The sequence below is a fragment of the Pantoea sp. AN62 genome (assembly GCF_050432985.1).
In the GTDB taxonomy this organism is placed as follows: Bacteria; Pseudomonadota; Gammaproteobacteria; order Enterobacterales; family Enterobacteriaceae; genus Pantoea; species Pantoea brenneri.
Window position 1 is genome coordinate 1 of the sequence record NZ_JBNPYB010000020.1, and the last position, 56,057, is coordinate 56,057.

Consider the following 56,057-nt stretch of genomic DNA (forward strand, 5'->3'; position numbering starts at 1 on the left):
TAGCTGAACAGGAGGGACAGCTGATAGAAACAGAAGCCACTGGAGCACCTCAAAAACACCATCATACACTAAATCAGTAAGTTGGCAGCATCACCGAAAGGTGCTGTTGCTCATAAACAACGTACTGGCCCAGCGCTCAGCAGGGTCATGGATAGACGGGGCGGATAAAAACGCCTGACAGAGCGTCAGCAGAGCCGGATGCTGCGGCAGCGGAATATCAAATTCGCGAACCGGCATTGCTGCCAGTTCCAGTATTATCAAATCTACCAGCGCCCGATCGCGTGCGCTGTCGTATCGCGGTGGCAAATCTACGGCTTCAAGCAATAACTGACGTAGCAATGGCGATACGCTGATAACTTCACAGCGATGGTGTTTAATCAAACCCGTCACAAATGCTGGTTCAATATACAAGCTGCGCGTGGTTACGCCCACAAACCTGACGGCGTGCGGGGTTTCGGAGGGGATCCATACTGCATGTTGTGGGGGAACAACCCACTCTCCGTCACAGGTTGAGACATACATCAGGCCCGTGGCGCCATACAGCAGCTGCGCACGACGATGCTGATGTTGTGGCAGTATAAATCCCTGCACATAGTCATTGCCTAAGGCCACTACTTCACGGTCAAGCTGATCAATATCGTCAATTTTTACGTTACGCACATTTGCCTCCGTATGAACGATTCGCAAGCGTAATTGAGCGCAGCGCAAATGGGAAGCAGGGCGCCTGCGGTATAAGCTACTGACTCATTTTCAGGTCAGGACCTTCTCTTGAACGATATCGTAATAATTGCACTGGCAGGCTTAACTACCGGTATCACCACGGTACTTTTTGGCTTTGGCGGCGGTTTTGTCGTAGTGCCCTTTGTTTATCAGTTGCTGCGGCGGCAGCCTGAACTGACAGGGAACGCTATGCATATTGCTGTTGCCACCTCAACGGCGGTGATGGTATTTAACGCGGGCTGGGTCAGCTATCAGAACTGGCGGGCCGGCAAGCTGTCGTCGCGGATTTTGTTGCCGTTGTTATGGTTTATCGCCATTGGTGCTTTTGTCGGTTCCTGGCTGGCAGGCATGTTGAGTGAGGGCTTTGTTCGCACGCTTTTTATCCTTTATATGCTCGTAACAATGGGTGATTGTCTGCTGCGTAAAGGATTCTTCAGCAATAGTGCACCCCGTCAACTGTCATCTTTTAGGGTAACAGGCGGCGGAATCACGATCGGTATGATAGCCGCATTACTGGGCGTGGGCGGCAGTGTTATGACAGTGCCGCTGTTGCGGCGACACGGGTATGCAATGCCTGAGTGCATCAGCGCAGCTAACCTGCTCTCGCTACCGGTGGCGATATGCGGTGCGGTGACCTATACGATAAGCGGCTGGCACAAAATTCCGGCAGCCGGCTTTCTGGGTTTTATCAGCCTGAAAATACTGGGGGTGCTGATACTGACGGGCTGGGCCGGCATTGTTTTTAGTCGCAGGATTATTCCTGCGGTACCGGATATCTGGCATGCGCGAATCTATGTATTGCTGCTGTGCCTGGTGCTTGTGGCTATGCTGCTTTAGGGAAACCAATACATTTCGTCTTCTGGTGTGATTAAGGGCAGCTCCATACGAATGTCCGCTTCTGGCACCAGGCGGACCTCCGCCATGGTTTTTTGGCCTGTGACAGATACCCTGCCGCGTCAATATGAGCGTCATTAATCTTGTGTGTCAGAAATAAAATAGGTCAGCAAGTAAGAGCGGCTTTATCTTAAGCCTTTGGTTACAAGTCCCTTTTTAATGGCTTGTTCTGCATTGTAGATTTTACGCCCAGACTCTGATGAAGTTATTTCACTCGGTTCCTTAGGCGTAAGGGTGGTACATGATGCATAAATTTTCCTCAGGAGTCCGTTATAGCCTTCATCCTCCTGCAGAATTCTTCTTGCCTGATCGGGTTTAATAAAATCTGCTTTCATTCATAGCAGCGGCTGGATTACTTAACGTTCCGGATAAGCGATCTACCTGGACTGGTTCTTTAACCGTAAAGCGACCAGTCCGCACCGGATAGATGCGGCGGCGCGCGCTGAATATCTGCGCCTTTATCAGCAGCCCGGCGCGCTGCGGGCCGGGCTGGCTTACTACCGGGCGGTTGAGCAGTCGGCCGGCCAGTCAGAATCACCAGCGCGCGCAGGCCGGAAAGCTGCCGCTGCTGGCGGTCAGTGCCGAACAGGGTTCAATACCGGATATGGCGACCTCGCTGCGTACAGTGGCTGAGCAGGTCAGCGGTGCGGTTATCCTGAACTGCGGTCATTTTATTCCCGATGAGCAGCCGGAAAAATTAGTGGAAATATTAACGGGTTTCTTAACTCATTGATCCGATAAGCGGCTAACCATGGCAGTGTGCCTGCCGTATCGCCCCAGGCCGCCAGCGGCAGGCTGGCGGCGTTAAGCGGGACTGCTGATATTCTGAGGCTGATTAAACAGGCTCAGGGTCGGTCCGGTTTTGAGCTGTTTTCTTCAGCCAGAAAATCTTTCTCATCAGCCCGGCAGAGGACGAAAATTCTGTTCTCCTTCAATAAATCGCTGCTGACGTAAATGTGCTTGTCAATTAACGCTAACCTGCCATGCTGGGCCCTCTTTTACCGGGGATGATCCTAATGTGTATTCATGAGGTTCGCTAAATTTCGCTGCCCGTTCTGCGGTGACAGGAAGTTTACCTATTCTCTCCTGTCTGACATGAAGAAAGGTGCTCACGGAGCAGTCTGTTTTGGATGCGGCAGGCCGGTAACCGTGGCAAATTTTCAGAGGCTTACGCTGGTCAAAAAATAGCGTAATCCGACAGAGGTTTTGTTAATTATTTTCAGCCAGTGAACCAGTGAAAATGGTTAATCAGCGTTTCCTCAACCTGATTAACTGCCAAATATAGGTTTTATAGAGTATTTCCCATGAAAAACGTTGTGTTAAGCATGCTTGCCAAAATCTCTAAAATTGATGCGGCAACCAAACAGTTAACTGCCCGCGTCGAGGCTCAATCGCTTCTGATCAGCGCGCTGGTGCTTGCAGTGAGTAAGCAGGGCGGTGTGACTGAAATGATGGAAAGCGCCGGAAAGGCCATCAATACGATTATTGAGTCCGTGGATACCGATGAGGTGCTGAAATCGGATGCGGCCATTCTGCTGCACGAACTGCAGGACTTACTCATGATGGCCCGGACTGTTGATGGTGCCGCGGCTGAAATCGATCAGGATGGGCTTTCTGACATCACCGGCGTTTCTGCCGCAGAGGATGTGCAGCGTAAAAACGAGCAGTAGCCGGATACCTGCCGGGCTAACCGCCGCTTATTACTCCCGCAATCTCTGTACCAACGACTATCAACGTTTCCCGGGGAGATGCCCCGGGAAACGAACCCGCGTAGTGTGCACGCCATTAAGCATTACGACGGTTACGTACTTTACCGTGCCACATCCGGTAGCAGGCAACCTGGGTAAGCAGACAGAACCTGCTGCGCGGTAGCGTATCAACAGGTTGCTGCACCAACCATAATCTGCCTGTGCTACTCCGCTTCCGTCCCGACCGCTTTACTCACCCGATTGGCCGTTGCCCGCTTATAACACCTCTCCGGCCGGTTTAACTCAGCAGATCGCATTGGCAACTGATGCCGGAACGTTCAGCATCTTAGTAAATATCAGCGCTAAGGCGATGACCGATAACCGGTTCCACAGACCAGCAAGAGCCTCGTGGCGATCCGTGACGGGCATCATGGCAGGAAGAATCTTAAAGCCGCCTGTCAGAGTATTTTTTGGCAGGCCAGTAAGCGTCTGGCATAGTTAAGGCTGAATCGCTTTACCCTGCTCATCAAGCAGATCGGTCAGGAGTGCCGTGCCATCGCTCCCGACGCGGAACGCCCCGTAACGTGCCTGCGCGAAACGCTCGCCATGGCCTTCCTGAAAGAACCAGGCGTTGGTGCCGACGGTCAGCGAGCCAGAATGTTGATGGTATTTCACCCGTAGCTGATTCGCCTGCAGAGGCTCACCGTGATCAAACCGGGCCTGAGTCGCATGACGCTGCGCATCGAGGTCAACAATCAGCGTCCCGCTGGTGGGCAGGCAGGGCGCTGACAGGGTCGCGCCGCAGGTCTCAGCCTGCTGATACAACCTCAGTTCCAGAGGTCGGGTCAGGGCATAATTCAGCGCCATGTAATCACCCTGCATCAGGGATCGCGGGTCAACCGGCGCAAGGGGTAAAATCATGACCGCGCCCTGTTTCAGCACCTGCTCTTTTTGCCAGATGCTGACATTGACGGCCACCAGCGCCAGCGCTATCACTGCGCCTGCCAGCCATCGGCTCTGTTTACGCATTCTCACTGGCACCTCCGATTGGTGCGGGTAACACTTTTTTGACTCCCCATACCAGCCCCAGTAAAACCAGACCACCGACCATCAGCAGCAGGGATTTCTGCAGCAGAGTAACCGCCAGGAAGTAATACCAGCCAATGACATACAGCACCATGAAACCGCCACTGACCACCAGTAATCCCTGACTTCCCTGATAACGCGCCATCAGAATAAACCACAGGCCCAGTCCAATACCCGGTGCATAGAGGGCGACAGCCCCGCAGATCAGGGCGGCGGGCAGTGTGATAATCGAAAACAGCGACTGGCCATTCCTTTTCTGACTGAGTGCACTCAGCACTAAGCCTGCCGCGATCCCTGTGCCTGTCGCAGACTGAAGCGTAGTCAACTGCGCAGTTGACCAGATGAAATCCGTGAGATACGCCGCGTTTATCCCGAGGAAACTCAGCAACATCAGACCAGCCGGGATGCCATACAGCAGGGGATGTACCGCGTCAGCATACGGCCCTGCCTGTAACCTCAGCTGATGACTGACGATCCACAGCCACCAACACGTTATCGCCGCCACCACTCCGCAAACAGCAAGGCGGCCAGCCGTCGGCGACAGGGACAGCCGGGCCAGAGAATGGCCCGCCAGCACCAGAAAAAAGGTCAGGGCAGTGATGGCCATAAATCGATAAGTGCGGTCGGGCATAACCACCGCCATCGCGGCCAGGATCGGCACTGCACACAGTGAACTGAGCATAAGGAAGCTGACGTCATTGCTGTGGATTTGCAGCAGAACGCCGGATATCAGCCCGCAGGTCGCCGCAATTGCCCATGCCAGCCCGAGGTGATGTTTACCGTCACGCTGACTGCGCAGCAGGCCGCGCGCAATGACGGCGAGCAGCAGTGAAGGAAGAATAAGGGTGGCGGCATTCGGTTGGTCGAGTAAGTCAGCGGTATAGAGCAGCAGTATCAGCAGTAACAGAATGAGGATCGCTGCGATCCAGCCACCGACGCTTAGCGCCAGCCTCAGATACCAGGGCAGGTCGGAGGCGAGATCGCGTTGCTGAATTTCTTCAATCTGCGAGGCGCTTAGCAAACCCTGCTGACGCAACGTGTCTGTCAGTAAGGTCAGCCTGGCCGGAACCCGATCGATCGGCTCCTTTTCAACCATTTTGCGTTGCCACTTCAGCAGGATAGAGCCATTTACCGCCAGCCAGAATGCCATCAGGGCACCGGTCAAAAACAGATCGCCCGTATCGTAGGCGTAAAGAAATAACCGCATGATTAGCGCACAACCAACAACAGTCAGACTGGCGATGCCCAGCGTCAGCATGCAGAGATCCTGATAGCGGTAACGGTACAGGTAATAACCTGCCAGCAGGGTGATCGCCCAGCCGACCGTGATGTAAGTAAAGTGGTTGTTACCGTCCCAGTCAGAAATGTTCCCGGCCACGATGGTGGTCAGCAGCAGCAGTAAAAATCCAGCCATCATCCGTGAGAACCAGCGGCTTGCCAGCCAGCTCTCAGGATGATGCGTTATCGCCCGCCAGGCCAGCGCTTCCCTGATAATCAGGCAGGCGGCCAGCAGCGCCAGATATCCGTGAAGCACCGCCGACGGGAGTCGGGTGAAGCTGTCAGACACGGCGAGATCCAGTAGTGAGGTCGGCATCGTGGTGTAATAGAGCTGGAACGCCAGGTTAGCGACCAGCCAGCTGCAAAACCACAGGCTGTTTTGCCGGGCAATCAGCGCCAGCGGCAGAAGAACGTATAGCCAGGCCCGGAATAGCTCCCAGCTGTCAGCCCCGGTCTGATAAATCTGCCCATAAAGCGCAAACAGGGCGCCGAAACTTAACCCTGCTGCCAGCAATGCGCTGCGTGCCAGCGTGCTGTACCAGCGCCACCAGACCACCACCGCCAGCGCGACGATCAGCAGTTCGGCCAGGGCAAATTTCGCCATCTTCGGCAGCCACGCCCAGTTCCAGGCAATAAAGAACACCGATCCGGCAACCAGTGACAGTAATCCCAGACAGCAAAGAACCGGGATAAGAAACTGACGCCATTGAGTATCTGACGGTCTGATACCACAAAAAGCATAGATACGCTGGCAGGTCTCCGGGGTCAGGCTTCCTCTTTTCACCAGGCGTGCAGTCTGACGGCAAAGATACTCTGCCGTGCGTGACGGCATACCGGTTATGCCCTCGGGTGCAATCTCCCTCATACTTTCCCTGCCTCTGTTTGCGGAGTTACTTTTAATGTTAACGACGGGTCTTCCCTGCGATCAATCCGCGTGTCGGTGAGTAACACTCTGCTGAGCGGCAGAGCCGCGGATAAGTTTGCTGAATAAATGTAATCATCTTTTCGCGGACATAACAGCGTCAGTCAAAGGCGACTGGTGAACCCGGATCGCAGGATGATTCAGCAAACCTCTTCTGCATGCCGGGAATCATACCGCAACTGAGCCTGCTCCATTTCCGCACCATGTTTTAGCGCCCATCCATACAGCGCACTAAAAGGCTCCTGAAGCGTCTGTGCCAGTGATGTAAGACTGTACTCCACACTCACCGGCGAAGTCGGCAGTACCTTTCGATGCACCAATCCATTGCGCTCAAGCCGCTTAAGCGCATCAGACAAGGCTTTGTGCGTAATCCCATCCAGTCGGCGGCGAAGTTCATTGAAGCGCACGGGTTCACTACAAAGTACGGTGAGAATTAAAATTGACCATTTATTGGTGATGTTCTCCAGCACCGGTCGGGTTTTTCCTATTTCTGTCAGATCATTACTCTCAATTTGAGCCATAGCGATATATTCCTCGATACCTGATATAAACAAAGTGCGTAATTGTTATTAAGTATAAAAATTATATCATCTGTTTTCCATCCCGACAGGAGTGAGCAGATGCGTAGATTAGAGAATAAAGTTGCCCTGATACTCGGCGGAGCAAAAGGCATTGGTCTGGCTATCAGCCAGCGATTTGCCAGTGAAGGTGCAACGACCTGGCTGACCTCGCGCCGAAATGAGGAGTTAGCAGCAGCCAGCCACACCATAAAGGGCACCGCCAGGCCCGTTCGTGCTGATGTCAGCCAGATAAGCGAACTGACGCGGATAGTTGATGTAATCAGGGCAGAGTCTGGCCAGATAGATGTGCTGGTCATCAATGCCGGAATGGCAGAATACTCGACGATTGATGACGTCACCCCGGCACATTTTGATGCTATTTTCGGCCTGAATGTGCGCTCACCACTTTTTGCTATGCAGGCAGCACTTCCCCTGATGAAGAAGGGCGCGAGCGTCGTTTTGATCGGGTCGATTGCCGATGTGATTGGCACGCCGGGATATGGCGTATATGGCGCCAGTAAAGCAGCACTTCGTTCTTTTGCCCGCACATGGACAAAAGAACTCTCCGCCCGTGGCATTCGAATAAATGTTGTCGCCCCTGGCCCCATCGATACGGAAATGATGCTTGCGGCCTCTGAAGAGCTACGTAATGGGATAATCAGCACCATTCCGTTATCAAGAATGGGCAGGCCTGAAGAAGTTGCCAGTGCTGCACTATTCCTCGCAAGCGATGAAAGCAGTTATATAGCCGGAGCAGAAATCTGTGTGGATGGTGGGATGACGCAAGTCTGATCAATGATGTTCAGTTTTACTAACACCAGAGAAAGGCTGAATGAGAAACGAACCGGGCTATTACCCGGTTTTATCTTTCGCCAAAGCGGGTCGCTGTCAGTGGCTATGCAGGCAGAGGTCCTGATGCGCGGTATGAATCGACCAGGGCATCGAAAAGCGAGATATCCGAGCGACTTCTGGCAAAAAGCTGGGCACCCACAATAGCGGCGAAAATTGCACGTGCTCTGGATTCACTCTCACTTGATTCGCACACCTTCGCAGCCACCAGAAGCTTACTGAGCCACGCAATGTTTACTTCAGCAAATTTCTGGATTTCATTGGTCATTTCAACCGGCAAAGTATCTGTTTCAGCGCCCATGAAACTGCCCAGGCAGAGACGATTGTCGGCCTCAAGCGATCTGCGGAAGATTTCAGGAAAGCGACGCAGCGCGTCAATCGGAGATGGGCTTTCTGATTCGATCATCTCGAGTGCGAGCGCACCGTCCTCCCAATAGCGTCTGGCAACGGCAATACCCAGATCGGCTTTGCTGGGAAAATGGTAGTAAATACTCGCCGCTTTGATACCAACAGCTTCCGCGAGGTCGCGGAAATTCAAACCATTGTAGCCCTGCGATTGGGCAATTTTTTTAGCCGCCAACAAAATGGCTTCCTTAGAATTGACGCTCATCTTTGTGCCTTTCGTCCAGGGACGATCTGTTCAATAAAGAAGGCTATTTTACAGCAAATACCTACCGTGTGACAGGTAGATTATCAGGCAGAGCACGGCGTTCAATACGACCAGGGTGCTCAGGCAGAAGCCGTTCCATCATGGTTCAGAAAGCGGCATCGCCAGCCGATACTAGCGGGACCACTACGGTCACCGGGAAAGTTAAAGGATGGCGATCCCGGCGTACCGGCGTTTTCATTGAGAAGCTATTACCGGGCTGGCGAATCCAGCTCAGGAATGCCGCTGCTGCGATCGGCGTAGGCTGCCTGGAAAGCAGGACGTTTTGTCCAGCGCTGCCAGTACGCATCCAGGAACTCAAAACGCTCGTCCAGTGGTGTGGCATTGACCGGGAATTTCGAGAAGGCGATGGCGGTTGCCAGCGTAATGTCCGAGAAGGTCGGGGCATCGCCGCCGAGCAGCCATTCGCGGCCGTCTGACAGATGACGATTGACCAGGGCGGCGTGCGCCAGCGCTTCCTTACGGCAGTGTTCGCCCCAGGCCTCATTTTTGGTCAGTTCCAGCTTGAAGCCGAGTCCGGTGTGCAGCACATGGAACGCGGTTACGATACGGTACAGGATGTGCACCCAAATCCGGTTATCCCACATGTTATCCAGACCCTGTTCCAGTGCGGTCTCTCCCATGATCTTGCGACCGGGATACGCCTGATCAAGATAACGAACGATGGCAGCCGTTTCGGAGATGTAGCTACCGTCAGCCAGTTGCAGAGTAGGCGTTTCGCCCCACGTATTCATATTCAAATGACGCCAGCCACGCTGTTCTCCGACAGGAGACATGTCATAGATGGTCTCGGCAAAATGGTCAGCGATGCCTTTTTCGTGCATGAACAGACGCAGACGCTGTGGATTCGGAAAGGCTGAAGGCGAAGTGAAAAGCTGAAGTTTAGTTGTCATGGTCATGATCCTTAAAGTTGGGGGCTGAGTTATCTAACTAACGTTAGGTAGATAAACCTTAGCGGGTGATTCGATAGGCGTCAACACCTATCTAACACTTGTTAGGTAAATATTTTTTGTGCCGTCCCGGTTGATACGCTATTTCAGCGTCTGCCTGGCTGAAGGCAGGGGCAGAATGACGCCAGACGGTCGAACGAAGATGAATGACGGGTAAGGTCGAATGCAAACGGGTAGTCAGATAGGTGGCATGACGTGAAGTTAACGCGATAGCTGATACTGACTATGCGATGCCGCAGAGGTATCGGAGTGGGTGAGGTAGCGTCGGTTTAAAGCGGACGATGGGTCTGAACCGCTCGGTGTACGCTTAGCGTTAATCCGTAACCCGTTTTAACGGGTACGCTGGCCGAATCAGCTGAGTTAATTTCAGGCACGCATCGCTGCTTTTAGCGTGTCAACGAACAGTCGCAATGCGACAGGCATGTGGCGATTTTGCGGAAAGTAGAGTGCAATACCCTGAGACGCAATCGTCCACTCTTCCAGTAACGTAACCAGCCGCTTAGTGTCGAGACCCTGCCGGGCGTAGGGCTCTGGCACATAGGCCACACCTAACCCTGCGACAGCGGCTTCCACCATTAAAGCGCTGCTGTCGAGGGTCAGGCTGCCCGGCACATCCAGCGCAAACTGTTGCTCGTGCTGCTGATATTCCCAGTGATAACGTTTGCCGCCAGGCAGACGCTGGCGCAGACAGGTATGTTGCATAATGTCCTGCGGGTGGCGAATGTCAGGTCGTCCTGCCAGGTAACCGGGCGATGCTACGGTAACGAAACGCAGCGGCCCGCTCAGAGGAATGGCAACCATGTCTTTAGGCACATCTTCAATCAGCCGGATGCCCGCATCAAATCCTTGCGCCACGATATCCACCAGTTGACCTTGTGCAACTAAATCAATTTCGATTCCCGGCTTTTGCTGGATAAATGCTGGCAATACCGATTCCAGCAGAAGGCTGATTGCCGCATCGCTGGCGCTGATGCGCAACGTGCCGTAAGGCTGCTGACCGCTGGCGGTGACGTCATTCAGCAGTTCATCCATTTCCGCCAGTAACGGTGCCAGACGCGCAATCAGCATTTCACCCGCTTCGGTCAGCGCAACGCTACGTGTTGTGCGATGGAACAACTGCACGCCAAGTGTTGCCTCCAGCCCTTTAATGGTATGGCTGAGCGTTGAACGTTTAAGTCCGAGCACGTCAGCAGCGCGACTAAAGCTGCGCTGTGCGGCAATGACTTTCACCGCCTGCAGTTCGTTCCAGGAAGGACGCTTCATTGTTGGATATTTCCCACCACCCCATTCTGATTTGCGGAGATTATGCCACCAATAAACCGGTTTATGCTGTTATCCGGCTTACTAAACGGAGATGACCATAATGAAAACCTGGCTAATAACCGGCGCATCCAGCGGCCTGGGTCGCCTGATGTGTCAAAGCCTGCTGGACCGTGGCGATCGGGTGGTGGCAAGCGTCCGGCGTGAAGCAGCATTAGAAGATATGCGGGTGCAATACGGCGATAATTTGCAGGTGATGGTGCTGGATATCAGCAATACAGCAGCGATTAAGCCCGCGGTTGACGCTGCGTTCGCCTGGGCGGGGCAGATTGATATTGTGGTAAGCAACGCGGCGTACGGCCTGTTTGGCGCAGCCGAAGAGCTGAGCGATAAGCAAATTGAGCGCCAGATTGCCACCAATCTCATGGGTTCGATTCAGCTTATCCGCGCGGCGATTCCATTTTTGCGGCAGCAGGGCGGCGGGCGCATCGTGCAGTTGTCTTCGGAAGGCGGCCAGATCGCCTACCCTGATTTCAGTTTGTATCACGCCACTAAATGGGGAATCGAAGGTTTTGTTGAAGCGGTCCGGCAGGAAGTGGCGGCGTTCGGCATCGACTTTTTGCTGGTAGAGCCGGGGCCGACGGCAACGCAGTTCGGTGCGGGACTGGATATTGCTGATGCCCTGCCGGCTTATCGCAATACGCCGGCGGGCGAACTGCGATCGGCACTGCTATCGGGAGAGTTTGCGGTTAAAGGTGATGCTGAAAGATGCGTGACAGCAATAATAGCCGCAGCAGATGCGGCCAGCCCCCCATTACGTCTGCCGCTGGGCAGCACAGCCTATGACCATATTGAAGCCGCATTAAAAACGCGTCTGAACGCGCTGCAGGCAATGAAAGCTGTGGCATATGGCGCAGATCGCAGGGAAATGTAGGTAACTGAACGGGCGCAACGTCTGGCTAATGGGCGAACCTGTCACCGGGATAAAACCTCTCGGCGTAAGGTAAACCTCTTTATCCCATTCGATGGGGTAAAGGCCGTGATCGCTTATTCAGGGATCACGGCGACTTTCACAACCGTCAGGTCAGGGCTTTTTCATCAGCAGACCGCGGTTTTTCAGGGCGGATCCTGAACCAGATCGCGTACATCGCGGGCAGGAACACCAGCGTAATAACGGTGCCGCCCAACGTACCGCCAATCAGGGTATATGCCAGCGTTCCCCAGAACACCGAATGCGTCAGCGGAATAAATGCCAGAATGGCGGCCATTGCCGTCAGCAACACCGGACGGGCACGTTGTACCGTTGCCTCTACCACCGCATCAAAAGGCGCGAGTCCTTGCTGCTCATTGTGGTGAATCTGGCCTATCAGAATCAGGGTGTTACGCATCAGGATGCCCGACAGCGCAATCAGCCCGACCAGTGCATTGATGCCAAACGGCTGGTTAAACAGCAGTAACGTGGGCACGACGCCAATCAGTCCCAGTGGCGCGGTAAGAAAGACCATCACCATCGCTGACATCGACCGCACCTGCAGAATAATAATCAGCAGCGTCATGGCGATCATAATCGGGAACAGCGGTGCCATCGCTTTTGTCGCTTTACCGGATTCTTCTATCGCTCCCGCCTGCTCAATGCGGTATCCAGCCGGAAGATTGTCGATAACCGGCTGCAATTGTTTGAGCATGGCGGTGGAGACATCCGGCGGTTGCAGATGCTCAGCAATATCACCACGTACCGTAATGGTCGGGGTACGATCGCGACGACGCAGAATCGGATCTTCCATGCGGACGCTGACTTCCCCTATCTGTGACAGCGGAATACGCTGACCGGATGAGCCGACCAGGGTAAAGCCCGCTATTTTGGCCGGATCAAGCCGGATGTCGCCTGCCGCGCGTCCCATAACCTGCACTGAACGGATGTCTTCACGCACCGATGTGATCGGTACGCCTGAAAGCAGGAACTGAAGCTGCTGTGCCACCGCATTGGATGTCAGCCCCACGGCCTGCAGCCGATCCTGATTGAGCGTGAAATGCAGCGTTGGCACCCGCGGGCCCCAGTCGGTATTGACGGTTCTCATCATCGGGCTGGCCTGCATCACGGCCTCCACCTTGTCAGCAATCGCGCGCAGCGTGGTCGGGTCCGGACCCATGACGCGATAGGCCACCGGATAAGGCGAGTAAGGGCCAAACACCAGTTGTGTCACCCGGACGCGTGCCTCTGGTGCCAGCCCGTGAGCCGCCGCTTCTCGCAGCCGGAACTTCAGTGCCTCACGTGCCGCCTGACTGTCCGTCAGCACAACAATTTTGGCAAACGACGGGTCGGGGAGTTCCGGTGCCATGGCCAGATAAAAACGCGGTGACCCCTGGCCGATATAGGCGGTGACGATTTTTGCCTCTTTCTGCTGCTGAAGCCACGCTTCGACTTTTGCCGTCGTGGCGCTGGTCTCCTCAATCGAGGTGCCATAAGGCATCTGGACTTCTACCAGCACTTCCGGGCGGTCAGAGGTAGGAAAAAATTGTTTTTTAACCAGTCCCATCCCGAGAACAGCGACCGTAAAAATGGCAATAACCGATCCGGCTACCCACCATTTTCTCGCGATGACGCGGGACAGAACGCGCCGGAAGCGATTGTAATGACGGGTGTTGTAAATGGCAGCATGTCCTCCCGCCACGGTTTTGATTTCCGGCAGCATTTTCACGCCCAGGTAAGGCGTAAAGACCACCGCGACCACCCATGAGGCGATCAGGGCGATGCCCACTATCCAGAACATGTTGCTGGTATATTCGCCGGCGGTGGACTGTGCAAACCCGTTGGGCATGAAGCCAACGGCCGTAACCAGCGTACCCGCCAGCATCGGCGCAGCCGTGTGGCTCCAGGCATAGGCGGACGCTTTGATACGGTCGTAGCCTTCCTCCATTTTCACCACCATCATTTCTATGGCGATAATGGCGTCATCCACCAGCAAACCCAGCGCCAGGATCAGAGAACCCAGCGTGATACGGTCAAAGTTCTTACCGGAAGCCTCCATCACCACAAAAACGACAGCCAGCGTCAGTGGCACGGCGGCGGCAACGACGACGCCCACCCGCCAGCCCATACTGATGAAGCAGACCACCATCACCACCAGCAGCGCGACAAAGAATTTGACCATGAACTCATCAACGGCGGAACTGATGTTCACGGACTGATCGGTGACTTTGGTCAGCGTCATGCCCAGTGGCATACCCTGATTGATTCTGGCCGTTTCCGCATCCAGCGCCTTACCCAGATCCAGCCCGTTCCAGCCCTCACGCATGATGACGCCTAGCAAAAGGGCCGGTTCTCCCTGATTACGTACCATAAAGGTCGCTGGATCTTCATAGCCTCGTTCAACCGTTGCCACGTCCGAAAGCCGCAACGTTCTGCCCTGGACCACAACAGGCGTTTGGCGGATTTTCTCCAGTTTGTCGAAGGCGCCATCCAGACGAACGAACACCTGAGGTCCGTGAGTATCAATCGAACCGGCAGGGGTCAGAACGTTCTGGCTGTTTAGTGCGGAGAAGATATCCTGCGGAGAGATACCGAGCGTGGCCAGCCGGTCATGTGAGAAGGAGACAAAAATCCGCTCACTCTGCTCACCGATAATGTTGACCTTTTTCACGCCGGGCACATGCAAAAGCTGCTGGCGCAACGACTCTGCATCGCGCGCCAGCACGCGCTGTGGTTCTCCCTTCGCCTTAAGCGCAAACAGGGCAAAAGTCACATCAGAGAACTCGTCATTTATCATCGGCCCGATCACGCCCGCCGGCAGATTTTTGGCTTCATCACCCAGCTTTTTACGCGCCTGGTAGAATTCCTCCTGTACTTCTGCAGGCGGCGTGCTGTCCTGCAGTGACAGCATGGTAAAAGCCAGGCCGGGACGGGTATAAGTCTCACTGCGGTCATACCACTTAAGCTCCTGCAGCCGCTTCTCAAGCGGCTCGGCAACCTGATCCTGCATCTCGCGGGCGGTTGCACCCGGCCAGGCAGAGATAATGGTCATCTGCTTGACGGTAAAAGGCGGGTCTTCAGCCCGGCCAAGTTCGAAGAAAGAGAGAATACCGGCGACGGTAATCAGAATGATCAGGAACAGGGTGATTGAGCGCTCGCGGACCGCCAGTGCTGAAAGGTTGAAGCGGCCGCTGCTCATGGCTGGCTCCCGGCAGCACTGACGCTGCTCTGAGGGGCGATCCGTACCGCTTCACCGTCATGCAGCAGATGCGCACCCAGCGCCACCACCTGATCGCCCGGCTTGATCCCACCGGTTACGCTGGCGGCATCGTCCCCCAGCCCGACCACCTGGACGGATCGCCAGGTGACGTTGGCCGGCTTGCCTGAAATAACCCAGACGCCAGCCCCTTTGCCGGGATCATAAATCGCCGCTAACGGCACCTGCAGGCGCTGACCGGGTGTTTTATCTTCTGCTATATGCAGCGTAACGGTGGCACCGAGCGGTGCGCTGGCCAGTGCGCCTTCAAGCACATATCTGGCTTCGAAAGTGCGCGTCACCGGATCGGCGGCATCGGAGAGGAGACGCAGCTTGGCGGTAACAGACTGTTTTGCGCCACCGTACAGTTTAGCCTGCGCCTCGCTGCCGATTGCCGGCCGCAGCGTCTCAGGCAGCTGCACGACGGCTTCACGCTGTCCCGCTCTGGCCAGCCTGATGACTGGCTGGCCTGCCGCAACCACCTGGCCGGGTTCGGCCAGCGTTTCCATCACCACACCGTCGGCATCCGCCAGCAGCACGGCATATCCGGTCGCATTCCGGGCGAGATTGGCCTGCGCCTGTGCCGCGCTGAGTTCGGCTCTGGCCGAATCCGCGGCGGCCTTTATCTGGTCGTAGGCTGACGCAGAAACAGCTCCTGTAGCGACCAGTCCCCGATAACGAGCCTCATCAGCCGTAGCCTGTCGGGCACGCGCCCGCGCAGCGGTAACAGCCTGCGTCTGCGCCTGTGCCTGGAGGCTCAGGTCAACCGGATCCAGACGCATTAATGGCTGACCGCGCTTAACGGTCTGGCCGGTATCAACCAGACGCTCAAGAATTTTGCCCTCTACCCGGAAGCCGAGGTCGCTTTGTGTGCGTGCAACAACAACGCCAGTGAAGGCGCGCGAGGTATCGGCAGCACTCACTACGGTGGCCGCTCTGACCAGAGGAGGTTGAGTCCGCGGATCGTCGGTGCCGGACGGGTCGCCGCAGGCTGCCAGGGCCAGCGGCAACAGGCAGACAGCAAGGGCGGCAGGTTTGAACCTGAGCATAGGTTACCTTATTCATTCATCAGCAGAGTAACCGCATTCTCAGACCAGTGACTAATAATGTCAATAGTCACAACCTCAGGGCAAACCGTGTTTCTGCATCAGGATGATTACCGCACCGCTGAACCATTCGTGAAGTAAAGCGTCGCGTATCAGGTCATTGCTGCAACCGCATCCCAACGTAGCGAGATTGACAACCAGTGACCATTTAATAATGTGGTCGCAATTCAGTATCGACTCAGGAGCTCTCCATGTTCGCCTCACCAACCCTCGCACTGATGGTCAGCGCCAGCCTGCAGGGCGGTTGCGCTGTCAGGGCCGATCGGGATTCGATAGCGGATAGGGTGACACCACTTCGTACAGTGGCTAAGCAGGTCAGCGCTGAAGCTCTGCTCAACTGCGGGGTTTTATTACTGATGAACAGCCGGGAAATGAGCGGAAATAGTAATGACTCTTTTAATTTAGCTGAATCACTAAGCGACTTTCTGCTGCCGATAAGTAGTGAAAGTAATTTCATCTGGCGGATTATTAATATTATTGCTGATCCGCCCGCTTCTCATTCAATCTTCCTATGGTTATTCCTATCTCATTGATTTTAAACCGGCTTCGGCCGGCTTTTGCGCGTTGCTTTCTGCGCCATGCTGTGAATAAATAAACGGTCGCAAATACCAGAAATCATGATCACATAAAAAAAGAGTCTGCATTACGATGCCGACCCAATATTGCCGGGGCTGCTATGAATCAGGATAAAGCACTGCTGGCCAGGGAAATAAAAGCCAGAACAGAACAACTGGAATCCCATTTAGTGGCGATTCGACGTGATATTCATGCCCACCCGGAATTAGGTTTCGATACGCTGCGTACCGCCAGCCTGGTGACGCAACAGTTGCAGGCGCTGGGGCTGACGCCAAAAACCGGTATCGGCCGCAGCGGCGTGATGGTGGATATCCAGGGTGCAGAGCCGGGTAAAACCCTGCTGCTGCGCGCTGATATGGATGCTTTACCGATCCATGAACAGACCGGACTGCCTTTTGCCAGCGTCTGGCCCGGCAAAATGCACGCCTGCGGACACGATATCCACACGGCCACCCTGCTTGGCGTGGCGGCGATCCTGCCACATTATCGTCAGCAGCTGAAAGGGACGGTGCGGTTGATTTTCCAGCCGGCCGAAGAGACGCCTGACAGCGGCGCGCAGGCGATGATCGCCGATGGTGCGGCAGAGGGCATCGACTGGGCAATCACCCTGCACAACAAGCCGGAACTGGCGGCTGGAGAAGTGGCGCTGACCCGTGGTGCCAGCACCGCCTCCAGTGACGAATTCGACGTGACGGTGCATGGCGTATCGACCCACGCCGCCCGTCCGCACATGGGCAGCGATCCGATTATCGCTACCGTGCATCTCATCAGTCAGCTACAAACCATCATTTCGCGTGAACGCGATCCGGCCCACTCCGCGGTGTTGACCATCGGTCATATTCAGGGCGGCACTACCCACAACATTATCCCCGACAGCTGCCTGTTTCAGGGCACCATCCGCACGAAATCGCCGGCGGTGCGTGCCGACATGGAAGCCGCGTTTAAGCGGATGTGCGAGGGCGTGGCGCTGGCCCAGAACGTGCGTGTGGAGGTCAATTTCCAGCGTGGCGTCCCGCCGTTGATGAATGACGATCGCCTGATTGATGCGCTGGAACCGATCCTGTCGCACCAGTTTGATAAGCCGATTATCGCGCAGCCCAGCGACAGTTTTGGCGCTGAAGATTTCTCGCTGTTTACCGAACGGGCTCCGGGTTGTCAGATCCACATTGGTTCTGCCACGCCGGGCCGTGACGATCACCTGCATAACTCCGACTATCAACCGGATGAACGCAGCATTGCCGCCGGGACGCAGGCGCTGAGCCGCCTTGCCATTGAGCTGCTCTCTTAATAATAAAATGAGGTTTCTATGATGATGCACAACCGTCTGTTTGCGGCTTCCCTGACCGTGGCGCTGCTGGCAACCTCCGTGGTCAGCCAGGCAAAAGATTTTGGCACCCTGAAATTCGCCACCGAGGCGGCTTATCCACCGTTTAACCAGACCACGCCGAGCGGCAAAATTGTCGGTTACGAGCCGGATATGGTGGCGGAGCTGGCTAAGCGCGCCGGTTTTAAATATGAAATCATCGCCCAGAAATGGTCAGGTATGATCCCGGGCCTGATTGACGGTAAATATGATGCGGTGATTGATGCGGTCACCGTCACGCCTAAGCGCGCCGAAGCGATCGACTTTACCCATCAGTACACCGTCAGCGTCTCCAGTTTTGTCACCTCTAAATCCTCGCCGCTGGCAACGCTGCCAGGCAGCGGCACGGTGGTTACCGCGGATGATGAAGCGGGCATGAAAAAAGCGATTGAGGATCTGAAAACCAGCTTTAAAGGTAAAACCATCGCGGTGCAGGTCGCCACTATTCAGGCCGATTTCCTGCAAAAATACCTTGGCGATGTGGCCACCATCCGCACCTATCAGGCTGGTCCGGAAACCTTCGCTGACCTGATGAATGGTCGGGTCGACGCGGTGATGGCCTCCCGAACTAACCTTAACGCCTTTGTGAAAAAACACGCTGAGGCGATCAGCAGCAGCGGCTACGGCTTCTCCGGCGGCGTACTGGGGGCGGGATCGGCTATTGGTCTGCGCAAAGGCAACAGTGAGCTGCAGCAGGCGCTGAATCAGGCGCTGGACTCAATGATCAAAGACGGCACGCTGAGCAAACTGTCAATTAAGTGGTTCGGCGAAGACGTCGCGCCCAAAGCGTAACCGCTGATGTTGATGGATATCGACTGGCAGATACTGGGCTTTGGCGACGAAGGATGGGGCGGGGTACTGCTGAGCGCCGCTGCCGTCACCGTCACGGTATCACTCTGTGCCTGGTTGCTGGGCGCGGTGCTCGGCAGCGTGCTGTGCTGGATGCAGATTGCCGGCTCGCGCTGGCAACAGCGGCTGGCGGCCAGCTACATCACCCTGTTTCGCGGCGTGCCTGAGCTGCTGGTGATCTACCTGTTCTATTTCGGTGGGCGACAGGTGGTCTCGACCGTCGGCACCGCGCTGGGTTTGCAGGGCCCGTTTGATGTGAACGGCTTTGTGGCCGGCGCGATTGCCATCGGGCTGATTTCCGGTGCCTATCAGAGCGGCGTGTTTCGCGGCGCGTTCTACGCCATCCCGAAGGGCACGCTGGAAGCGGCGACGGTCACCGGTATGGGGCGCTTAATGATGTTCCGCCGCATTATTGTGCCGCAGGCATTGCGCACCGCGCTGCCGGGAATGGGCAATCAGTGGCAATCGGTGATCAAAGAGTCGGCACTGGTGTCGGTCACCGGACTGGTAGAAACCATGAATCAGGTGTCAACTGCGGCTAACTCCACTCAGATGTCGTTTTTCTTCTACAGCGTCGGCGCGGTGATCTACCTGATCATCACCACCTGTTCTGACATGGTTTTCCGCTACGTGGAAAAATTTGCGATGCGCGGTCAACAACGCGTGAAGGCGTAAGGAGTCCACGTGGATATCACTTTTTTACAGCAAACCTTGCTGGCGCTGCTGAAAGGGTTGCCGCTGACGGTTAACCTCGCGCTGTTATCGCTGCTGGGCGGTGGCCTGCTGGCGCTGCTGCTCAATCTGCTGCGCATGACGCGGGTCGGCAGCCTGTTCTGTCGTTTCTATGTCTGGCTGTTTCGCGGTACGCCGCTGTTAATCCAGATTTTCATGGTCTATTACGGACTCGGCAGCTTACCGGCAGTGCGCGAAAGCCTGTTCTGGCCGCTGCTACGCGATCCCTACTGGTGCGGCTTGCTGGCGCTGATCCTCAACGATGCCGCCTACACCTCTGAGATTCTGCGGGGCGGGCTGCGCGCCGTCAGTACGCAATCGCTGGAGGCGGCAAAAGTTTCCGGTATGGCATCACACAAAATCTTCACCCGCATTACCTTACCGATCGCCATTCGCCAGGCGTTACCGGCCTACAGCAACGAAATTATCTCGATGATTAAAGCCACCTCACTGGTCAGCACCATCAGCCTGATGGAGATGACCGGGATTGCCGATTCGATAGTCTCGTCGACTTTTCGGGCGCTGGAGGTGTTCCTCAGTGCCGCGGTGATTTACCTGATACTGACCATGCTGGTCAGCAAAGGCGTGTCGATGCTGGAACGTCGACTCTCACCTTACTACTTTGGAGCGCGCTCATGACGGCACCGACAATCATGCTGAGTCATCTCAGAAAGAGTTATGCGGGACATGAAGTGCTGCATGACATCAGCCTGACGGCGCAGGATGGCGATGTGATTTCGCTAATTGGCGCCAGCGGCTCCGGCAAAAGCACCCTGCTGCGCTGTATACCGTTCCTTGAAGTGCCGCAGGCGGGGGAAATTGCGGTCGGCGAGGTATCGGTTACGCTGGATAACGCCGACGAAAAACTGAACCGCGAGCAGCGTCGCCGTATCAAACTGATGCGGATGCAGCTCGGCTTTGTGTTCCAGAGTTTCAACCTGTGGCCGCACAAGACGGTGATGCAGAACATCATTGAAGCACCGATTCACGTGCAGAAACGCAGTCACAAAGAGGCGCTGGAAGAGGCTGAAGCGTTGCTGCATAAGGTGGGGTTGTATGCAAAGCGCGATGCCTGGCCATCGCAACTTTCCGGCGGTCAGCAGCAGCGCGTGGCGATTGCCCGGGCGCTGGCGCAGCAGCCGAAAGCGATTCTGTTTGATGAGCCGACTTCCGCGCTCGATCCCGAACTGGTGGGGGAAGTGCTGCGGGTGATCCGTAGCCTGGCGGAAGAGGGACGTACCATGATCATCGTGACCCATGAGATGGGCTTTGCGCGGGAAGTCTCCAACAAAGCGATTTTTCTGCATCAGGGCATGATTGAAGAGTCCGGCGCGCCGGAACAGGTATTCCTCGATCCCCTCTCGCCGCGCTGTCGCGCCTTTGTGAACAGCCACTTTGAGCGTAATGCGGGTTAAGCCTGTGGGCCGCTGAAAGGAGCAGACATTGCGTCAGACCACTTTCAGCGGCCGCTCTGCGTTACTGCCGGCCATGACACACCGCACTGGACGCCACCATTTCAGCTATTGATACTCCTTTCGGACCGCTCATCATTGGGCTGGTCACGCAATTTTGTTGCCTGAAGGGAAACACTCTCTTGTTTCCCGTTGAGAAACAGGCGTGATTAAAAGCCGGAAGCATAAGGGATTGCAGAGACTATACGAAAAAGGTGACACCAGCGGTCTGCAGGCAAAGGATATTGATCGGATCAGGCTGCGGCTGAGGGTGCTGGATAATGCCATGACAATTAATGAATTCAGCCATTTTCAGGACGGTTGATCATCGCCTCTTCACTTGACGAACCTGCCCGCTTAACTTAAAACTAGAACCCGTCAGGGGAGTCTCGCCAGAGAGACTGAGAGGCTAATAGCGCACTGCGCGGCTTAGCGACCCTTCGAACCTGACCCAGTTGATACTGGCGTAGGAAGACGGGCATCCGCTCTCTGCAGATGCTTGCCGCAAGGGCATCGCCATTCATGCTCTCGCCTTTTTCCCTTCTGGTATCCCGGGTCTTCGCGTAGTTACGACGAGGCCACTATGAACCATCCTATCCTGAATGACGCGACGCCCGCCCGGTGGGCAACATGAGCCGCTGGTCGGTACTCGGCAGCGGCGTGGCCGGGCTGTGTGTCGCCACGCTACTGGCAGAGCGGGGCGAAAAGGTTGAAGTGATTACCCGGTCCGACGTCCGTGCAGCCTCCCACTGGGCGGGCGGCATGCTGGCACCCTGGTGCGAAGCGGAAAGTGCGCCGCCGCAGGTGATTGAGTGGGGCCAGCATTCGGCGGCCTGGTGGGCGAAACGCATTGAAGGCGTGACGCAGCACGGGACGCTGGTGGTGGCACCGCCGCGCGACAGTCGCGAGCTGACCCGCTTCGCCAGTCTGACCCATAATCATCAGTGGGTGGTTCCGGGCGAGGTCGAACCGGCGCTGGAAAATCGCTTTGCCCGTGGCCTGTTTTTTGCCGCCGAAGCCCACCTTGATCCGCGCCAGGCGCTGCGGCAACTGGCGCAACGTTTGCGCCAGGCTGATGTGCCGTTTCATCCCGGCGCGCCCGGAGGTCAGATTATTGACTGCCGCGGTATTCACGCCGTCGCGGCACAACCGGCGCTGCGTGCGGTGCGCGGCGAAATGCTGATCCTGCACGCGCCTGAACTGCATCTCTCCCGACCCGTCCGCCTGCTCCATCCGCGTTTTCCCTGTTATCTGGTACCGCGTGCCGACGGTATTTTCATGCTGGGCGCCACCATGGTTGAGAGCCACGACAGCAGCCCGATCAGCGCGCGCGCGATGATGGAACTGCTCAGCGCCGCCTGGTCTCTGCATCCGGCGCTGGCCGAGGCGCGCGTGCTGGAGAGCGGCACCGGGCTGCGACCGGCTTACCGCCATAATCTGCCGGAAGTGCGCTACGAAAACGGGGTCTTCTCGCTCAACGGACTCTATCGCCACGGTTTCCTGCTGGCACCGCTGATGGCGGAACAATTAATGCAGCAACTGACTCAGGAGGTGATTCATGCGGATTGAACTGAATGGACGTGTCATTGATACCACGGCGCGCACGCTGGACGAACTGTTGCAGGAGCAGCAGATCGATCCCGCCACGGTCGCGACGGCGCTCAACGGTGAATTTGTACCGCGCGCCCGCTATGCCAGCCAGTCGCTTGCGGCGGGTAACCAGATCGAAGTGCTGTCACCGATGCAGGGAGGATAACCATGTTTTATCAACACACCCCATCATCACGATTTTTGCTGGGCACGGCAGGCTATCCGTCGCCCGCGATCCTGCAACAGGCGATTGAGACCTCAGGCGCAGAGATTATTACGGTCAGTCTGCGGCGCGAGGGCAGCGCGGGCGGCGCTTTCCGTGAGCTGTTGCAACAGCTCAACACCCGCATTCTGCCTAATACCGCCGGTTGCCACACCGTGAAAGAGGCAGTAACCACCGCGCAGATGGCCCGCGAACTGTTCGGCACGCCGTGGATCAAGCTGGAGGTGATTGGTCACGCCGATACCCTGCAACCCGATCCGTTCGCCCTGGTTGAGGCGGCACGTATTCTCTGCGCTGACGGTTTCCAGGTCTTTCCCTACACCACCGAAGATCTGATTGTTGGCGAAAAACTGCTTGAGGCTGGCTGCGAAGTGCTGATGCCGTGGGGCGCGCCGATTGGCTCAGGGCAGGGGCTGCGTAATATCGAGGGACTGCGCAGTATGCGGGCCTGGTTCAACGATGTGCCGCTGATTATTGATGCCGGTATCGGCGCGCCTTCGCAGGCAGCGCAGGCGATGGAGATGGGCTTCGATGGCATTCTGCTGAATACCGCCGTGGCGAAGGCGCGCGATCCGGTGCGCATGGCCGCTGCGTTCGCAGCCGCCATTGATGCCGGTCACCAGGCGTTTCAGGCGGGTCTGATGGAGCAACGTGATATGGCCGCGGCATCAACCCCGATTTTTGGGCTGGCACAGTTCAGCTAAGGAGAGGTGATGGATCGTTATCAGCGACAAACCATACTGCCGGAGATCGGTGAGGTGGGGCAGCAGCGCTTACGTGCGGCGCGGGTGCTGGTGGTCGGCGCGGGGGGACTCGGTTCAACCGTGCTGCCGTTGCTGGCCGGGGCGGGCGTGGGTTTTATCCGTCTCTACGATGGCGATCGGGTTGAGCTGCATAATCTGCACCGCCAGACTTTGTTCGGCATGGCGGATATTGGTGAGGCAAAAGTTTCAGCCGCCCGGCGCGTGCTGCTTCAGCGTAATCCTGACTGCGAGGTCGACGCCCGCCCGCAGGTGCTGAGTACCAGCCTGCTGCCGGACGCCCTCGACGCCATCGACCTGGTGATCGACGCGGCTGACAATTTCGCTATCACCTATCAGCTGTCGGACGCCTGTCTGCCGCGCGGTCTGCCGCTGGTCTGTGCGTCCGTACTGGGCCGCAAAGGCTACGTCGGCAGCTTTTGCGGCGGTGCGCCAGGCTATCGCGCACTGTTTCCGCAACTGCCGACCGCGGCGGGCAATTGCAACACGGCCGGGGTGATGGGACCGGCGGTGGCCACGCTGGGCGCGTTACAGGCGCAGATGGCGCTCAGCCTGTTGCTGAAACTGACGCCGTCACCGCTTGGCTGCATGATCCACTGTGATTTCATCAACTGGCACCTGCGACAGTTTCGTTTTGATGATGCGCCGGAACCGGAAAGTGCTGGCGTGCCGTTTATCGATCCGCCGATGCTGACCGCCAATGACTGTATCGTGGAATTGCGCAGCCGGGATGAAGCGCCGGTCAGCGTGGCAGAGCAGGTGCTGCGGATCCTGCCGCAGCAGATAGCGGACTGGCAGCCGCCGGCAGATAAACGCATCGTACTGGTGTGCGCCAGCGGAATGCGCGCCGCCCAGGCGGCTGAGATCCTGACGGCGCGCGGTTGTTCACGGCTGGCGCTGATGGCGGCAAACAGCCTGTAGCGTGGGTTGGCCGGAGCGGTTCAGATCACTTCGACCAGCTGGAAGGTTTCAAACACCAGTTCCATTTCCGGATGGAAATAACCTTCGCGCTGGAAAAAGCGCTGATGCTCCTGCTGCCAGTATTCCAGGCTGAGATCGCCTTCGCCTTCCAGCATCGCCATTTCAGGCGTCACGCGGTCAAAGCGCGTCAGGAACAGCCCGGTGGTACGGATCACACATACCGGCCGCTGCTCGCCGTTGAGGATAATGCTGTAACGGCCCGGCTCAGGTTTATCCTCATCATCCTGCCAGCTGTGCAGCGAACCGCAGCTGGCTACTTTCTTACCGGCAATGACCAGCGTCGCCAGCTGGCTGGCGAGTTCCGGGGAGTCACCGAGCGATGCCGCGTTGGCATCCGGGTATTTGTCTTGCAGTTGTTCCAGCGTCATTGCCATCAGAAAATCCTCGATTCAGGGTTGCCGCTGACGGCTGTTTTGCGCCTGACGTCGGGTAAGCGCGAAGCAGGCCAGCGGGAGCGGTAAGGTAAGCAGCAGTAACCACAGCAGGACACAGACTGCATCCACGCCATCATTCTGCAAATTGTGGTACAGCTTAACCGGCATCTCCGGCGTAAAACAGGCAAAAATCATCACGATACCGAATTCGCCCGTCGCCTGGTCCTGAATCCATCATGCAGCCGATTAAGCGTGACTGGATCGCATTACTGGCCGTAACAGGCCGGCTCCGGACCGACCAATCCGGACAGATAAGATGGATGGCTGCATCGCTATATAAACAAATCCATAGCGAATAATGGATCTGACGTCCGGGCGGATCAGTAAGCGATAGACTCAGTCTGATTGCCGCTGTCTGCGACTAAAGTGCTGTCAAATGACGCTAAATCCTGACGCTGTGGCTAAACCTCGTGCCGATCTGCGGCGAATCGTCTAGAAAGGGAGGCGGACATAGCAAAATCCCCGGCACATCAGCCAGTTAACCTGTCGCCACCACTGTTAAAAAAATCGACAGTCGAACGGCTCGGGCGGGTTAAAACGAGACAAAAATGGCCAAAAACATTTAAACTTGTCGGCTTTTAGAATTCTGACGGTGTAGCCCGGCGCAAGCGTGCAGAAACAGCTATAGTTATCACCAGACTTTAGAGCCATGACTTTGCAGACCCGTTGCTGCGATAAATTCCGCTGTTCATTTGCCCGGAGCCGATAAGCGTTAAAAGAGGTTAATTTTGCAGACAGAGCTCTCCTGGAAAACACTCCACCAGATTATTAATCAGACCATCTCTGACATGCTGGATGAACATCAGTCGATTAACGTCCTCTCTTTACGGGCGAGGCTGCGTGAACTGGCTGAGAAAGAGGAGGATGAAATGATGGTGCTGTGTTACTGGCAGGCGACTAAAATTCTGATGCGATTACCGACTACCGTAACGGCCAGCCAGCTAATGGCCGCGGCGCGCCATGCTTTCCGGACACCTCTCAATCACGATCCGCTTTAGCTGTCACCGCGCAGCATCCGCTGTGCGGCAGAAAAATTCCGCATTTAACCAATGAAAGCCCCGCATTTACAGCAGTTTATGACCGCTGCCTGTTGCTATGCTGCCGGTTGCGTTGCCGCTGTGATCGTCCGGCGACGCCTTCATCCGTTGATTGAGGAATGCGAATGGGTATTAAAAGTTATGCCGCGCTCCAGCCCGGCGAAGCGCTACAGCCTTATGAGTATCAGCCCGGACCGCTCCAGTCAGAAGACGCTGAGGTCGCGGTAGAATACTGCGGCATCTGTCACTCCGATCTCTCGATGATTGATAATGCCTGGGGTGGATCGACCTATCCGCTGGTGGCGGGACATGAGGTGATCGGCCGCATCGTGGCATTGGGCGACGGTGCGCAGCACAAAGGGCTGCATATTGGTCAGCGCGTCGGCATCGGCTGGACGGCAAAAAGTTGCCATTACTGTGATGCCTGCCTGAGCGGCGATCAGGTTAATTGCCGTCGCGGCAAAGTCTCCACCATCAATAATCACGGCGGATTTGCCGAGCGACTGCGGGCAAACTGGCAATGGGTGATCCCGCTGCCAGAAGCGCTGGATGCCGCCACCGCAGGCCCGCTGCTGTGCGGCGGCATGACGGTATTCAAACCGTTGCTGATGCACAACATCTCAGCGCTCAGCCAGGTCGGGGTGATTGGTATCGGCGGGTTGGGCCACATGGCGATCAAAATCCTGCGCGCGCTGGGGGCTGACGTGACCGCTTTCACCTCGAGCAGCGAAAAGACGCCATCCTTACTGGCGCTGGGGGCAAACCAGGTGGTCGACAGCCGCGATCCTCAGGCGCTGACGGCGCTGGCGGGACAGTTTGATTTAATCATCAACACCGTTGCGGTCGATCTTGACTGGCAGCCCTATTTCAGCGCGCTGGCGCCGCATGGAAAATTTCATACGCTGGGTGCGGTGATGACGCCGTTCAGCGTGCCGGCCTTTAGCCTGATTGTGGGCGATCGCAGCCTGAGCGGTTCTTCCACCGGTTCACCGGTTCAGCTACGGGCGCTGTTAAAGCTGGCGACCCGCGCTGATATTGCCCCGGTGGTGGAGTATTTCCCGATGTCGCAGATCAATCAGGCGCTCGACCATTTGCGCGCCGGGAAAGCTCACTATCGCATTGTGCTGAAGGCCGATTTTTGATTGTCAGACATTAGTTTGCGGCTGCCGGGTCCTGGCGCCGCTGTTTTTCCTGAACTCTGTTAAAATTAATCCTTTACGCCACTTTGCAGGATGCAGCTTCAGGAGAAACTATGTTGTGGATTTGGAACGCCCTGATTGTTCTGGCCACCGTTATCGGGATGGAGATAACGGCTGCGCTGGCGCACAGATATATCATGCATGGCTGGGGTTGGGGCTGGCATCTTTCACATCACGAGCCGCATAAGGGCTGGTTTGAACTCAACGATCTCTACGCGGTGTTGTTTGCCGGTCTGGCGATTTTACTGATCTATCTCGGCAGCGTTGGCGTCTGGCCACTGCAGTGGATTGGTGCCGGCATGACGGTTTATGGTCTGCTCTATTTCATGGTACATGACGGGCTGGTGCATCAGCGCTGGCCGTTCCGCTACATTCCGCGTCGCGGCTATTTCCGCCGACTCTATATGGCGCACCGGATGCATCATGCGGTGCGCGGTAAAGAGGGCTGTGTCTCGTTTGGCTTCCTGTATGCGCCGCCGCTGTCAAAGCTGCAGGCGACGCTGCGCGAACGTCACGGCGCTAAAGCGGGCGCTGCCACAGATCGGCAGGACGAGGAGCATGACGCGCCAGCCGGGAAGTAATCGCCTGGCCTGAGGCCGCCACCAGCAGCGCCAGTTTCTCGGGTGTGCTGGTGGACTGGCGCTGATCCCACGCCTGCTGACCCGCTTCATCAACCTTCATGCCAATCTTACGATAAACCTGCTTCGCCGTAGCAATCGCCCATGCCGAGCGCAACGGTAATCCGCTCAGGCCCGCCGTGGCAGAGTGATAATAGGGTTCGGCGTGCTGCACCAGCCGCCGTGCAACCCGGCTCAGCGCCTGACGATGTTCCGGTGAGGCCAGGTTTTCCGTCGTCAATCCCTCTTCTGCCAGCCAGGTCGCCGGCAGATAACAGCGTCCCGCCTGCGCATCGTCGACGATATCACGCGCAATATTGGTCAGCTGAAAGGCGAGGCCCAGATCGCAGGCGCGATCGAGAGTAGCGTTATCCCGTACTCCCATAATCTGCGCCATCATCAGACCCACCACACCCGCCACGTGATAGCAGTAGCGCAGGGTATCATCCAGCGTCTGGTAACGAGCGCCACGCACATCCATCGCAAAGCCGGCCAGATGATCGAAGGCGTAGGCGGGCAGGATATCATGCGCCATGGCCACCTCCTGAAAAGCGGCAAACGCCGGCTCATGCATCTGCGAACCGGCGTAGGCCTGGCGCGTTTTCATCTCCAGCTGGGCCAGTCGCTCCTCGGGTGATTGCAGCGAGGGGGAATCGCTACTGAAACCCAGCTGCTGATCGTCAATCACGTCGTCGCAGTGGCGGCACCAGGCGTAGAGCATCAGCACGCTGCGCCGGGTTTTGGCATCAAACAACTTTGAGGCGGTAGCAAAGCTTTTCGATCCCACCTCCATGGTTTCTACCGCATGATCGAGTAATGACGCATTATTCAAGCCAGATCCTCCAGCATTAAACCTGCGGTTGCTTTAGCCGAACCAATGACGCCGGGAATGCCTGCACCCGGATGCGTCCCCGCGCCCACCAGATAGAGATTGTCGATGTGCTTATCGCGGTTGTGCGGCCGGAACCAGGCGCTCTGAGTCAGAATCGGTTCCACCGAGAAGGCCGATCCCTGATAAGCATTCAGCTCATCGCGGAAATCAAACGGCGTGAACATCCGATGGGTGACCAGCTGGCTGCGCAGACCCGGCATGTAATGCTGCTCAAGATAGTCAAAAATGCGATCGCGCAGCCGCGGGCCTTCAACGGCCCAGTCAAGATTGGCCGTACCGAGATGCGGCACCGGTGCCAGCACGTAGTAGCTGCCGCAACCCGGCGGGGCCAGCGACGGATCGGTAACGCACGGCGCATGCAGATAGAGCGAAAAGTCGTCAGCCAGCGCATCGCGATTAAAAATCTCGTCGATTAACTCGCGGTAGCGTGGGCCGAAGCAAACGGTGTGGTGGGCGAGCTGATCGTGATGATGATTAAGGCCGAAGTAGAGCACAAACAGCGAGTTACTCATTCTTTTGCCCTGCAGCGTCCGGCCCTGTGCGGCGGATGCCGGGTGCTGACTCAGCAGATCAAGATAGGTATGCACTACATCAGCATTTGAGGCGACGGCGGTCGTCGGGAACACCCGTCCATCCTGCAGGTGTACGGCGGCAATGCTGTTATCCTGCGTCTCCAGCCGCGCCACTCTGGCGTTCAGTTCCACTTCACCGCCCAGATCTTCAAACAGTTTCACCATGCCCTGCACCAGCGCGCCGGTGCCACCGCGTGGGAACCAGACGCCCCATTCACGTTCCAGCGCATGAATCAGGGTATAAATTGATGAGGTGGCAAACGGATTACCGCCAACCAGCAGCGAGTGGAAAGAGAACGCCTGACGCAGATGTTCATCTTCGATGTAGCTCGCCACTTTACTGTAAACACTGCGCCACGCCTGCAGTTTAGCCAGCTGTGGCGCGGCGCGCAGCATATCGCGGAACGATAAAAACGGCACGGTACCGAGCCTGAGGTAACCTTCGGCAAACACCGCGCGGGAATAAGCCAGAAAGCGGCGATAGCCTTCAACGTCGCGCGGATTAAAGGCGGCAATTTGCGCCTCAAGCGCCGGTTGATCGTTGTCGTAGCTGAACACCTTGCCGGATTCCCAGCACAGGCGATAAAACGGTTTAACCGGCAGCAGTTCAACGTAATCGGACAGCTTTTTGCCGGCCAGGGTGAATAGCTCTTCAATCGCGCTGGGATCGGTGATCACCGTCGGGCCAGCGTCAAAAGTAAAACCCTGATCCTGATAAACATAGGCGCGGCCGCCCGGCTTATCACGCTGTTCCAGCAGTCTTGTCGGAATACCCGCGGCCTGCAGGCGGATTGCCAGCGCCAGGCCACCAAAGCCTGCACCAATTACTGTGGTTCTTTTCATTGCATCGCCTGTTGACGGTGAGGAGTCATAATAGCCTGTAACGCCGCCAGTACGGGAACCGGTGGCTTGCCGCTTAAAATGCGCAGCCGATCAGGCAAAGTGAGTTTTCCCGCATAAAAACGGGCGATCAGGTCCTCGGGCAGACCGTAAAACCGCTGCATTACCTGCCAGCGACTATCGGCCGGACCGGCCAGAAAAAGCATACGATTCAGCATGCGAAAGAAGCGCTGCTGTTGCCATGTCTGGCTGGCGAAGAGCTGAATCGTGGCGTGCAGGGTATCGGAATTAAACAGCGTCATCTGCGATAACCGATCGGCCAGCGCCACCGCCAGCGGTAACGAATAGCCGGTGGTGGGATGGAACAGACCGGCGCGTAACCCGCTGCACGGTCGATCGCGCTGTTGCCAGAAGGCATCAATGTCACCGGTCAGGGTAATCGGCAGCGCGCCCTGTTCTTCACGCAGCAGTCGCGTTAACTGCCATCCCTGGCGTTCAGCGTAGTCGCGGATATTCTGCCGGGCGCGATCGGCGCTCAGCGTGGCATCGTCAATATAGTGGGTATCTTCAATCAGTAAGGTGTCGGCTGAAAATGGCAGGCTGTAGACAAAGCGATAGCCCGCCTGTTGATCGACCGTGGCATCCATGATGATCGGCGTGCTCAGGCCGTGCGGCTGACTCAGTTGCCACTCCTGACCGACAAACGCCTGAAACCCCATGCGTAATGCCGCCTCCGGCTGATAACCCCGACCATCAATTACCGCGCTGGCCTCCAGCGACCGGCCATCGGCCAGCGTCACCGACCGTGAGGCCACGCTTTCCACCCGGGTGTCCAGCATCAGATCCTGTTGAAAGCGATCGTGCATCACTGCGGCGAAACGTTCCGCTGTGACGCAGAAGTAGCCGCTGTTGAGGCTGCGGGTGCGGTGCGGAAAACGGACCTGATAACCCGGCCAGTGATGAACCACCAGTGGGGCGATCCAGCGGTGCTGGGTTTCGCTGAGATCCTCGGCGTGGAACGACCAGGTATGTCCGGCACCCGGCTGGCGCTCAGCGTCAATCAGCAGGATGCGCAGCGACGGATGCTGCTGGCGCAGACGTAAGGCTATTAAGCCATTAGCCAGGCCGGCGCCGACCAGAATCAGATCATACGACGGCATAATCCCTCCGGCTCACTACCGGCCTGCGGGTCAGCACCGCCTGCTCAACAATCGCTGCCGCCAGCGCGCTGCCGCCGGCTTCGGCCACGGCGTTGCGCATCCGCAGCATCTGCTGCCGGTAGCGGTCGTCAGCCAGCAGCGTCTGCAGCTGCCGCGCCAGGGCATGGCTGGTGGTGAAGCGTGAGGCGCGCCGTCCCACACCGTGATAGACAATGCGTGCGGCGACGCCGGGCTGATCAAAGGCCAGCGGGATCGCCAGCAGCGGGGTCAGATGATTAATCGCATCCAGCACGGTATTCATGCCGCCGTGGGTAATCGCCAGATCGGCCTGCGCAAGCGCCGCCGCCTGATCGGTAAAATCCACCACCTGCGTCTGGCTGGCGCGTGCCAGTTTCGCCGCCTGAAACGGCGTCAGGCGGCCGCAATGCGCCAGCAGCAGCTGTGCATCCAGCTCCTGACAGGCCCGGACGATGGTTTTGAACAGAGCGTAACGGTGTCCCTGCAGCGTGCCGAGCGAGGCGAAAATGCGCGGCTTATCGCCGTGCGGGAAGTAGTGCGGCGCAGAGGAAGACGACGGCTGAATGGCACGCAGTGGCCCGACCGCGTGGAAATGGTCCGGTAACGCCTGACGCGGAAAGTCGAACGCCGGGATCAACTGGCTGATCTGTGCCAGCGGAGAGAAACAGTGGTGCAGTTTTTCCCGTGGCGCTAATCCCAGCGCATGGGCATTGCGGGCGATAACCCGGTCATGACGGCGCATCAGCCAGTCATAGATTTTTTCACTGGTGCGATAACGCTCCAGTGCCGCATCGCTGGTGCCATAGTCAAACGGCATCACCGCCAGCGGGAAATCAGCTTCACGGTTGAGCGGCAGGGCGCAGGCAACCGAGACATAAGGCAGATCCAGCGCTTCGGCTGCCAGTGCGCCGGCGGGCTCCATCTGATCGACGATCACCCCATCAACCGCCAGCGTGTTAAGCACCACCGGCAGCTCACGGCACAGCATATCGCTGGTGCGGGCCATTTCGTTGATCAGCTTCAGCATCGATGGACCCAGCGGATGCGCCGCCAGTTGCAGAGTATGCGCCAGGCTGCCGGCCGGATGGCTGGCTAATCCCAGCGGGAAAAAACCGATGTCGCTGTCGCTCAGTAGGGCCTTAACGTCGATCTGCTGGATAAACGTCACGCGATGTCCGCGTGCGATCAGGGCCTGGCTGAGATGCTGAAGCGCGCGAACATGGCTAAAGAAAGGCGGCGCAATCACCGCAAAGTGGCTCATGCAGCATCCTTAACTGACGGCAGCGAGTTTTTTCTCAAACCAGGCCTGAATGAAATGTTGAGTGGCATAGCCGTCCTGGCACGCCAGTAACAGATGTTCACTGGCGCAACGCAAATGGTCGCGCAGGTGATTTTCCACCGCCTGCGCACCCAGCAGATTGACCAGCGTCGATTTGCCCGCATCCTGGTTACAATCCTTTCCGGTATCGCTCATGCCATCGGTTAAATCGTCCAGTAACTGAAACGCCTGGCCGAGATTGAGCGAGAACCGGTGCAGCTGTTCACGCACTTCATCCGAGGCACCGGCGGCAATCGAGGCTATCTGCATTGAGGCGCAGAACAGGGTGCTGGTTTTAAAGTGATTGGTCATCAGAATGGCATCAGCGCTGCGCGGTTTATCGCCTTCCGAGAGATCTTTAAACTGTCCCTGCACCAACCCCTGCATGCCAATCGCGTGGGAAAGTTCACTCACCGCCTGGGTTCGGGCGCTGGCGGACAGGCTCTCGGCCGTGGCGATCACCCCAAAGGCTTTACTCAGCAGCGCGACCGCCGCCAGAATCGCCACGTGTTCGCCATACTGACAGTGGATGGTAGGGCGTCCGCGCCGCATCTGCGCGTCATCCATGCAGGGCATATCATCCAGAATAAGCGAAGCGGCATGGACCATCTCTACCGCGCAGGCGAGATCCAGCAAGCCGTGCGGACTTGCTTCACAGCCCAGATCGCGTGCCGCCAGCAGCAGCAGCATCGGACGAATACGTTTACCCGGTGCCAGCGCGCCTTCGCGCATTGCCGCACCAACAAAATCACGTTCACCTTCAACCGGCAATAAAGAATCGAGTCGTTGTTCAATATCATTCAACAGGTGTGCTGCATCGCTGTGGGTGGAATTGACGTGTTTTTCTGCGCAGACCGTCATTAAGGCTGTCCTTATCTACAGAGGAATTCACAGCAGGTCGAAATTATTCGATGCCATCTTTAATAATCGTCCCCGGCTGCCATAGCATAGTTGGCAGGTTTTCAAAGAACGGCGGGTCAATCCATTCAAACAATAATAGTTGAGGATCGGGAAAAAGTTGGGGAATTCAGCAGCATTCAGCGTTTCTTTACCTGAATTTTCACCGCTGAGCGTCGCCTGATTCAGCCTGAATTATCCGAGTAAGCTGCGTAGCTGACTGATTATTCCGGCAACCTCGTCAGCGCTTAATGCGCCATCTTTAGCGAAACGGACAATGCCCTGGCGATCAATCACCGCTACCGCCGCGTTGCCCGGTTTTAGCTGCCAGCTGTGCGCTGTTACGCCGCTATTATCAATAATAAACTGCTGCCACGGTGCCGCTTTTTTGCTGGCTGCAATACTGCGAACCACAAACAGGCTGCTGCCGGGCAGGGCATCATCGGTATTGACGATGGTGGTGGTCTGGAAACCCTGATGCGGTAAATTCGCCTGCTGAATGGCCTCGATTAATCCCGCGCTCTGCTCTTTGGCCGACAGACGACCCGCGACATGAATAATTAACCTGACTTTGCCGGTCAGGGTCTGGCTATTCCAGCGCTGGTAATTTACATCGCCCTGATCAATCACCATTTCGCCTTTATCGGCAATATAAACCGAGGGGACGGGCTGACCGGGCACCAGAGTATGTGCGCCACTCAAGGCTGGAAAAAATAGCAGACTCATCAATCCATAACGGCGCACGGTATCCTCACTTCGTTGTCTGATTGTGGAGGGCAGATCACCTGTTTTCATTGGCAGGCAGATGATTAGTAACACATCCTTGTTTCAGATCAATAAATGCCGGTAAGAAATGGACCGAGAATGCAGGCTGATTTGTTGTTCAGGAGGTTGGAAATGAGTACAGCATTAATGACATTACCTGAATTTGCGCAGTATATCGGCATCGAAACGCCTGCGCTGGCGCGTGCGTTTTGCTGTCGCGGATCGCTGGCCGGCGTGCCGTTGCCGCAGGCACTGGATGACGCGCCCCTGACCCAGCGTCACTGGCTACGCGATGATGTTCGCCAGTTTAAGCATGCGTTTAAGCGGGTTAAGGCGATGCAGCAGCAACAGCCGCAATAGCAGACCGGACATAGCCGAAAATAAATAGCGCGGGAAAGGTTCCCGCGCTTTGTTATGCCGCGCTGTCAGGTTTGAGCAGGAAGCAGATCAGATTGGCGTCGCGATCGCCGACAATTTCCATGTTCTCGTCCACGCCGCTCACCGCGTCACCGCGCGACAGCCGCTCCTCACCGATCCGAATCACGCCTTCCAGCACGGTAATGTAAGCGACAAAACCGGGCAGCGACGGCACCTCAAGCGTATGACCGCGCTCCAGCAGGGCGTCAAAGATATAGGCATCCTGCCGCAGTTCCAGCGGCGCATCGGAGGTTTCCGGCCCCGCCAGTTCGGTCCAGCCGTTAGCCATAATGCCCTGGTCACGTTCCAGCACTTGCGTCATGCCTTCACCGCCGCGATGAGCCGGCCGGATCACCGCCTGCAACAGTTCTGCTTCATACAGCGGAACCGACTCTTCATACTGCACACCCTCACCGGCGTTCACCAGCATCACCCGTTTCGCGGAGAGTGAGGTGCTTTCGCCGTTGCTGTCCTGATGGCGCATTGAACCGCGCCACAGATAGGTAAAGACCTCTTCATCACGATGTTGCTGCATTGGAATGCGTGCATCGAGTTTCAGCGTCATCAGGTCAACGCTGACCAGCGGGCTTAAGGCCTCGCCTGGCCGCTGGCGGCGTACGGTAAACGGACCGTACTCAAACAGTTGTTCAGGATTCGCTCGCACGATGTTCATGATTCGCTCTTTCATCAAGGGGTCAATAATGACGATGATAACTCTTACGCAGGGAATGAGAAGCCGGCAGTTTTGCCGGGCCTCGTCAGTTAATTTGAATAACAAGTTGCCTGCCGGGAAGGCAGGCAGGGCGCTTACTTGCCTTGTTCGTCGCTTTCGCCAAGGAAGAAATACCACAGCGGAATGGATAACAGGCCGGTAAATACCGTCGAGTAGAGCAGGATCATCATCGCCTGGGTGATGTACATGGTCAGCGACCAGCTGCTGAACGGAATCTGATACTGATCGATCACTCCGCCGATCATCGCATTTGCCATCACGGTGATCACAATCAGCGCCAGCACCGTCACGCTGCGCAGGAAATAGCGCATCTCTTTGCGTTTGACGGCGAAGCGCGCCTGAATAATCGCCAGCGGAGACTGTTTATCCGGCGCGGTATCGACACGCCGTTGCGCGCTGCGTTGCGCACTGCACCAGCGCTGAATATCAAGCAGCACCAGCACCAGCAGGCTAATCCCCATCAGCGGCAAGGCATAGCCCAGCGCCAGCACCACGATCAGACTGACTCCCTGACCGTAACGCGGCAGCGCCAGCCAGGCTGACAACAGCGTTTGCGACGGGCTGAGTTGCGGCACCGCGGGACGGCGTATCCACCACATGCGGTAGCCCAGCACGATCATTGCGCACAGACCGAAACCAAACAGCGCCAGAATCAGCTGGTTAGGCAGGCCAAACAGCACGCCCATATGCGCATCTACGCCCCAGCGGGTCAGTTTTGCCACCAGTGGGAAATGGGCGAACTCCACCCGATCGACCAGGCTAAAATCGTTGGGATTAATCGAGACAGCATCGACCTGGCTCGGCCACCTGCGATCAATCTCAGAGATGGTCCACGCCTGATTGGGGGTTTTCGGCTGACGTAACTCCAGCTTGTCAGCATGCAGACCGGCCTGACGCGCGGCGTCGAGGGCGCGATCCCAGTTGCCGTCCGGCTGATTTGGCAGCGCGGGCGCGGCTTTTCGGGCCGGCATCGCCATATCGCCCATGGTCATGCCTTCACCGTTGCCACGATGGTCAGCATGCGGATCGGCCGGTGCCGCCGGTGCGTCACCGTTCAGCGCAGTATTGACCTGCGGCGTCATCCAGCCGAGATCGCTGCGCATTTTCTCAATATTATTGCCCGCCCACTGTGACCAGGTCAGTCCGGTAACCGAAAAGAACACCAGCCCGACCGCCAGCACCAGCCCCAGCATAACGTGCCAGTGACGCAGAGCGGTAAAACCACGGCGCGGTTTTCTGGCAGAACGGCGTGGCCGGGTGCCGAGCCATAACACCACGCCGCCGAGTGCCGCCACCCACAGCCAGGAGGCGGCCAGTTCGCTGTAGTTGCGACCGAAATCGCCTAACAGCAAGCCGCGGTGCAATTGGTCGAGCCACATCCGCAGCGGCAATACGCCGCTGGTGCCGTAAACCGTCATGTCACCCTTCACCTGCAGGGTATAGGGATCGATAAACAGTGAACGCGATTCTGACGGGCCGAGGTCGCGCCCGGAGAACTGCACCCGGGTGGTATCCTGCGGACCCGGTGCCGGTCGAACGGCATAGATACGTGCGTTTTCCCCGGCACGCTGGCGGGCTGCGGCGATCTGCGCCGACAGCGGTTTCGCCACGCCGTGCGCGTCAGTGGTTAAGGCATCATGGTAGATCGCCTGCTCAATCTGCGGCGTCAGAACGTAGAGGGTACCGGTCAGCGCGGCGACAAAAATAAACGGCGCAATAAACAGGCCAATATAAAAATGCAGGCGGCGAAACAGATTTAACACCGCGCCGCGCGGTGCAGGGGTCATTTCCTGAGAAGAGGACATAGCATTCCACACTTTTCAAAAGACAGGACAAAGCTTCTGACGCCGTAACGCGTAAGAAGTACAGGTCAAAAAACAGTGAGGTTTACGCCAGTAGCGGGGGCGCACGCGGACGGTGGGTGCGCAGAGAGCGTCGCCGCCGCGGTGGAGCCGTGGCGGGCGGAGGTGGTGCCCGGGAGATCAGGCACATCCACCAGATGAACGGGATAAACACCCATAACATCAGCGGCACATGAATCAGTAAATCGCAGTAGCCGCAGGCGAAACCGGGCGCCATCATCTCATGGCCGGCCATCGGCATGTCGCTGTGATGATCCATCATCGCCATCTCACCGTGATGGTCCATCATCACCCTATCGCCGCTGATGGCGGAGAGGCGCTGCAGGCTGGCGTGATGTTCCGCCAGATTTTTTGACACCATCGGCGCAACAAACAACAGCAGCACGGCCAGGATCGCAATACTGGCGGTGAGTCGTTGTCTGTCGGCAGGTGTTCGCATGATTTACATCAGAATAATAGGTCAGAATTCAGGGCGGCAGTGTAACGCGAAGGGGATAAAAGGGTTAAAGAAAGTGGCATAAATTCTGAAAAAATTCGCACAGTTTGAACATATTCACTTTAATTCTGCTGTCATTTAACCTGTTTGTTACTCTGGAAATACATAAGGCTAACATTGTTGCGCGCCAGAAGTGGGTCGGCTGCGTTTATTGCTGTCAAAAAGGATGAAAAATGAAAATTGTAATGCTGGATGGGGCTACGTTACCGGTTCCGTTGCCTGCGCTGCCGGGCTGCACAGACTGGCAGGTGCGGGAACAGACGGCGGAAGACGCCATCGTAAGCGCGCTGAAAGACGCCACCGTAGCGATCACCAATAAAGTGCCCCTGCGGGCGGCCACGCTTGAGCAACTACCGGCGCTGCGCTTTATCTGTGTTGCCGCAACCGGCTACGACTGTATCGATCTGGATGCCTGTCGGGCGCGTGGCATTGTGGTGAGCAACGTACCGGGTTATTCAACCCAGAGCGTGTCGGAAGGGGTCATTGCCGCGATTTTTGCCCTGCGGCGTCAGCTACCCGATTACGCCAGCACGACCCGGGCGGCGTGGCCAGAAGCGCAACATTTTTGCCTTCATCGTCAGCCGATTCAGGATATTGGCGGTGCGACGCTGGGTATTGTCGGCAAAGGCGATATTGGTCAGGCGGTAGCAAAACTGGCGCAGGCGTTAGGCATGAAGGTGCAGTATGCCGAGCGCAAAGGCAGCACGACGCTGCGTGACGGCTACGTCAGTTTTGAGCAGATGCTGGCCAGCAGCGATATCATCTCGCTGCATTGTCCCCTGAGTGAGCAGACCCGACAGATGATTGACCGCGAGGCGCTGAGTAAAATGAAGCCGCAGGCGCTGTTGATCAATACCGCACGCGGCGGGCTGATTCATGAAGCGGATCTCGCTATGGCGTTGCAGCAGGGCCAGATCGGCGGGGCAGCGCTCGACGTCCTGAGCAGCGAACCCCCGGCCGTCGACAATCCGCTGCTGCAACCCGGCCTGGCGAATCTGCTGCTCACGCCGCATATCGCCTGGGCCAGTCAGAGTGGGGTGCATAATCTGATCGAGGGCATTACCGCTAATCTCACTGCCTTTCGCCACGGCCAGCCGATCAATGTGGTGAGCTGACTCAGAAAATTGAGCGGCCCAGTTTATCGGTCAGACACTCCAGCGCGGCGGTTCCGGCCAGTGAATTACCCGCGCTGTCCAGCCCCGGCGACCAGACCGCAATGCTCATTTCGCCGGGGATCACCGCAATAATCCCACCGCCAACCCCCGACTTGGCGGGCATCCCGACGCGCCAGGCAAACTCACCCGCACCGTCATACATGCCGCTGGTGATCATCAGCGCGTTAATCTGCCGCGCCTGACGCGGCGTAATCATCCGGCTGCCATCCAGCGTCAGCCCCTGGTTCGCCAGATAGACGAAACTGCGCGCCAGCTCAATACAGTTCATCGACAGCGAGCAGTAGTGGAAATAGGTCTGCATCACGCTGGTGACGTCGTTATCAAAGTTGCCAAACGATTTCATCAGCCAGGCGATGGCGGCGTTGCGGGCGGAATGCTCAAACTCAGAACGGGCGACGTGGCGGTCATAATTGATATCGGGCTGCTGACTGAGCTGACGCACAATCTCCAGCATCCGCTGACGCGGGGCGGTCAGGCGCGTTTCCAGCAGGTCGCAAATCACCAGCGCACCGGCGTTGATAAACGGATTACGCGGCTTGCCCTGTTCCAGCTCCAGCTGCACCAGCGAGTTAAACGGCTGACCCGAAGGTTCTTTGCCGACCCGCTGCCAGATTTCACTGTCGTCATAGCGGGTCAGCGCCACCGTCAGCGACAGGGCTTTGGAGATCGACTGGATCGAAAAGCGCGTTTCGGCATCGCCCGCCTGATACAACGTGCCGTCGCGCAGACAGACGGCAATGCCTAAATGATCGGCGGCGACTTCCGCCAGCGCCGGAATGTAATCGGCTACTTTTCCCTGATGCACCAGAGGACGTACCTGGTCCAGCACCTCCTGCAGCAGCTCATTACTCAGTTCGGACACGCACGCTTCTCCCGTCAATGAAAACTGGCCGGATGATGCGTGTCAGCGGCCAGTGAATCAAGGCTAATTTAATGCCATTGTGAGCCATGCAGAACCGCAGAGTCAGCTGATGGGCTTTGACTGCGCGGCCAGCGGTGCCAGCAGCATCTGCAGCAGGCTCAGTCCGGTCAGCACCGTGAACGGTAAGGTCCAGTTACCGCTGTAATCATGCAGCACGCCAAAAAACAGCGGGCCGAGCGCCGCCAGCGCATAACCGACACACTGAGCCATCCCCGATAACTGAGAGGCCTGACGATGGTTGCTGGCCCGCAGATTAAACAACGACAGGCAAAGTACCAGCGAGGCACCTGCGCCCAGACCGGCCAGCGTCAGCCATGCGAACGCCGCCTGCGGCAACATCAGCAGGCCAAGCATGCCGAGGAAAATGGCGCCAGAGGCGATAAAGGCGGTCAGCCGGGCATCTTTCACCCGCTTCAGCGCCACCATACAGCCGAGGTTGGCGACGATCGCTATCGCCTGATACCAGAACAGCAACCAGCCAGCGGTCGCCTGACTAAAGCCACTGGCCTGGGCATACAGCGTGAACCAGTCAATCAGGGTATAGAATGCCAGCGATTGCAGCGCCATGAACAGCGCAATCTGCCAGCCGCCGGGCGACCGCCAGGGATGACGATGCGCGACCGTCTCTGACGAGGTCGGCAGCGTGGTGACGTGACGGCGTAACAGTGGCAGCCAGGCAATCAGCGCTATCAGCCCCGGCAGCGCCCAGACCACCAGCGACAGACGCCAGCCCGCCGGTGACAGCTGGCTGAGCGGCACCGCAACGCCTGAGGCCAGGCTGGCGGTAATCGACATCGTGGCGGCATAGAGACCGATATATTTGGCGGTCTGGGCGGTGAAGTCGCGCTTTATCAGCGGCGGAAGCAGCACATTGGCCGCTGCGATGCCGGCACTCAGCAGCAGGGTTCCGCCCCATAACGCCGCTTCGGCAGGTAGCCAGCGCAGCAGCGAGCCCAGGGTAATCAGGCACAACGCGCCCCACAGGCTGCGCTCCAGCCCGATCCGATTGCCCAGCCAGGCTGCCAGCGGTGCCAGCAGGGCAAACAGCATCAGCGGAATGAAGTTAAACAGGCCCGCCTGACCGGCACTGAGGCCGAACGTCAGGCGGATATCCTGCAGTACCGGGCCAACGGCGGTGATCGGTGCGCGCAGGTTGGCTGCGGTAAGCAGCAGTACAAACAGAAAAAAAGCGGTGCCAGAAAACCGCGAATGAGATTTTGCAGGATGTTGAACAGGGGTCATCAGAATGATCATCACAGGCAGCAGTGCTGCGGGGGCGTTGGTTGACGTTAACGCTTACGCATCAGATTTGATGTCTGGGCGTTACTCTACTGACCACGCTGTGAAGTGTAAAGCCTTGTTATCAATTCATATTTGCGCCGTCACGCTTTAAGCCACCTGCAGGCTATTGTGACGCAGCAGGTGGCGGCGTAGCGCTTCAGTGAAATTCAGGTTCCGGGAAGTGGCCGCAGTCGTTTTGACTGGGATTGGTACCGGGCGGGCAGGTTTGCTGGCGGGTTTCACCGGCAGGAACCGGTTTTTCGCTGCCCCACGGTGAGCTGCAGGCAGTTAAGGCAGTAACCACAATGATCAGGCTGAGAAAACGCATATCCGCTCCTTGTTGGGATTATCATGAGCAAACAAACGTCGGTGGCCACGTTTAGCCGGCCAGAGGCGTATTACCTGAGTGTGGTGGGAAAGGCGAAATTGTCAATTAAAACAGGGCAAACATCAGTGCGACCGGGAAACTCATCGGCCAGGTAGCGCCGACTAACAATGCACTCAGCAGCTTAATGCTCAGCTTATCTTTAGCAATAAAGAAGGTGATCAGCGTAGCGACCAATGCAACAACGGCATAAAAAATTAGCATACCCTGGTACAGTGTCATTGATATCTCCGCGGCGTCATTAAGGTTTTCGCTGCGCATGATGCGGATTTTTGTGATCCAGATCAAGTCGAACGCTGTTAAAAATCTAAAGTAACTGCATGCTGTAGCTGATGTTTTGTGGGTGGACGTAGGCGTGATTAATGGGCGATTTCAGCCTGAAACCGGCAGGGATAAAAGCAGCTCAGGCGTTGCGGGCAGCGGTTGATCACCCTGCTGGTGCCCTGGCGAAACAGCAGGTCCGGCTAAACCGCGCGGAGCAATAATATACCCTTTCACTGCCTGCATCATGCGGCAGTCATGTTGCAGTCACCGTACCCTGCAGTTCCGCCGGCCAGCTTCATGCCAGTGCCGGAATCGTCCAGTGCGCCAGTCTGTGTAATCTGTAACCTCACTCGATGCAGGCCGGGCGGTTGACAGCCGAACTGTCTGATTTCTGTCTGTCAGAGGTCGAAATTCCCCACAGCGCCGATTGCTGTGCAACACTTCCTGATGAGCAAACTGACCCATTCAGAAGAGGAAAAACCATGACCCGGTTCGTAATGAACAAAAAGGATGACCTTGTCGACAGCGCGCTGGATGGCATGATCTATGCCAGTCCGTGGGAAAATCTGGTGCGGCTGGCGGTAGCGCCACGCATCCGTATAGTGATGCGTAAGGACTGGAAAAAGCAGCAGGTCGCGCTGATTTCCGGCGGCGGATCGGGCCATGAGCCAGCGCACGTCGGGTTTATCGGTAAAGGTATGCTGACGGCAGCGGTCTGCGGCGATGTATTTGCCTCGCCCAGCGTCGATGCGGTTTATAACGCCATCATTAATCTCACCGGAGAGGCGGGCTGTCTGTTAATCGTCAAAAATTACACCGGTGATCGGCTCAACTTTGGTCTGGCGGCGGAGAAAGCGCGCAAGGCCGGCTTTAAGGTCAATATGGTCATTGTGGGCGATGATGTCGCGCTGCCGGAGAATCCGCAGCCGCGCGGCGTGGCCGGTACGCTGCTGGTGCACAAAGTAGCGGGTTTTGTCGCCGAACGCGGTGACGATCTGGCGGCGGTGACCGGGGCGGCTGAATCGGCCAGCCAGGCGATCTCAACCATGGGCGTCGCGCTGTCGAGCTGTCATCTGCCTGATGAGCAGACGGCACAGCGGGTGCCGGAAGGCAGCGTCGAAATGGGGCTGGGTATCCACGGTGAACCGGGCGTGGACGTGCTGAAAACCCAGAACAGCGAGCAAATCGTCCAGCATCTGCTGGAAAAAGTGATGCAGAAGGGCGATGCGCAGCAGCCACGGGCGCTGCTGGTGAACAATCTGGGCGGCATGTCGGCGCTGGAGATGAGTCTGGTGACCCGCGATCTGATCGCCTCGCCGCTGAGCCAGCAGGTCAACTATCTGATCGGGCCTGCACCGCTGATGACGGCACTGGATATGAAAGGTTTCTCGGTGACCAGCATGATCCTGACCCCGCTGTTTGAACAGGCGATTTGCGCGCCGGTCGAAGTCACCGGCTGGGTTAACGCCGTCAGGCTGAGCGCGTTGCAGCCGGTGACAGCCAAAAAGCAGGTGACGGAACATCCGGCCACGCCGTCGGAAAACCCGGCGGTCGCCCGCATAGTGAATATTCTGTGCGAAACCCTGATCGCCTGTGAAAGTGAGCTGAACCAGCTGGATGCGCAGGTGGGCGATGGTGATACCGGATCGACTTTCGCCGCCGGTGCCCGTCAGATCCAGCGCGAATGTGCCGACAACCAGCTACCGCTCAACGCGTTACCCGATCTGCTGGCGGTCACCGGTGAACGTCTGGCGACGGTGATGGGCGGTTCCAGCGGCGTGCTGATGGCGATCTTCTTTACTGCCGCCGCGCAGCAACTGGCCGCGGGCGAGGCGCTGCCCTCCGCCCTGCAACAGGGACTGGAAAAAATGAAGCAGTATGGCGGCGCGCAGCTGGGCGATCGTACCCTGATCGATGCGCTGCAACCGGCTATCGAGGCGATGGTTGCCGGCAAATCACTGGCGGAGGTGGCGGAAGCGGCGCAGCAGGGCAGTGAAGCCACTGCCAGCATGGGTCAGGCCAAAGCGGGACGGTCCTCCTATCTCAACAGCGATAACCTCAACGGCGTGCCCGATCCGGGTGCGGTGGCGGTGGCGCGGGTGTTTGCCGCTCTGAGTAACGGTTAACGCGACAGGCGCGGTTAAGTAAGTAATCGCGCCTGTAAAAAGGCCAGAAACTGACGGTTTACTTCGCTGCGCTGACGGTGCTGCGGGTAAACCGCATTCAGCGCTAGCGATGGCGGATGAAAAGAGTCCAGCACCGTCACCAGTTCACCACGCTGCAGCGCCGGACCGACAATAAATTCCGGCAGCAGCACCAGCCCCAGGCCCGCCAGCGCCGCGTCACGTAATACTTCACCGTTATTGCTCACCATCGGTCCCTGTACCGCCAGCAGTTTTCGTTTGCCGCTGACCTGCAACTCCCAGCCATTCTGACCTTCACGGCCATAGCGCAGACAGGCATGTTGCAGCAATTCGTCCGGCTGTTGTGGCGTTCCGGCCCGGGCTAAATAGGCCGGGCTGCCACAAATGACCCGTTTCAGTTCGCCTAACGGACGGGCAATCAGCGTGGAGTCGGCCAGCGCGCCGATGCGGATCGCCATATCCACCCCTTCGCCAATCACATCGACATAGCGATCGGCCAGTTCAATCTGGAACTGCAGCGCCGGATGCTGACTGAGAAACTCGGCGATCAGCGGCGAAAGATGATTCATACCGAATGACATCGGCAGGTTGATACGAAAACTGCCGCGCAGGATCTGACGCTGTTCCGATACCGCCAGCTCCGCTTCCTGAATGTCATCGAGAATGCGCTGGGCGTGCTGAGCAAACAGCGAACCGGCATCGGTCACCGACAGTTTGCGGGTGTTGCGAACCAGCAGTCGTGCGCCAAGCGACGCTTCCAGCGCGGCCATCCGACGGCTTACATACTGCTTCGATAACATCAACTGGTCAGCCGCGGCGGTAAAATTACCGGCATGAATGACGGCGACATAAATCCGGAGGTCTTCGATCTGCATAAGGTCTGCTTTCTGGTGACCCTGCTGCGCACGGTCACTGATGAGGGATCATAAGCGTTAACTTATAACGATTAACGCGTCAAAGGACAACGTAGCGCTGAGGCGAGCAGTTATTCGGGTAGATAGCGGGTTAAAAACCGTTAAATCGTGCAAAACAGTTATATTTAACAGGCAGCATTCGGCAGCAGACCGTTAATCTGCCGCAATTTAACCTGATAATGACCCTGTAAAGGAGTGGCTGGTGAAGAAATTACTCTGTGCAATGATGCTGGCGACACTGCCTGCAACCACCCTGGCAGCATCCGTGTTTACCCTGCAATCCAGCGACTTCAGCGATAATGCGCTACTGGATAAAAAATTTGCCGGTGCTAATAAAAGTAATCCGGCCTGCACCGGCGAAAATATCTCACCGCAACTTTACTGGTCTGCCTTACCCGCCGGCACCCGCAGTCTGGCGCTGCTGATCACCGATCCGGTCGGTGCCAAAGGGCTGGGGGTGACGCATATGGTGGCGTATAACATCGCACCGACGCGCAGCGCCTTTGCGCAGGGCGAGCTGACGCAGGGCAAAGGCTATACCGGCGGCAAAAACACCCCCGGCACCGCTCACTATTATGGGCCGTGTCCACCGGCTGGCAGCGGTCTGCACCACTACAATTTTGTGTTGATCGCTACCGATCTGCCGGCGGGGCAGTTAAAAGCGGGATTAACCCAGACGGAATTGTTGAGCCAGCTCAAGGGACACGCGCTGGGCGCGGCCAGTACCGTGGGTCGTTTCAGTAATGAATAATCCGGCGTGAAGCTGTTCCCGCAGGCGTATCAGCCCTGCGGGAACAGCGGCGGTCACACGGCGCTGAACATCTCGCGGATGCGCTGAGCGATGTAAGCCGTATGGGTTTCCAGCGCAAAATGGCCGCTCTCCAGCATCTCAACCACTGCCTGCGGATTATCCCGTTGCCAGGCCGCCGCGCCAGGCGGAATGAAAAACGGATCGTGCTTGCCCCATATCACCAGCGTGGGCGGCTGCTGCTGACGGAAGAAGGCCTGAAAGGCGGGATAGAGTTTCAGGTTACTGGCGTAATCCAGAAACAGCGCCAGCTGAATCGCTTTATTGCCGGGGCGATCCATCAACAGTGTGTCGAGGGTATAGCTCTCCGGTGCGATCAGCTGAGGATCGCTGACGCCATGCAAATATTGCCACTTAATGCCTTCCGGCGTCAGGATGGCGTCGCGGATCACCTTGCCATTTGCTTCACTCGGATTGTCCCAGTAAGCCCGCACCGGTGCCCAGGCGTCACCCAATCCCTCAAGATAAGCATTGCCGTTTTGTGAAATCAGCCCACTGACGCGTTCCGGATAGGCCAGCGCCAGTCGCAGCCCGGCAGGCGCACCGTAATCGAACACATACATCGCATACCGTTCCAGCCCCAGAGCATCCACCAGGGCAGTCAGCGTCTGGCCGAAGGCATCAAAGGTCCATTGATAATTGCGTTCCGCAGGAACGTCGGTAAAGCCGAAGCCGGGCAAATCAGGGGCGATAATGTGGAATTTATCGGCCAGCAGTGGAATCAAATCGCGGAACTGATGGGAGGAAGTGGGGAAGCCGTGCAGCAACAACAGGACAGGCAACGCGGGATCACCCGCTTCACGATAAAAAATATTAACGCCGTCGGCCTGCTGATAACGGTATGAGATCGGGTGCGGTTGAATCGACATAGTCTGCTCCTGTAACTGTTAAAATGGATTTTAGTGGTTACCTGAAGATCATTATGCGCCAGTTATGTAACCAGTAAAGACATATTTAAGAGGTTACAAAAAGCCATGGTAACTGTTCAAAGGTGATTTTATCGGTTACATTAAGCGCAGATAAGGGTGTCGGCACAGGACAAAAAGATGGCGAACAAACAATCAATCAACCCGCAGGGCCCGTGGTTTCTGGCCGATCATCCGGCGCTGGATTTCATCAATACGCTGGCGTTAGTTGACGGCCAGCCGCACGATTTCTGGCAAACCGATGGCGATGTTGAGGCGTGGCTACAGCAGGCCAGGCTGGCACCGGATACGCCCCACGGCCGCTATGAAGTGGGCGCGCTGTTGCAGGCGGCGCGGCAGTTACGGCAGATTATTCGTGATGCGGTGCAGCAGCGTAAAGCGGGCGCTGCCGTTGATCCGCAGGCGCTCAATGCTTATCTCAGCGAGGCGGACAGCCATCTGCAGCTGGTTAATGACGATAACGGTGCGCTACAACTGCGGCGGGTCTATGCGGATCACACTGCGGCGCAGCGGCTGGGGCAGGTCGCGGAACAGGCCGCGATGTTGCTGACCGGGGAAGAGATGAGCCGGATACGCGCCTGCGAACATCCGGCCTGTATCCTGTGGTTTTACGATCGTACCAAAGCGCATCGTCGTCGCTGGTGTAGCATGGCGCTGTGCGGAAACCGGGCTAAAGTGGCGCGGTTCAGGCAGCTGAATCCGGCGGGAAAGTAACGGACGGCAGATAAAAAAACACCCTGCAAAAGCAGGGTGTGAGCCAAGTTATTTAGCCGGTGCCGCTGTGGGCTTAGAGCGTTTACGCAGCTTATCAATCAGGCGCTGCGCTTCCGCTTTGGTTGCCACTGCGGGTGACGAACCGGTCAGCGGCTGGCGGGCGGTTTCATGCACCGTGAGGATAGTAATCAGACCAATCACGCCGGCACCCATCATGTAATAAGCGGGCATCATGTTGTTTTTGGTGGTATCCACCAGCCAGGCGGTGATCAGCGGCGTGGTGCCACCGAACAGCGAGACTGACAGGTTGAAACCGATCGCCAGTGCGCTATAGCGAATGTCAGTGGTAAACAGCGCTGGCAGGGTAGAGGGCATAGTGCCGCTAAAGCAGGTGTGCAGCACGCCCAGAATCAGCAGTCCGCCGAATACCGCCCACATATTGCCGGAACCGATCAGCATAAAGCTGGGGATCGCCAGCAGAATCAGACCGACCGCGCCAAAACCAATCACCGGACGACGTCCGATGCGGTCCGTCCAGCGACCCCACAGCAGCGTCAGCGGCATCATCACAAACATCGCCACCATCACCAGCAGCAGGCCGCTCAGTTCAGGCAGGCCCAGCACGCCGGTCAGATAGCTCGGCATGTAGGAGGTCAGCATGTAGTTGGAGACGTTAAACAGCAGCACCAGGCCAATACATTTCAGCATCGGTGCGCGGTATTTGCTCAGCATCTGCATCAGCGTCAGACGCGGCTTGCTCTGCTCCAGCGCCTCCTGTTTTTCCATGTGCTGCTGGAATGCCGGCGTCTCTTCCAGTTTCAGACGGACATACAGCCCGAACAGGCCGAGTGGCGCGGCGATAAAGAACGGTACGCGCCAGCCCCATGACATCATCGCGTCATTCGACATCAGGGTCGTCATCACCGTCACCAGGCTGGCGCCTAGCAGGTAACCGCCGATGGTGCCAAACTCAAGGAAGCTGCCCATAAAGCCACGGCGTTTATCGGTGGAGTATTCGGCGATAAAGGTTGCCGCACCGCCATATTCACCGCCGGTGGAGAAGCCCTGAATCAGACGCGCCACCAGCAACAGGATCGGAGCCATGATCCCTATCGACGAATACGCCGGGATCAGCCCGATACAGAAGGTGCCGATCGACATCATAATCATGGTCATCGCCAGCACTTTTTGTCGGCCGATTCGGTCGCCAAGCGGACCGAACACCAGACCCCCAATCGGGCGCACCAGGAAGGCGGCAGCAAAGGTACCAAAGGTCGCGATCAGCTGAACCGCGTTATTGGCATCCGGAAAGAAAACTTTGCCGATAATCACGGCGAGATAGCTGTACACGCCAAAATCAAACCACTCCATCGCATTACCCAGCGCGGCAGCGCCAACGGCACGCTTCAGCATGTCGTTATCGATCACGGTAATGTCATCAACAGTCAGCTCTTTTTGCTTCCTGTTCCAGAAGTGCTTCTTTGGATGTTCAGACGATGAGTTTCTGGTGTCCATATTCTCCTCAAGTGCTTCAATGAAGGAGTCTTATAGCTTTCGCAGCCGCAAAATAATGTTCAGAAGAAACCGTGGAAATGAAAGCTATAAGAAGCCGAATAATATTTAAGTGAAGCGGCAAGTAACCGCAGCCGCCAAACCTTAGACCATTATTGTAAGTTATTGCAAGTTTTCGGGGGAAATAACCGCAATTCTTGACAAATGCAGCACGCTGCGCTTGTTCATCGGTTCTTACGCTTATCAATATTTTGTTACCTGATTGGAGAATTTATTATCAGAATGGCTGGCGCTGATTATTATTATTGCGGCTCGCGTCAGCCAAATAATTTCAGCGCTGCGATGCGATCGAGGGCACGCATAATTAAATCCGTCTCTGCCGTCAGGCTGATGCGAATATAGTGCTGACCTGCCGGGCCAAATCCTTCGCCAGGCGCAACCAGCAGATGCGCCTGCTCCAGTAGCAGGGCGGCAAACTGCTTGCCGGTCAAGCCTGGCGGGGCCGCCAGCCAGAGGAAAAAGGTGCCCTGCGCGGCGCGTACCGGCCAGTGCAGGGCGGCCAGTTTAGCCAGCACCTGCACCCGCCGCTGATGCCAGCATTCGGTCAGCTGCGCGATCTGTTCAGACGGCAGTCCCAGTGCGGTGATGGCCGCATCCTGCACTGCGCCAAATACCGTGCTGTAACTGTGGGTGTGCAGCTTTTTAAACGCCGCAATAATCGAGGCATTCCCGACCGCAAAGCCGACCCGCCAGCCCGCCATCAGAAAGCTTTTCGACAGGGTATAAACTTCCACTCCCCAGGCTTTGGCGTCGGGTTGGGCCAGCAGGCTGATCGGCTGCTCGCTGCGCTGACTGCCGACGGTGGCATAGGCGAAGTCGTGCACCAGCGGAACGTGATGCTGGCGGGCGAACGCCAGCGCATCAGCAAACAGGTCGGGCGTCGCCAGCGCACCGGTCGGGTTATGTGGATAATTAAGCAGCAGCAGTCCGGCACGGGCCGCTATCTGAGGCGGAATGCGGCTGAAATCGGGCAGAAAAGCGTTGCGTTCCTCCAGCGGAATGCCATAAAAGTCGGCATTCGCCTGGCGCGCCGCAGAGCGATAAAGTGGATAGCAGGGATCGGTTGAAATCAGCACCTGGCCCGGATTCAGCAGGGCGCGCGGCAGGCCGGTGACCGCAATGTGCGCCCCCTGAAATACCGCGACTTCGCTTTCAGCATCGAGCGTCACGCCATACTGGCGCTGATAAAAGGCGGCAATAGCCTGGCGCAGCGCCGGTTTGCCCCAGAAAGAGGGATATTCATGATTATCAGGCTGCGTCACTGCCGTCTGCAGTGAGTCAATTATCGCGGGCGGCGTCGGCTGACGCGGGCTGCCTGACGAGAGATCGATTAACGGCAGGCGCGGATCATCCACCTGCGCTGCCTGCTTTTCTAACCGGCTGAAAAGGTTTTCCTCCAGCCCTGCTACCAGTTCTGATGCTGCAAACTCCGCCATAATGTCCCCGAAAATCGCCTGCTAAGCGGCAGAGCATGACACAGCCGGGTGATCAATATTTAGCAGAAATAACGCTATCGATTGCCGTTAAATGAATTTCCAGCAGGCAACTATCGTTAGCATAAAAAAGCCAAAGCGACGGGCGGATTTTAACTATTCCTGGTTATCGCGGCTGTGATTAAATCGATTTTTCTCACAATAATGAAGAAGGTTTTTTTATGCGCATCAGTGTTAAGGGAACGCTTTATTTACTGGCCGCCGCCGTAACGTTAATTTCTGCCGCCCAGGCAGCCGAAGAGAAAGTGATTCGGATTGGCTTTAATCCCGGACCGTATAAAGAGCAGTTTGAACAGGGTGTCGCGCCCTGGTTAATTAAGCAGGGATATAAAATCGAATATAAAGATTTCAGCGATGGTATTCAGGTTAATGACGCGGTACACCGAGGGTCGATTGACGCCAATATCATGCAGCATCCGGTCTATCTCAAATCGGTGAATGACCGGCTCGGCATAGATAACGTCGGCATTGTTCAGGTGCCGACTCCGCCGATGGGGCTCTATTCTGAACGGGTTAAACAGCTGCCAACCCCGACGCCGGGCACCACCGTCTCGGTGCCTAATCAGCCCTCTAATGAATATCGCGCGGCGCTGCTGTTGCAGAGCATCGGCTGGCTGAAGATCAGCCCTGACAGTGACGCAGCGACCTTTTCACAGAAAAATATCAGCGACAATCCGTATAAAATCGTGCTGAAAGAGATGGACAACGCGCAGCAGGTACGCGCACTGCCAGACGTCGATTTTGGCGTGATTCAGGGAAATTTCGCCGTATCAAGCGGCATGAAACTGAGTTCAGCGCTGAAGCTGGAAGCGCCGACCAGCCAGTTTATTAACGTGGTGACGGTAGCCGGTAAAAATAAACAGGCGGCGTTTGCCCGCGATATTATTGCCGGTTATCACTCCCCGGAATTCAGGCAGTATATTGTCAGCCAGCCAAAATATAGCGGCTATCTGCTGCCAGACTATTTCAAATGAGTCAACCGGCTATTGTCTTCCGCCAGCTGAGCAAAACGTTCTCGCGCAATGGCGTTGAGGTTCGGGCACTGGATAACATCAACCTGACCATTAATCAGGGGGATATTTTTGGCGTCATTGGCACCAGCGGTGCGGGAAAAAGTACCCTGCTGCGAATGATTAATCATCTGGAAACGCCGACCGTGGGCACGGTTGAGGTGCAGGGTGAAGCGCTGCAGGGCATCAGTAAATCGCGCTTAATCCAGGTTAAAAAGCAGATCGGCATGATCTTCCAGCATTTCAATTTACTGAATGCCAGAACGGTGTTTCACAATGTGGCTATCCCGCTGATTTTACAGGGACGGGATAAGGCTTTTATTCGCGCACGGGTCGACGAGCTGCTGGCGTTCGTCAACCTGAGTGACAAAGCCCACAGCTACCCGGATGAACTCTCCGGCGGCCAGAAGCAGCGCGTCGGGATTGCTCGCGCGCTGGCAACCAACCCGGCGATCCTGCTGTGTGACGAAGCCACCTCAGCGCTGGACCCGCAGACCACGGTTCAGATCCTGTTGCTGTTACAGGAGATCAACCAGCGTTACGGCATCACTATCGTTCTGATTACCCATGAAATGTCGGTGGTGCAGAAGATTTGCAACAGGGTGGCGGTGATGGCGCAGGGCCAGATTGCTGAACAGGGCGACGTGCTGGCGGTGTTTGCCGATCCGCAACAGCCGGTCAGCGCCAGTTTCGTGCAGTCAGTGATCCACGATCGTCTGCCACAGCAGACGCTGGCGCTGCTGAGCCAGCAGCCGAACCTGCAGTCGCTGCGGCTGGAGTTTGTCGGCAGCACCGCCCAGCAGCCGATTATTCATCGCCTGATCCGGCACTACGCGGTGGAGGTCAACATCCTGTTCGCCAATATGTCCGAAGTGCAGAGCACCATCCTCGGCTTCATGATCGTGCAGCTCAGCGGGGAACCGGCGCAGATCGCGGCGGCGAAGGATTTTCTGACGGAAACAGGAGTGAAAATCAGCCATGTCTGATCTGTTTGAAACGGCGGTGACCGGCGACCAGTTTCTGATCGCCTTGCAGGACACTCTGGTGATGGTCAGCGTATCGCTGGGGTTTGGCGCGCTGCTCGGCCTGCCGCTCGGCGTGATTCTGGTGATTTGCCGTCCCGGTGGCATCATGCCGCACCGGCTGGTGCATCAGATACTGAATCCGCTGGTGAACATTATCCGTTCGCTGCCGTTCATTATCCTGCTGATTACTATTCTGCCGCTGACGCGCCTGCTGGTGAATACCACCATCGGCACGGCCGGGGCGATCGTGCCGCTGGTGATTTTTATTGCGCCCTATATTTCGCGGCTGGTGGAGAGCGCGCTGCTGGAGGTGGATGAGGGCATTCTTGAATCCGCCAACGCCATGGGGGCCACCACGTTGCAGACCATCTGGTACTTCATGCTGCCGGAAGCCGCCTCGTCGCTGGTGCTTGCCCTGACCACCGCCACCATCGGATTGCTGGGTGCTACCGCTATGGCCGGAACGGTCGGCGGCGGCGGGATCGGGGATCTGGCCATCACCTACGGCTATCAGCGCTTTGATGCCTTTGCCACCATCACCACCGCGCTGGTGCTGATCGTTATCGTTCAGCTGTTACAAACCCTGGGGACGCGCCTGTCGCGTCGTATTCGCCGCGAGTAGCCGATGAAAAACAATGATTTAGCTGTGATGCACTGGGGCACCTATCACGTCACCACCGAACAGGGACGGCTGACGGCGGTCAGACCGGTGGCGTGGGATCGTAATCCTTCTTTGATCGGCCAGTCACTGCCGGAGGCGGTACAAGGCAACAGCCGGGTAAAATATCCGGCGGTGCGGCTGGGTTATCTGCAGGGCAAGCCCGCGTCGCGCCAGTCGCGCGGCAAAGAGCCGTTTGTTGAGGTGAGCTGGGATCACGCGCTGCGGCTGGTGGCGGACGAGCTGGCACGGGTACGACAGCAGCACGGCAATCAGGCGATTTACGCCGGGTCATATGGCTGGTCGAGCGCCGGACGTTTTCATCATGCGCAGAGTCAGCTGCATCGCTTTTTTAACGGCTTTGGTGGCTATACCGCCAGTTCCAACACTTACAGTATTGCCGCCGGTGAACGCACCTCGCCGCATATCCTCGGCGATCTGGACACTCTGCAACGTCAGCACACTCACTGGCCGGTGCTGGCGCAGCACTGTGAGCTGTTTGTGGCCATCGGCGGGCTGCCACTGCGTAATGCTCAGGTGAATGGCGGCGGAGCCAACGATCACGCGCTGGCGCACTGGCTGACCACGTTGCGCCGCAACGGCACCCGCTTTATCAATATCAGCCCGGTCAGAAACGATCTGTCGGCGGTAGCGGATGCGGAATGGCTGGCGATTCAGCCGGGTTCCGATACCGCCCTGTTGCTGGCGATAGGTCAGGTATTGATTGCCGAATCCCGTTACGACGCCCGCTTTGTTGCCCGCTGCACGGTGGGATTCGATCACTATGCCGCTTATCTGAGCGGCGCGCGGGATGGAGTGGTCAAATCGCCGGAATGGGCCGCGCCGCTGACCGGCCTGCCGGCGGCGCAGATCCGCCAGCTGGCACGGCAGATGGCGGAATGCAAAACAATGATCAATATTGCCTGGTCGGTGCAGCGTGCGCGGCAGGGCGAACAGGCTTTCTGGGCGGCGGTGGCCACTGCCGCGCTGCTGGGTCAGATTGGCACGCCGGGGGGCGGGCTGGGTTTTGGCTATGCTTCGACCAATCTGGCGGGGGCAGCACGGCGTCAGTTTTCCGGTCCGCGACTACCTGCCGGTCACAATCCGGTGCAGCAGAACATTCCGGTGGCGCGTATTGCTGACATGCTGCTGAACCCCGGCGGCGGTTACGCGTTTGATGGCCAGCAGCGGACCTATCCCGATATCCGCCTGGTCTACTGGGCGGGCGGCAACGTTTTCCATCACCATCAGGACCTGAATAAGCTGGTGCGCGCCTGGCAACAGCCAGAGACCATTATCGTGCATGAGCAGTTCTGGACCGCGCAGGCAAAGTTCGCCGATATTGTGTTGCCCGCCACCACCGCGCTGGAGCGCGAAGATATCGGCAGCGCCAGCAATGACGGTTTTATCATCGCCATGCCGCAGCATCTGGCACCGCTGGCGGCATCGCAGTCTGACTATGCGATTTTTGCCGCCCTGGCGCAGCGGCTTGGCTTTGCTGACCGCTTCACCGAAGGACGCGATGAACGGCAATGGTTAGCGGCAATCTACGATCAGGCCCGACCCCGCGCCGCAGAGCAGGGCATCACGCTGCCCGACTTCGAGACGTTCTGGGCGAGCGGCAAGCTGGAATATCCGTTACCTGACACGCCGCAGGTGCTGTTGCAGGCGTTTCGTGACGATCCTGAAGCGGCACCGCTAACCACCCCGTCAGGCCGGATTGAGCTGTTTTCGCAGACGGTCGCCGATTACGGTTACGCCGAAGCGCCGGGTTTCGCCTGGTGGGACCCGGATGAATATCAGGCGCAGCAGCAGGAGAAGCAGCAGTGGCCGTTGCATCTGCTCTCCAGCCAGCCGCGTACCCGACTGCACAGTCAGTACGATCATGGCCGCATTAGCCAGCAGACTAAGATTGCCGGACGCGAGCCGCTGTGGATGCATCCGGATGACGCCAGCCCGCGCGGCATTGGCGAAAACAGCATCGTGAAGGTGTTTAATGCGCGCGGAGCGGTGCTGGCGGGCGTCCATCTGACGCGGGATATCCGGCCTGGTGTCGTGCAGATGTCGACCGGCGCCTGGTATGACCCGCTGGAGCAGGACGGCGAGCTGCCGCTGGATAAACACGGCAATCCCAACGTGCTGACCCGCGATTGTGGCAGTTCACGGCTGGGGCAGGGATGCAGTGCCCAGACCTGCTTTGTCGATATCGCGCTTTATAGCCAGCGACTGCCTGCTATTACCGCCTGGCAGCCGCCGGAGTTTGTTCACTGGCCGGCAGAATAATCGTTGAAAATTGAGCGGCTTAAGAATAATCGGGATATTCCCGCCGACTGAATATCGATAGCAGGATTAGTTGGTAGTTAAACACCCGGTGAACTGGCAAGGTTAATTCATTCCATGCCAACAGGGTGTCAATAATGAGTAAGATAGCGCCGTCAGAATTACCGATAATTGATTTCGCGTTATTGTCCGGTAATAAACAGCAGCAACAACAGTGTCTGGAAAAATTAGGCCAGGCAGCACGTGATGTCGGCTTCTTTTATTTAATTAATCACGGTATTGATGCTGAATTATTAAATGCGGTACAGCGCGTTGCCCGGGATTTTTTTGCGCTGCCCGAGCAGGAAAAATTATCGGTACAAATGGCCAACTCGCCCCATTTCCGCGGCTATAACCTTGCCGGTGTGGAAATTACCCGGAGCCAGCCTGACTTCCGCGAACAGTTTGATATTGGTGCAGAACGCGAAGCTCTGCCGGTGACCGCCGATTCACCCGCC

At 57.1% G+C, this 56,057-nt stretch carries 54 protein-coding genes, 3 pseudogenes and 1 riboswitch (1 of these 58 running past the window's edge); of the genes and pseudogenes, 28 read left to right on the forward strand and 29 right to left on the reverse strand.

What is annotated here, in order from left to right:
- Nucleotides 1-93: 93 nt before the first annotated feature.
- A pseudogene (locus FHW04_RS20470) lies at nucleotides 94-660 on the reverse strand (AraC family ligand binding domain-containing protein); the annotation flags it as partial.
- Nucleotides 661-768: 108 nt separating this feature from the next.
- Between FHW04_RS20470 and FHW04_RS20475 the strand changes: the two are divergent.
- The 3 genes from FHW04_RS20475 (at nucleotide 769) to iraP (ending at nucleotide 3,284) form a co-directional block, all read left to right on the forward strand.
- Nucleotides 769-1,557 carry a sulfite exporter TauE/SafE family protein gene (locus tag FHW04_RS20475; RefSeq protein WP_089562269.1) on the forward strand — a complete coding sequence of 263 codons (789 nt, stop codon included), beginning with the start codon at nucleotides 769-771 and terminating at the stop codon, nucleotides 1,555-1,557.
- Between the two features lie 484 nt (nucleotides 1,558-2,041).
- The gene (locus FHW04_RS20480) at nucleotides 2,042-2,347 is read left to right on the forward strand and encodes an alpha/beta fold hydrolase (protein ID WP_227021983.1); all 306 of its coding nucleotides are present in this window, start codon (nucleotides 2,042-2,044) and stop codon (nucleotides 2,345-2,347) included.
- 571 nt (nucleotides 2,348-2,918) lie between these two features.
- A complete protein-coding gene (gene iraP / locus FHW04_RS20485; RefSeq protein ID WP_031377586.1) occupies nucleotides 2,919-3,284 on the forward strand; it encodes an anti-adapter protein IraP in 366 nt (121 codons plus the stop codon).
- 516 nt (nucleotides 3,285-3,800) lie between these two features.
- On the opposite strand, the gene FHW04_RS20490 is transcribed toward iraP, so the two are convergent.
- From FHW04_RS20490 to FHW04_RS20505, 4 genes and pseudogenes are all read right to left on the reverse strand, one after another.
- Entirely contained in the window at nucleotides 3,801-4,331 is a 531-nt protein-coding gene (locus FHW04_RS20490) for a GDYXXLXY domain-containing protein (protein WP_031377585.1), read from the reverse strand.
- Nucleotides 4,324-6,531 carry a DUF4401 domain-containing protein gene (locus FHW04_RS20495; RefSeq protein WP_089562271.1) on the reverse strand — a complete coding sequence of 736 codons (2,208 nt, stop codon included), beginning with the start codon at nucleotides 6,529-6,531 and terminating at the stop codon, nucleotides 4,324-4,326. Before FHW04_RS20495 ends, FHW04_RS20490 begins: the two co-directional genes overlap by 8 nt.
- Nucleotides 6,528-6,709, reverse strand: a pseudogene (locus tag FHW04_RS20500) (hypothetical protein); the annotation flags it as partial. The pseudogene FHW04_RS20500 and the gene FHW04_RS20495, both read right to left, overlap by 4 nt.
- A gap of 19 nt (nucleotides 6,710-6,728) precedes the next feature.
- Nucleotides 6,729-7,109, reverse strand: coding sequence for a winged helix-turn-helix transcriptional regulator (locus tag FHW04_RS20505; protein ID WP_069729128.1), 381 nt, complete (start codon nucleotides 7,107-7,109; stop codon nucleotides 6,729-6,731).
- A gap of 99 nt (nucleotides 7,110-7,208) precedes the next feature.
- On the opposite strand from FHW04_RS20505, the gene FHW04_RS20510 reads away from it, so the two are divergent.
- Nucleotides 7,209-7,940 carry an SDR family NAD(P)-dependent oxidoreductase gene (locus FHW04_RS20510; protein WP_089562272.1) on the forward strand — a complete coding sequence of 244 codons (732 nt, stop codon included), beginning with the start codon at nucleotides 7,209-7,211 and terminating at the stop codon, nucleotides 7,938-7,940.
- Nucleotides 7,941-8,043: 103 nt separating this feature from the next.
- Here the strand turns inward: FHW04_RS20510 and FHW04_RS20515 are convergent, their stop codons facing one another.
- The 3 genes from FHW04_RS20515 to FHW04_RS20525 all read right to left on the reverse strand — a co-directional run bounded on the left by FHW04_RS20515 (nucleotide 8,044) and on the right by FHW04_RS20525 (nucleotide 10,877).
- Nucleotides 8,044-8,607: a TetR/AcrR family transcriptional regulator gene (locus FHW04_RS20515; protein WP_031377583.1), complete on the reverse strand. Its 564-nt coding sequence runs from the start codon at nucleotides 8,605-8,607 to the stop codon at nucleotides 8,044-8,046.
- Between the two features lie 248 nt (nucleotides 8,608-8,855).
- Nucleotides 8,856-9,557: a glutathione S-transferase family protein gene (locus FHW04_RS20520; RefSeq protein WP_089562273.1), complete on the reverse strand. Its 702-nt coding sequence runs from the start codon at nucleotides 9,555-9,557 to the stop codon at nucleotides 8,856-8,858.
- 423 nt (nucleotides 9,558-9,980) lie between these two features.
- Nucleotides 9,981-10,877, reverse strand: a complete 897-nt coding sequence (locus FHW04_RS20525) for a LysR family transcriptional regulator (RefSeq protein ID WP_089562274.1) — start codon at nucleotides 10,875-10,877, stop codon at nucleotides 9,981-9,983.
- A gap of 100 nt (nucleotides 10,878-10,977) precedes the next feature.
- On the opposite strand from FHW04_RS20525, the gene FHW04_RS20530 reads away from it, so the two are divergent.
- On the forward strand, nucleotides 10,978-11,808 hold the full coding sequence (locus FHW04_RS20530; protein ID WP_082097613.1) for an SDR family oxidoreductase: 831 nt from the start codon (nucleotides 10,978-10,980) through the stop codon (nucleotides 11,806-11,808).
- 145 nt (nucleotides 11,809-11,953) lie between these two features.
- Here the strand turns inward: FHW04_RS20530 and FHW04_RS20535 are convergent, their stop codons facing one another.
- Both FHW04_RS20535 and FHW04_RS20540 read right to left on the reverse strand, forming a co-directional pair.
- Entirely contained in the window at nucleotides 11,954-15,043 is a 3,090-nt protein-coding gene (locus FHW04_RS20535; RefSeq protein WP_046289292.1) for an efflux RND transporter permease subunit, read from the reverse strand.
- Complete coding sequence (locus FHW04_RS20540; protein WP_089562275.1) at nucleotides 15,040-16,149, reverse strand: efflux RND transporter periplasmic adaptor subunit; 1,110 nt, start codon at nucleotides 16,147-16,149, stop codon at nucleotides 15,040-15,042. Before FHW04_RS20540 ends, FHW04_RS20535 begins: the two co-directional genes overlap by 4 nt.
- A 248-nt stretch (nucleotides 16,150-16,397) precedes the next feature.
- Here FHW04_RS20540 and FHW04_RS20545 point away from each other — a divergent pair, with 248 nt between their 5' ends.
- The 10 genes from FHW04_RS20545 (at nucleotide 16,398) to FHW04_RS20590 (ending at nucleotide 24,672) form a co-directional block, all read left to right on the forward strand.
- On the forward strand, nucleotides 16,398-16,739 hold the full coding sequence (locus FHW04_RS20545) for a hypothetical protein (protein WP_089562276.1): 342 nt from the start codon (nucleotides 16,398-16,400) through the stop codon (nucleotides 16,737-16,739).
- A gap of 143 nt (nucleotides 16,740-16,882) precedes the next feature.
- A complete protein-coding gene (locus FHW04_RS20550; RefSeq protein WP_031377578.1) occupies nucleotides 16,883-18,070 on the forward strand; it encodes a M20 metallopeptidase family protein in 1,188 nt (395 codons plus the stop codon).
- Nucleotides 18,071-18,088: 18 nt separating this feature from the next.
- Entirely contained in the window at nucleotides 18,089-18,937 is an 849-nt protein-coding gene (locus FHW04_RS20555) for a transporter substrate-binding domain-containing protein (RefSeq protein WP_031377577.1), read from the forward strand.
- 6 nt (nucleotides 18,938-18,943) lie between these two features.
- Entirely contained in the window at nucleotides 18,944-19,669 is a 726-nt protein-coding gene (locus tag FHW04_RS20560) for an ABC transporter permease (RefSeq protein ID WP_179420104.1), read from the forward strand.
- A gap of 9 nt (nucleotides 19,670-19,678) precedes the next feature.
- Nucleotides 19,679-20,365, forward strand: coding sequence for an ABC transporter permease (locus tag FHW04_RS20565; protein WP_069729134.1), 687 nt, complete (start codon nucleotides 19,679-19,681; stop codon nucleotides 20,363-20,365).
- Entirely contained in the window at nucleotides 20,362-21,141 is a 780-nt protein-coding gene (locus tag FHW04_RS20570; protein WP_089562278.1) for an ATP-binding cassette domain-containing protein, read from the forward strand. Before FHW04_RS20565 ends, FHW04_RS20570 begins: the two co-directional genes overlap by 4 nt.
- A 406-nt stretch (nucleotides 21,142-21,547) precedes the next feature.
- A riboswitch (TPP riboswitch) is annotated at nucleotides 21,548-21,667 on the forward strand.
- A gap of 140 nt (nucleotides 21,668-21,807) precedes the next feature.
- Nucleotides 21,808-22,746, forward strand: coding sequence for an FAD-dependent oxidoreductase (locus FHW04_RS20575; protein WP_069729135.1), 939 nt, complete (start codon nucleotides 21,808-21,810; stop codon nucleotides 22,744-22,746).
- On the forward strand, nucleotides 22,736-22,933 hold the full coding sequence (gene thiS / locus FHW04_RS20580; RefSeq protein WP_031377571.1) for a sulfur carrier protein ThiS: 198 nt from the start codon (nucleotides 22,736-22,738) through the stop codon (nucleotides 22,931-22,933). The genes FHW04_RS20575 and thiS overlap by 11 nt, the downstream gene beginning before the upstream one ends.
- 2 nt (nucleotides 22,934-22,935) lie before the next feature.
- Entirely contained in the window at nucleotides 22,936-23,694 is a 759-nt protein-coding gene (locus FHW04_RS20585; protein WP_031377570.1) for a thiazole synthase, read from the forward strand.
- Nucleotides 23,695-23,703: 9 nt separating this feature from the next.
- On the forward strand, nucleotides 23,704-24,672 hold the full coding sequence (locus FHW04_RS20590; protein WP_089562279.1) for a HesA/MoeB/ThiF family protein: 969 nt from the start codon (nucleotides 23,704-23,706) through the stop codon (nucleotides 24,670-24,672).
- A 20-nt stretch (nucleotides 24,673-24,692) separates the two neighbouring features.
- Here the strand turns inward: FHW04_RS20590 and FHW04_RS20595 are convergent, their stop codons facing one another.
- Nucleotides 24,693-25,106, reverse strand: a complete 414-nt coding sequence (locus FHW04_RS20595; protein ID WP_031377568.1) for an ASCH domain-containing protein — start codon at nucleotides 25,104-25,106, stop codon at nucleotides 24,693-24,695.
- Nucleotides 25,107-25,121: 15 nt separating this feature from the next.
- A pseudogene (locus tag FHW04_RS20600) lies at nucleotides 25,122-25,325 on the reverse strand (sulfate ABC transporter permease); the annotation flags it as partial.
- Between the two features lie 569 nt (nucleotides 25,326-25,894).
- Here FHW04_RS20600 and FHW04_RS20605 point away from each other — a divergent pair.
- The 3 genes from FHW04_RS20605 (at nucleotide 25,895) to FHW04_RS20615 (ending at nucleotide 27,983) form a co-directional block, all read left to right on the forward strand.
- Nucleotides 25,895-26,164: a hypothetical protein gene (locus FHW04_RS20605; RefSeq protein WP_031377566.1), complete on the forward strand. Its 270-nt coding sequence runs from the start codon at nucleotides 25,895-25,897 to the stop codon at nucleotides 26,162-26,164.
- A 164-nt stretch (nucleotides 26,165-26,328) separates the two neighbouring features.
- Nucleotides 26,329-27,345 (forward strand): NADPH-dependent aldehyde reductase Ahr, encoded by a 1,017-nt coding sequence (gene ahr / locus FHW04_RS20610; protein ID WP_031377565.1) that lies wholly within the window; start codon nucleotides 26,329-26,331, stop codon nucleotides 27,343-27,345.
- A gap of 110 nt (nucleotides 27,346-27,455) precedes the next feature.
- Nucleotides 27,456-27,983 carry a sterol desaturase family protein gene (locus FHW04_RS20615; RefSeq protein WP_069729139.1) on the forward strand — a complete coding sequence of 176 codons (528 nt, stop codon included), beginning with the start codon at nucleotides 27,456-27,458 and terminating at the stop codon, nucleotides 27,981-27,983.
- Here the strand turns inward: FHW04_RS20615 and crtB are convergent.
- From crtB to FHW04_RS20645, 6 genes are all read right to left on the reverse strand, one after another.
- On the reverse strand, nucleotides 27,922-28,851 hold the full coding sequence (gene crtB / locus FHW04_RS20620; protein WP_089562280.1) for a 15-cis-phytoene synthase CrtB: 930 nt from the start codon (nucleotides 28,849-28,851) through the stop codon (nucleotides 27,922-27,924). The genes FHW04_RS20615 and crtB overlap by 62 nt on opposite strands.
- Nucleotides 28,848-30,326, reverse strand: coding sequence for a phytoene desaturase (locus FHW04_RS20625; protein ID WP_031377562.1), 1,479 nt, complete (start codon nucleotides 30,324-30,326; stop codon nucleotides 28,848-28,850). The genes crtB and FHW04_RS20625 overlap by 4 nt, the downstream gene beginning before the upstream one ends.
- Entirely contained in the window at nucleotides 30,323-31,483 is a 1,161-nt protein-coding gene (gene crtY / locus FHW04_RS20630) for a lycopene beta-cyclase CrtY (protein ID WP_031377590.1), read from the reverse strand. Before crtY ends, FHW04_RS20625 begins: the two co-directional genes overlap by 4 nt.
- On the reverse strand, nucleotides 31,470-32,762 hold the full coding sequence (locus FHW04_RS20635; RefSeq protein WP_089562281.1) for a glycosyltransferase: 1,293 nt from the start codon (nucleotides 32,760-32,762) through the stop codon (nucleotides 31,470-31,472). The genes crtY and FHW04_RS20635 overlap by 14 nt, the downstream gene beginning before the upstream one ends.
- 9 nt (nucleotides 32,763-32,771) lie before the next feature.
- On the reverse strand, nucleotides 32,772-33,680 hold the full coding sequence (locus FHW04_RS20640) for a polyprenyl synthetase family protein (protein ID WP_089562282.1): 909 nt from the start codon (nucleotides 33,678-33,680) through the stop codon (nucleotides 32,772-32,774).
- Nucleotides 33,681-33,911: 231 nt separating this feature from the next.
- A complete protein-coding gene (locus FHW04_RS20645) occupies nucleotides 33,912-34,442 on the reverse strand; it encodes a YtfJ family protein (protein ID WP_089562283.1) in 531 nt (176 codons plus the stop codon).
- Between the two features lie 171 nt (nucleotides 34,443-34,613).
- Here FHW04_RS20645 and FHW04_RS20650 point away from each other — a divergent pair, with 171 nt between their 5' ends.
- Entirely contained in the window at nucleotides 34,614-34,841 is a 228-nt protein-coding gene (locus FHW04_RS20650; RefSeq protein ID WP_031377559.1) for a hypothetical protein, read from the forward strand.
- 52 nt (nucleotides 34,842-34,893) lie between these two features.
- Here FHW04_RS20650 and FHW04_RS20655 read toward each other — a convergent pair whose 3' ends face one another.
- From FHW04_RS20655 to FHW04_RS20665, 3 genes are all read right to left on the reverse strand, one after another.
- Nucleotides 34,894-35,571 (reverse strand): pirin family protein, encoded by a 678-nt coding sequence (locus tag FHW04_RS20655; RefSeq protein ID WP_089562284.1) that lies wholly within the window; start codon nucleotides 35,569-35,571, stop codon nucleotides 34,894-34,896.
- Between the two features lie 134 nt (nucleotides 35,572-35,705).
- On the reverse strand, nucleotides 35,706-37,436 hold the full coding sequence (locus tag FHW04_RS20660; protein WP_089562285.1) for a DUF2534 family protein: 1,731 nt from the start codon (nucleotides 37,434-37,436) through the stop codon (nucleotides 35,706-35,708).
- 82 nt (nucleotides 37,437-37,518) lie between these two features.
- The gene (locus FHW04_RS20665; RefSeq protein ID WP_046289294.1) at nucleotides 37,519-37,932 is read right to left on the reverse strand and encodes a DUF2946 domain-containing protein; all 414 of its coding nucleotides are present in this window, start codon (nucleotides 37,930-37,932) and stop codon (nucleotides 37,519-37,521) included.
- 230 nt (nucleotides 37,933-38,162) lie between these two features.
- On the opposite strand from FHW04_RS20665, the gene FHW04_RS20670 reads away from it, so the two are divergent.
- The gene (locus tag FHW04_RS20670; protein ID WP_031377556.1) at nucleotides 38,163-39,104 is read left to right on the forward strand and encodes a D-2-hydroxyacid dehydrogenase; all 942 of its coding nucleotides are present in this window, start codon (nucleotides 38,163-38,165) and stop codon (nucleotides 39,102-39,104) included.
- Nucleotide 39,105: 1 nt separating this feature from the next.
- Here FHW04_RS20670 and glsB read toward each other — a convergent pair whose 3' ends face one another.
- From glsB to FHW04_RS20690, 4 genes are all read right to left on the reverse strand, one after another.
- On the reverse strand, nucleotides 39,106-40,026 hold the full coding sequence (gene glsB / locus FHW04_RS20675; protein WP_031377555.1) for a glutaminase B: 921 nt from the start codon (nucleotides 40,024-40,026) through the stop codon (nucleotides 39,106-39,108).
- Nucleotides 40,027-40,128: 102 nt separating this feature from the next.
- The gene (locus tag FHW04_RS20680; protein ID WP_089562310.1) at nucleotides 40,129-41,328 is read right to left on the reverse strand and encodes a CynX/NimT family MFS transporter; all 1,200 of its coding nucleotides are present in this window, start codon (nucleotides 41,326-41,328) and stop codon (nucleotides 40,129-40,131) included.
- 196 nt (nucleotides 41,329-41,524) lie between these two features.
- The gene (locus FHW04_RS20685; protein ID WP_162836823.1) at nucleotides 41,525-41,695 is read right to left on the reverse strand and encodes a hypothetical protein; all 171 of its coding nucleotides are present in this window, start codon (nucleotides 41,693-41,695) and stop codon (nucleotides 41,525-41,527) included.
- 105 nt (nucleotides 41,696-41,800) lie between these two features.
- Complete coding sequence (locus FHW04_RS20690) at nucleotides 41,801-41,974, reverse strand: GhoT/OrtT family toxin (protein WP_089562311.1); 174 nt, start codon at nucleotides 41,972-41,974, stop codon at nucleotides 41,801-41,803.
- A gap of 524 nt (nucleotides 41,975-42,498) precedes the next feature.
- On the opposite strand from FHW04_RS20690, the gene FHW04_RS20695 reads away from it, so the two are divergent.
- Entirely contained in the window at nucleotides 42,499-44,142 is a 1,644-nt protein-coding gene (locus tag FHW04_RS20695; protein WP_031377554.1) for a dihydroxyacetone kinase subunit DhaK, read from the forward strand.
- 14 nt (nucleotides 44,143-44,156) lie between these two features.
- Here the strand turns inward: FHW04_RS20695 and FHW04_RS20700 are convergent, their stop codons facing one another.
- On the reverse strand, nucleotides 44,157-45,035 hold the full coding sequence (locus tag FHW04_RS20700; RefSeq protein ID WP_069729146.1) for a LysR family transcriptional regulator: 879 nt from the start codon (nucleotides 45,033-45,035) through the stop codon (nucleotides 44,157-44,159).
- Nucleotides 45,036-45,276: 241 nt separating this feature from the next.
- On the opposite strand from FHW04_RS20700, the gene FHW04_RS20705 reads away from it, so the two are divergent.
- Nucleotides 45,277-45,825 carry a YbhB/YbcL family Raf kinase inhibitor-like protein gene (locus tag FHW04_RS20705; protein ID WP_089562286.1) on the forward strand — a complete coding sequence of 183 codons (549 nt, stop codon included), beginning with the start codon at nucleotides 45,277-45,279 and terminating at the stop codon, nucleotides 45,823-45,825.
- A 53-nt stretch (nucleotides 45,826-45,878) separates the two neighbouring features.
- On the opposite strand, the gene FHW04_RS20710 is transcribed toward FHW04_RS20705, so the two are convergent.
- Nucleotides 45,879-46,751 carry an alpha/beta fold hydrolase gene (locus tag FHW04_RS20710; RefSeq protein ID WP_046289297.1) on the reverse strand — a complete coding sequence of 291 codons (873 nt, stop codon included), beginning with the start codon at nucleotides 46,749-46,751 and terminating at the stop codon, nucleotides 45,879-45,881.
- A gap of 177 nt (nucleotides 46,752-46,928) precedes the next feature.
- On the opposite strand from FHW04_RS20710, the gene FHW04_RS20715 reads away from it, so the two are divergent.
- The gene (locus FHW04_RS20715) at nucleotides 46,929-47,522 is read left to right on the forward strand and encodes a CGNR zinc finger domain-containing protein (protein WP_089562287.1); all 594 of its coding nucleotides are present in this window, start codon (nucleotides 46,929-46,931) and stop codon (nucleotides 47,520-47,522) included.
- Between the two features lie 48 nt (nucleotides 47,523-47,570).
- Here the strand turns inward: FHW04_RS20715 and proP are convergent, their stop codons facing one another.
- Both proP and FHW04_RS20725 read right to left on the reverse strand, forming a co-directional pair.
- Entirely contained in the window at nucleotides 47,571-49,037 is a 1,467-nt protein-coding gene (proP, locus tag FHW04_RS20720) for a glycine betaine/L-proline transporter ProP (protein WP_089562288.1), read from the reverse strand.
- 314 nt (nucleotides 49,038-49,351) lie between these two features.
- Nucleotides 49,352-50,530 carry an aminotransferase class I/II-fold pyridoxal phosphate-dependent enzyme gene (locus tag FHW04_RS20725; protein ID WP_089562289.1) on the reverse strand — a complete coding sequence of 393 codons (1,179 nt, stop codon included), beginning with the start codon at nucleotides 50,528-50,530 and terminating at the stop codon, nucleotides 49,352-49,354.
- 218 nt (nucleotides 50,531-50,748) lie between these two features.
- Here FHW04_RS20725 and FHW04_RS20730 point away from each other — a divergent pair, with 218 nt between their 5' ends.
- From FHW04_RS20730 to FHW04_RS20750, 5 genes are all read left to right on the forward strand, one after another.
- Nucleotides 50,749-51,561, forward strand: coding sequence for a MetQ/NlpA family ABC transporter substrate-binding protein (locus FHW04_RS20730; RefSeq protein ID WP_046289300.1), 813 nt, complete (start codon nucleotides 50,749-50,751; stop codon nucleotides 51,559-51,561).
- Nucleotides 51,558-52,583: a methionine ABC transporter ATP-binding protein gene (locus FHW04_RS20735; protein WP_031377549.1), complete on the forward strand. Its 1,026-nt coding sequence runs from the start codon at nucleotides 51,558-51,560 to the stop codon at nucleotides 52,581-52,583. Before FHW04_RS20730 ends, FHW04_RS20735 begins: the two co-directional genes overlap by 4 nt.
- A complete protein-coding gene (locus FHW04_RS20740) occupies nucleotides 52,576-53,244 on the forward strand; it encodes a methionine ABC transporter permease (protein WP_031377548.1) in 669 nt (222 codons plus the stop codon). The genes FHW04_RS20735 and FHW04_RS20740 overlap by 8 nt, the downstream gene beginning before the upstream one ends.
- A gap of 3 nt (nucleotides 53,245-53,247) precedes the next feature.
- The gene (locus FHW04_RS20745; protein WP_179420103.1) at nucleotides 53,248-55,563 is read left to right on the forward strand and encodes a molybdopterin-dependent oxidoreductase; all 2,316 of its coding nucleotides are present in this window, start codon (nucleotides 53,248-53,250) and stop codon (nucleotides 55,561-55,563) included.
- 134 nt (nucleotides 55,564-55,697) lie between these two features.
- Nucleotides 55,698-56,057: the 5' portion of an isopenicillin N synthase family dioxygenase gene (locus FHW04_RS20750; RefSeq protein WP_069729150.1), read on the forward strand. It continues 663 nt past the right edge of the window; 360 of the gene's 1,023 nt are visible here — the first part of the coding sequence; its start codon is at nucleotides 55,698-55,700; its stop codon lies off the right edge, out of view.

Coding starts and splice junctions, on each gene's coding strand:
- iraP (WP_031377586.1), top strand. CDS start 2,919: ATGAAAAACGTTGTGTTAAGCATGCTTGCCAAAATCTCTAAAATTGAT.
- FHW04_RS20730 (WP_046289300.1), top strand. CDS start 50,749: ATGCGCATCAGTGTTAAGGGAACGCTTTATTTACTGGCCGCCGCCGTA.
- FHW04_RS20575 (WP_069729135.1), top strand. CDS start 21,808: ATGAGCCGCTGGTCGGTACTCGGCAGCGGCGTGGCCGGGCTGTGTGTC.
- FHW04_RS20665 (WP_046289294.1), bottom strand. CDS start 37,932: ATGCGAACACCTGCCGACAGACAACGACTCACCGCCAGTATTGCGATC.
- FHW04_RS20520 (WP_089562273.1), bottom strand. CDS start 9,557: ATGACAACTAAACTTCAGCTTTTCACTTCGCCTTCAGCCTTTCCGAAT.
- FHW04_RS20590 (WP_089562279.1), top strand. CDS start 23,704: ATGGATCGTTATCAGCGACAAACCATACTGCCGGAGATCGGTGAGGTG.
- FHW04_RS20655 (WP_089562284.1), bottom strand. CDS start 35,571: ATGAACATCGTGCGAGCGAATCCTGAACAACTGTTTGAGTACGGTCCG.
- proP (WP_089562288.1), bottom strand. CDS start 49,037: ATGGACACCAGAAACTCATCGTCTGAACATCCAAAGAAGCACTTCTGG.
- FHW04_RS20490 (WP_031377585.1), bottom strand. CDS start 4,331: ATGCGTAAACAGAGCCGATGGCTGGCAGGCGCAGTGATAGCGCTGGCG.
- FHW04_RS20715 (WP_089562287.1), top strand. CDS start 46,929: ATGGCGAACAAACAATCAATCAACCCGCAGGGCCCGTGGTTTCTGGCC.
- FHW04_RS20525 (WP_089562274.1), bottom strand. CDS start 10,877: ATGAAGCGTCCTTCCTGGAACGAACTGCAGGCGGTGAAAGTCATTGCC.
- crtY (WP_031377590.1), bottom strand. CDS start 31,483: ATGCCGTCGTATGATCTGATTCTGGTCGGCGCCGGCCTGGCTAATGGC.
- FHW04_RS20530 (WP_082097613.1), top strand. CDS start 10,978: ATGAAAACCTGGCTAATAACCGGCGCATCCAGCGGCCTGGGTCGCCTG.
- FHW04_RS20640 (WP_089562282.1), bottom strand. CDS start 33,680: ATGACGGTCTGCGCAGAAAAACACGTCAATTCCACCCACAGCGATGCA.
- FHW04_RS20555 (WP_031377577.1), top strand. CDS start 18,089: ATGATGATGCACAACCGTCTGTTTGCGGCTTCCCTGACCGTGGCGCTG.
- FHW04_RS20695 (WP_031377554.1), top strand. CDS start 42,499: ATGACCCGGTTCGTAATGAACAAAAAGGATGACCTTGTCGACAGCGCG.
- FHW04_RS20540 (WP_089562275.1), bottom strand. CDS start 16,149: ATGCTCAGGTTCAAACCTGCCGCCCTTGCTGTCTGCCTGTTGCCGCTG.
- FHW04_RS20745 (WP_179420103.1), top strand. CDS start 53,248: ATGAAAAACAATGATTTAGCTGTGATGCACTGGGGCACCTATCACGTC.
- FHW04_RS20650 (WP_031377559.1), top strand. CDS start 34,614: ATGAGTACAGCATTAATGACATTACCTGAATTTGCGCAGTATATCGGC.
- FHW04_RS20660 (WP_089562285.1), bottom strand. CDS start 37,436: ATGTCCTCTTCTCAGGAAATGACCCCTGCACCGCGCGGCGCGGTGTTA.
- FHW04_RS20735 (WP_031377549.1), top strand. CDS start 51,558: ATGAGTCAACCGGCTATTGTCTTCCGCCAGCTGAGCAAAACGTTCTCG.
- FHW04_RS20685 (WP_162836823.1), bottom strand. CDS start 41,695: ATGCGTTTTCTCAGCCTGATCATTGTGGTTACTGCCTTAACTGCCTGC.
- FHW04_RS20570 (WP_089562278.1), top strand. CDS start 20,362: ATGACGGCACCGACAATCATGCTGAGTCATCTCAGAAAGAGTTATGCG.
- FHW04_RS20670 (WP_031377556.1), top strand. CDS start 38,163: ATGAAAATTGTAATGCTGGATGGGGCTACGTTACCGGTTCCGTTGCCT.
- FHW04_RS20595 (WP_031377568.1), bottom strand. CDS start 25,106: ATGGCAATGACGCTGGAACAACTGCAAGACAAATACCCGGATGCCAAC.
- FHW04_RS20510 (WP_089562272.1), top strand. CDS start 7,209: ATGCGTAGATTAGAGAATAAAGTTGCCCTGATACTCGGCGGAGCAAAA.
- FHW04_RS20710 (WP_046289297.1), bottom strand. CDS start 46,751: ATGTCGATTCAACCGCACCCGATCTCATACCGTTATCAGCAGGCCGAC.
- FHW04_RS20635 (WP_089562281.1), bottom strand. CDS start 32,762: ATGAGCCACTTTGCGGTGATTGCGCCGCCTTTCTTTAGCCATGTTCGC.
- FHW04_RS20505 (WP_069729128.1), bottom strand. CDS start 7,109: ATGGCTCAAATTGAGAGTAATGATCTGACAGAAATAGGAAAAACCCGA.
- FHW04_RS20585 (WP_031377570.1), top strand. CDS start 22,936: ATGTTTTATCAACACACCCCATCATCACGATTTTTGCTGGGCACGGCA.
- FHW04_RS20550 (WP_031377578.1), top strand. CDS start 16,883: ATGAATCAGGATAAAGCACTGCTGGCCAGGGAAATAAAAGCCAGAACA.
- FHW04_RS20725 (WP_089562289.1), bottom strand. CDS start 50,530: ATGGCGGAGTTTGCAGCATCAGAACTGGTAGCAGGGCTGGAGGAAAAC.
- FHW04_RS20495 (WP_089562271.1), bottom strand. CDS start 6,531: ATGAGGGAGATTGCACCCGAGGGCATAACCGGTATGCCGTCACGCACG.
- FHW04_RS20700 (WP_069729146.1), bottom strand. CDS start 45,035: ATGCAGATCGAAGACCTCCGGATTTATGTCGCCGTCATTCATGCCGGT.
- FHW04_RS20535 (WP_046289292.1), bottom strand. CDS start 15,043: ATGAGCAGCGGCCGCTTCAACCTTTCAGCACTGGCGGTCCGCGAGCGC.
- ahr (WP_031377565.1), top strand. CDS start 26,329: ATGGGTATTAAAAGTTATGCCGCGCTCCAGCCCGGCGAAGCGCTACAG.
- FHW04_RS20625 (WP_031377562.1), bottom strand. CDS start 30,326: ATGAAAAGAACCACAGTAATTGGTGCAGGCTTTGGTGGCCTGGCGCTG.
- FHW04_RS20645 (WP_089562283.1), bottom strand. CDS start 34,442: ATGAGTCTGCTATTTTTTCCAGCCTTGAGTGGCGCACATACTCTGGTG.
- FHW04_RS20690 (WP_089562311.1), bottom strand. CDS start 41,974: ATGACACTGTACCAGGGTATGCTAATTTTTTATGCCGTTGTTGCATTG.
- FHW04_RS20615 (WP_069729139.1), top strand. CDS start 27,456: ATGTTGTGGATTTGGAACGCCCTGATTGTTCTGGCCACCGTTATCGGG.
- FHW04_RS20515 (WP_031377583.1), bottom strand. CDS start 8,607: ATGAGCGTCAATTCTAAGGAAGCCATTTTGTTGGCGGCTAAAAAAATT.
- FHW04_RS20680 (WP_089562310.1), bottom strand. CDS start 41,328: ATGACCCCTGTTCAACATCCTGCAAAATCTCATTCGCGGTTTTCTGGC.
- thiS (WP_031377571.1), top strand. CDS start 22,736: ATGCGGATTGAACTGAATGGACGTGTCATTGATACCACGGCGCGCACG.
- FHW04_RS20560 (WP_179420104.1), top strand. CDS start 18,944: ATGTTGATGGATATCGACTGGCAGATACTGGGCTTTGGCGACGAAGGA.
- FHW04_RS20740 (WP_031377548.1), top strand. CDS start 52,576: ATGTCTGATCTGTTTGAAACGGCGGTGACCGGCGACCAGTTTCTGATC.
- FHW04_RS20545 (WP_089562276.1), top strand. CDS start 16,398: ATGTTCGCCTCACCAACCCTCGCACTGATGGTCAGCGCCAGCCTGCAG.
- FHW04_RS20480 (WP_227021983.1), top strand. CDS start 2,042: ATGCGGCGGCGCGCGCTGAATATCTGCGCCTTTATCAGCAGCCCGGCG.